Raw genomic sequence first — 56963 nt, forward strand, 5'->3', positions numbered from 1 at the left:
TCTTCAACATCAACTACTCCAGTTTGGATCACACGTTTTACCCCAACTCTGTGTCCAGAAAAACCGGAGCCGCCGCATTACAGACGCCGGCTACGTTTTCCTCGACCCTGGATTTCATGAGTGCACTGCCGAGCCATTCGGCTGAATGTCGGGTTTATTCGGATCGTCAAACTGCCACGGAAGCCTGACACGATGACAAACGCATAACAAGGACCTTGCATGGGATTGGAGAGAGTGCCCAGGCACCGACTCCGATCGACAACGGAGACATCCTCCAAAGGAGAGAACGCATGTCAAACGAAGCAAAGTGCCCGTTCATCCACACCGCCGGCGGCGGGACTACCAATCGAGACTGGTGGCCGAAGCAATTGCGCGTCGACCTGCTGAACCAGCATTCGGAGCGCTCCAATCCGCTAGACAAGGACTTCAACTATGCCGAGGCATTCAAGAGCCTCGACTACGCCGGGATCAAGAAAGACCTCGCCGCGCTGATGACCGATTCGCAGCCCTGGTGGCCCGCGGACTTCGGCCACTACGGTCCGCTGTTTATCCGTATGGCATGGCACGCGGCCGGCACGTATCGCATCGGCGACGGCCGCGGCGGCGCAGGGCGCGGCCAGCAGCGTTTCGCGCCGCTCAATAGCTGGCCGGACAACGTGAGCCTCGACAAGGCGCGCCGGCTGCTATGGCCGATCAAGCAGAAATACGGCCAGAAAATTTCGTGGGCCGATCTGCTGATCCTGACCGGCAACGTCGCGCTCGAAACGATGGGCTTCAAGACTTTTGGTTTCGGCGGTGGCCGCGAGGACACGTGGGAACCGGATCAGGACGTCTACTGGGGCAATGAGAAAACCTGGCTCGGCGGCGACGTGCGCTACGGCAAGGGCGCGGCCGGCAAGGAAGACGACGAAGGCGTGGTGGTCGCCGACGAGCAACTGCATGGCGGTGAGAAGAGCCGCACCGATCCGCCCGGACGTAACCTCGAAAATCCGCTCGGCGCCGTGCAGATGGGCCTGATCTACGTGAACCCGGAAGGCCCCGAGGGCAATCCCGATCCGCTCGCGGCAGCGGTCGATATCCGCGAAACGTTCGCCCGCATGGCGATGAACGACGAAGAAACGGTGGCACTGATCGCCGGCGGCCACACGTTCGGCAAGACGCACGGCGCAGGCCCGGCCGATAACGTCGGCCCGGAACCGGAAGGTGCCGGTCTCGAGGCGCAAGGGCTGGGCTGGCGCAACAGCTTCGGCACGGGCAAGGGCGGCGACACGATCACGAGCGGTATCGAAGTGACGTGGTCCGCGACGCCGACGCAATGGGGCATGGGCTTCTTCGAGAACCTGTTCGGCCACGAGTGGGAACTGACGAAGAGCCCGGCGGGCGCGAATCAGTGGGTCGCGAAGGGCGCACAGCCCACGATTCCGCACGCGCACGATCCGTCGAAAAAACTGCTGCCGACGATGCTGACGACCGACCTGTCGCTACGCCTCGACCCGATCTACGAAAAGATCTCGCGGCGCTTCATGGCGAACCCCGACGAGTTCGCCGACGCGTTCGCGCGCGCGTGGTTCAAGCTGACGCACCGCGACATGGGTCCGCGCGCCCGCTATCTGGGCCCGGAAGTGCCGAGCGAAGAACTGCTGTGGCAGGACCCGATTCCGGCCGTCGATCATCCGCTCGTCGACGACAAGGACGTCGCGGCGCTGAAGCAGAAAGTCCTCGCGTCGGGGCTGTCGGTGTCGCAACTGGTCACGACCGCGTGGGCATCGGCCTCGACCTTCCGCGGCTCGGACAAGCGCGGCGGCGCCAACGGTGCGCGTATCCGCCTCGCGCCGCAGAAGGATTGGGCCGTCAACCAGCCCGCTGAGCTCGCGAAGGTGCTGAAGACGCTCGAAGGCATTCAAAGCGAGTTCAACGGTGCGCAGTCCGGCGGCAAGAAGATCTCGCTTGCCGACCTGATCGTGCTGGCGGGCGGCGCCGGCATCGAGCAGGCCGCGAAGAACGCCGGAAAGCAGGTGACGGTGCCGTTCTCGCCGGGTCGCATGGACGCGTCGCAGGATCAGACCGACGTCGAATCGGTCAAGATGCTCGAGCCGGTTCACGACGGCTTCCGCAACTATCTGGGCGGCAAGTTCCCGGTGGAGGCGGAGAAGCTGCTGATCGACAAGGCGCAACTGCTGACGTTGACGGCGCCCGAGATGACGGTGCTGATCGGCGGCCTGCGCGTGCTGAAGGTGGGCGGCGGCAAGGAAGGCGTGCTGACGGACAAGCCGGAAACGCTGACCAACGACTTCTTCCGCAATCTGCTCGACATGGGTACGGAGTGGACGCCGGTATCGCAGGCTGCGGAAACGTTCGAGGGTGCCGACACGAAGACCGGCGCGATCAAGTGGACCGGTTCGCGCGTCGATCTGGTGTTCGGCTCGAACTCGGTGCTGCGCGCGTTGAGCGAGGTCTATGCGAGCGAGGACGGCAACGAGAAATTCCTGCGCGACTTCGTTGCCGCGTGGGTCAAGGTGATGAATCTGGATCGTTTCGATCTGGCTTGAGTGCGGTTGGTGCGGCGAGCTTTTGCTCGCCGCACGACGCCTCGCTTCAAAGAGGGTGCTTCAACGCGCGGTGCGATCGCCGGGAAACCGGTGATCGCACTTTTTTTGCGCGCGGCTGTTCTGCGCGCGGATCTCATGCGTGTGCGAGCCGACTCAAGCCATCTTCAACACCACCCTGAAACGCGCGTGACCGCTCATCATCCGGTCGAAGGCCTGCGGCGCCTGGGCGAGCGGGTATTCCTCGATCATCGGCTTGACGCCGCTCATTGCGCTGAACGCGAGCGTGTCCTGCGAATCGGCCGAGGTGCCGGAGGGCCAGCCTTGCACCGAGTTGCGTCCCATGATGAATTGCACGATCGGCACTTCGATCGGCTCTTCGGAAACGCCGACCATCACGAGCTTGCCGTTCAGGCCGAGACCGCCGAGCGTGGCGGTCATCGCCTTGCCGCTCGTCACCGTGGCGAGTATCAGCTTCGCGCCGCCCAGTTCCTGCAGCTTCTCGGCGACGTTTTCCGTTTTGCTGTCGATGTAATGATGCGCGCCCAGTTGCTGCGCAAGCGGCGCCTTGTCCTGACCGCGCGCGATCGCCACCGTGCGAAAGCCCATCTTGCGCGCAAACTGCACACCGAGATGACCAAGGCCGCCGATGCCGAGAATCGCGACCACGTCGCCGGCGCGCGCGCCGCTATTGCGTATCGCGTTGAAGGTCGTGATGCCCGCGCACAGCAGCGGCGCGGCATCGACATCGGACAGGTCGTCGGGAATGCGCGCCAACGCTTCGACCGGGGCCACCATGTATTCGGCGTAGCCGCCGTCGTAGCTGATACCGGGGATCAGCGCGTACTTGCAAAGCACAAAGTCGCCCTGGCGGCAGTGTTCGCATTTGCCGCAATGGCCGCCGTGCCAGCCGACCCCGACACGCTGCCCGACCTCCCAGCCCTCGACATCCGCACCGACCGAATCGATCACGCCCGCGATCTCGTGACCGGGCACACGCGGATAGGCCAGCCCTGGCCACAGTCCTTCCTTGGTCATCACATCGCTGTGACAGATGCCGCAAGCATGAATCTTGATACGCACATGACCGGCACCCGCCTCGGGCACTTCACGTTCCACCAGTTCGAGCGGGCCGCCGGCCTGCTTCACTTCGACTGCTTTCATCGTGGGCATGACGTTCTTCCTTTCCAGTAACGAACGGGACAAGAGGGGAACAAACTCGAACATCATAGTCCGCGTCCAGGTGGCTCGCCAGAAAGAAGCCGTCGCTGCGTTGCTGAGCGCGATGACATCCGATGTAATTGGCGCGCTGCGCGGCTGCCTCTACTCTTCGACTACCGCGTCGTCATCGGATGGCGCACACGTCAAGGCGATACCATCATGTCCAGCTATCCCGTTCACATGAAAAGCGCGGCCGCCTCGCCGACGAGGACCGGCAACGCTTTCCGGCGGCAGGCTTCAGCGCGGAGCAGATTCTCGAAGTGGTGGCGGTGGTCGCCGCATCGACGATCACGAACTACACCGGCAGCGTGACCGAGCCGCCGCTCGAAACGCAGTTCGCGGAATTCGCGTGGCATGCGCCCACGCGCTGAAGCAGTCCTGTTCACGCATCAGGAGGAGGGCAATACGATGAACGTCACCAGTCATGATCCGCAAGTGCAGCCCGGCGATCTCGGCAGTCTGTTGCGCTATTGGCGTGACGTGCGGAACGTGAGTCAGCTCGATCTGTCGCTCGAGGCCGGCTTCTCGCAGCGGCAGATCAGCTTCATCGAAAGCGGGCGCAGCGTGCCTGGCCGCGACACGCTGCTCACGCTTGCGCAGACTCTCGACGTGCCGCTGCGCGAGCGCAACGCGCTGCTGCTCGCCGCGGGTTACGCGCCGATCTATTCGGAAGCGCCGTGGAATGCGCAGGAAATGCACGGCGTGGTTCGCGCGCTCGAACGGGTCGTGCGTCAGCATGAACCGTTTCCGGCGCTGGTGATGGACCGCGACTGGAACGTGCTGATGAGCAACGACGCGGCGCCGCGCTTCTTCAACTGTTTCATCGACATGGCCGCGCGCGAAGGCCCGCGCAACATGCTGCATCTGATCTTCGATCCGCACGGCATGCGCCCGTTCGTCGCCGATTGGGAGCAGGTCGCGCGAAGCCTGCTGCAACGCGTGTATCGCGAGTCGGTCGGTCATGTGATCGGCGCCAACACGAAGCGTCTGCTCGATGAACTGCTTGCGTATCCGGACGTGCCGCGCGACTGGAAGACGCATCATGGCGCTGCCACTACCGCTGCAACGGCAGCCGCGACGCTGCCGATGGTGCCGCTCGGCTTCATCAGCGAAGGCAAAGTGCTGCGCTATTTCTCGTTGGTCACGACCGTGGGCACACCGCAAAACGTCGCCGCGCAGGAGCTGCGCATCGAATGCATGTTCCCCGCCGACGATGCCACCGAAGCACACCACCAGCAGCTGCTTGCGACGCATGCGTCGCCGCAACCTCCAATATCGGCAAACCGTACGCCGTGATGTAGCAGTGCTTGCGGTTTTTGGGCGATCATCCGAGCCGATCAGCTTGAGCAATCCGACGCCACTCACTCCAAATGGACAACGGGCTTCTACTGTTTCCGGTCGCGGCACTTCATGTCGAAGCGGCCGACGAGCCACTGTGGTTCCGCCGCGCGCCCAATTCGCACGCGGCCGTCATCTCCGAGTTCGGCGACGTAACCGAGGTGCTCGCGCGCGTGCCGCAATCCTGGTGCGTCGTGCCGGGTGCGCAACTCGAAGGCTTGCACGACGACGAGGACATCACGAGCGCCGACCCGCGTTTCAACGGCGAGCTTCCGCGTCACCACTTCGCGGTGATTCGCCACACGGACCGCCGCATCAACGTCGCGCTGCTGTTGATCAACGCCGCCGAAGCCGTGTTGCTGCCCACGCGATTATTCGCGTCGCGCGCTCATTTCGAAGCCTGCGTGCCGGGTCTCGAACAGGTCGACTGCGAAGAAAATTGCGAAGAAAACGGGCCGGGCGCCTGAAGCGCAGTGCGCTGAACCGCGGCTCGCGCATGCGGGTCATCCCCGCTATCCATTGCCGCGAAAAAATGCGTTGAGCGCCTTTGTAAGCCTGTTATCGGATTCGTAATGAAGGCGTAATAAATCTACTTATCGTTTGCCGATTTGGGAGCTGTTTCCACACTTATCTACAGTTAATTTTCCGCAATGCCACAACGAATGTACTTGCGGAGAAGAGATGCAAAGAAAACGGAGATGGGCGCTGCTGATGCTGAGCAGCGTCGCGCTGGCGACCCAGGTTCTCGCAACTGAAAAAGCGGAAGACCTGACGATCGCGAAGATGCCGGCGTACAGCCCGCATCAGGTGTACGTCGTCGACGTGAACTTCAGCTCGATGACGGACGCGCGCACGTACGTGATCGACGCCGACAACAACCGCCTGCTCGGCCAGATCGATGCCGGCTTCTCGCCGGGTCTCGCGATCAGCCCCGATCACAAGACGAGCTACGTCGCGACGACTTACTTCGCGCGCGGCTCGCACGGCACGCGTACCGACGTCGTCGAGACGACCGACAACACGACGCTGCAGGTCACCGGCGAAGTCGTGATTCCGCCGAAGCATGGGCAAATCGTGCCGTCGCCGTACAACACCTCGTTGTCCAAAGACGGCAAGTGGCTGTACGTGTCGAACATCACGCCCGCGACCTCGGTCACCGTGATCAACACAGCCAGCCATCAGGTCACGGCCGAAATCGATACGGACGGCTGCGTGCTGGCCTATCCGTCGGGCAACGACCGCTTCACGTCGCTGTGCGAAAGCGGTAAGGCGTTGACCGTCGTGCTCGGCGCGAACGGCAAGGAAAAGAGCCGTAAGTTGTCCGACGCATTCATCGATGTCGCCAAGGATCCGGCGTTCGTCAATGCGTCGCGCAGCGGCAATACGTACTGGTTCGCGACCTTCAACGGCAACGTGCTCACCGCCGACTTCAGCGGCGCCGCGCCGGTGTTCGGCACACCGTGGGCGCTCGTCACCCCCGACGAGGCGAAGGCAGGCTGGCGTCCGGGCGGCCTGCAGCAAACCGCGCTGCACGTGCCGACCCAGCGTCTGTTCGTGGCGATGCACCAGGGCAGTGTGGACACGCACAAGGACCCCGCGAGCGAGGTGTGGGTGTTCGACCTGAAGACGCACAAGCGCATCGCGCGCTGGAAGCTCGCGGACCAGAAGATCGATCCGCTGCTGTCGATTCAGGTCAGCGAGGATGCGCATCCGCTCTTCTACGGCATCACGATCAACTCTGACGTGGTCGTCGCCGACGCGGCGACGGGCAAGCTCAAGCACGTTCAGAAGCAGGTCGGCGCGACCGCGTCGCTGCTCGTCAACCGGTAACCAGGTGCATGCGATGAATCCAGCCCTCGTCATCGATCCGGTCGTCTCGAGCGTCGCGCTCGCCGCGACTTCGATCATCGCCTTGACGCTCGCGCTGCCGAAAGTGGCGCGCCAGTACGACCAACGGCAGATCGTCGCCGGTTTCGAGCTTCTGCCGCACGCGCTGGTCACGCCGTTCGCGTTCCTGTTGCCGCTCGCCGAAATCGCCGCGACGCTCGCGATGCTCGTACCGGCAACGCGCAGCGTCGGCGCCGCCGCGCTCGCCGCGCTGTTCGTGCTGTTTGCGCTCGCGCTCGGCATCAACGTGGCGCGCGGGCGCACCGACATCGATTGCGGCTGCAATGGCTTTCGCCAGCCGGGCACTGTGGTGCCGCACTCGATCGGTTGGGCGCAGGTCGCGCGCACCTTGCTGCTGGCCGCGCTCGCCGCGCTGATCTGCCTGCCGCAAAGCGCCCGCGCGGTCGTCTGGTTCGACTATCTCAGCGTGCTCGGCGCGACGCTCGTCGCCGTAGCCGCTTTCTTTACCCTGGACGTGCTGCTCGCCAACCGTCCGAAGCTGAATCACCTGAGGAACTCGTAATGGAAAACGCACTGTTGGTCTCCAATGTTTTGCTGTGGCTCGGCGTGCTTGCGCTCGGCGCCATCTCCCTCGCGCTCGTGCGCCAGATCGGCGTGCTGTACGAACGACTGATGCCGGTCGGCGCGCTGATGATCGACAAGGGGCCAGCGGTCGGCACCGTCGGTCCGTCGTTCGAGCTGAATGCGCTCGACGGCCGTCAGGTCAAGGTCGGCGGCATCTCCGCCAAGGGCCGCAGCACGCTGGTGTTCTTCCTGTCGCCGAGCTGCCCGGTGTGCAAGAAGCTGCTGCCGCTGCTGCCGTCGATCCAGTCGCGCGAAACGGCGACCGACATCGTGCTCGCGAGCGACGGCGACACCACCGAACACGCGGCGTTCTACAAGAAGCTCGGCCTCGCCCAGTTCCCGTACGTGCTGTCGCAGGAGTTGGGTCTCGCCTATCAGATCGGCAAGCTGCCGTACGCGCTGCTGATCGATGAAGCGGGCAAGGTCCGCGCGAAGGGCCTGGTGAATTCGCGTGAACACCTCGAAAGCCTGTTCGAAGCGAAGGATCGCGGCGTGGCCTCGCTGCAGGAGTTCGTCCACGCGGGCCACGACCATGCGGACCATGCGGACCACCGGGACCAGGCGGAGCAGCACGCCTGAGCACGTCATCACACATCAGAACGACAGGACGACAAGCATGAAATGGTTCGACACTTTCTTCGAGTTGAGGGCGCGCAACGTCGCGCAGCACAGCTCGCGACGCAGCGCGATGGCCAGGCTGGGCCGCGTGCTGGTCGGCTCGGCGCTCGTGCCGCTGCTGCCGGTGGACCGCACCTTCGCGGCTGACAACGCGTCGGCGCCGGGCGGCGCGAGCGCGCCGGCCGCGGGCAAAAACGACGACCCGTATAGCTGCGATTACTGGCGCTACTGCGCGATCGACGGCTGGCTGTGCAGCTGCTGCGGCGGCACCTCGAGCAGCTGTCCGCCGGGCACGACGCCGTCGCCGATCACGTGGATCGGCACTTGCCGCAATCCGCACGACGGCACCGACTACATCGTGTCGTACAACGATTGCTGCGGCAAAACCTCGTGCGGCCGCTGCTTCTGCAACCGCAACGAACGCGAGAAGCCGCTGTACAAGCTCTCGCTGAACAACGACATCAACTGGTGCATGGCGAGCGGCAACGCGAACTATCACTGCTCGGTATCTGCCTTGCTCGGAGTAGCACAGCAATGACCACGACGATTTTCAACCGGCGCCTCGCGAAGTGGGCCGTGATCTTGTGCGCGACGGGCGCCGCGCTGAGCGCAGGCGCGGCGTTCGCGCAGAGCGTGCAGTACGCGCCCGGCAAGGCGTTCTTCGACACCAGGTGCGCGGTGTGCCATCAGGCGGGCGGCAAGGGCCAGGACGGTCTGGCGCCGCCGCTCACCGAGCTGCCCGGCCACTACGCGACCAACGCGCAGGGCCGCACGCAACTCGGCCTGACCGTGCTCAACGGCATGTTCGGCACGATCGCGATCAAGGACAAGAGCTACAACTTCAAGATGCCGAGCTTCCGCGCCGAGTCCGACGAGGACCTCGCGAACGTGCTCAATTACCTCGTGTTCGACGTGAATGCGAAGCATGCGGGCGCGAAGCCGTTCACCGCGGCCGAAGTGAAGGCGCTGCGCGCGACGCAGATGGATGGCGCTCAGGTGCGTGCGCATCGCGACGTCGCGCTGAAGAGTCTCGGGCTATGAAGAAGACTCGCGCGTGTGCGCTGTTCTTAGCCGTGCTCGCCGTGTGCGCGGGGATGTCGGGCGTGGCCGCGCATGCACAGGAGCGCGGCTACAACGCGGCGAGCGCGCGCGAGGCCTGGATCCTCAACTGCATGGGCTGTCACACCGGCGACGCGCACGGCATCGCGGGCAAGGTGCCGCCGCTCACGGGCGAGCTCGGACACTTCGTGCGGCTCGCCGAGGGACGCGAGTTCGTGATGCGCGTGCCGGGCGCGTCGAACTCGTCGCTGTCCGACGCGGAGCTGGCGAACGTTCTGAACTGGCTGATCGACACGAGGAACGCAGACACGAGGCCCGCGGATTTCAGGCCTTATACCGCGCAGGAAGTTGCCGCGAAGCGGCGGCCCGCGCTCACCGACGTCGCGAAGCATCGCGCGGCTCTGGTCGAGAGTCTGCGCAAGAGCGGCGATACGGCTGTGCAAGACCAGTACTAGATATGGCCGCAACGACGGCTGGGCGATTCAACAGGTATCGGGAGATCGAGACGATGAAAGGCAAGACGCAAGTAAAGGCAATGTGCTCCGCAGCGGTGCTGGCCGCCGTGCTGGGCACGCTGGCGGGTGGCGCGGTGGCGGACACGGCGGGCATGGAGAAGGGCGCGAGCGCCGACGGCCGGATTCCGGCGTATGCGGGTCCGCAGGCAGCGCCCGCGGACTGGTCGTACGGCAAGCTGCGCGGCGACTTCTGGAAGCACAAGGGCGAAAAGCCGCTGTACTCGATCGACGCGAGCAACGTCGACAAGTACGCGGACAATCTGACGCCCGGCCAGGTGGAGCTGATCAGGCAGAAGAAGGGCTATCGGATGGACATCTATCCGACCCACCGCGAATGCGGCGCGCCGGATTTCGTGCAGGCCAACACGAAGCTCAACGCCACCCAGGCGAAGATGGATTCGAGCGGCGAGAACCTGCAGAGCGCAAGCCTGCCGGGCATGCCGTTCCCCGCGCCGAAGACCGGCGCCGAGGCGATGTGGGACCACCTCGCGCGCTATCGCGGCATCGGCGCGGAATGGCAGAAGGCGGTGACGGCGGCGTCGCCGCGGCCGGGCAGCAGCGAGTGGATCAAGGCCGAATCGAAGCAGACGCTGTACTTTCCGTGGGGCAAGAAGGGCGCGAGCTCGCCGCAGCAGGCCGGCGACATGCTCTACGCGATCTATTTCGCCTATGAGACGCCCGCCGCGCTGGCCGGCCAGGGTCTCGTGCAGCGCGACTACTTCGACAAGGGCAACGACACGTACTACTACTTCACCGGTCAGCGCCGCGTGCGCCGCATGCCGGCGTATTCGTACGACGCGCCGCAGATCGGCTTCGAGAACCAGTACACGGTCGATGAACCGTGGCTCTTCAACGGCCAGCTCGACCGTTTCACCTGGAAGCTCGCCGGCAAGAAGGAGATCTACATTCCGTACGACGACTTCGGCATGTACAACTTCAAGGACAAGTTCGACGACGTCTTCAAGCCGGACGGCGTCAGCCCCGATGCGCGCCGCTATGAGCTGCACCGCGTCTACGTGGTCGAGGCGACCCTGAAGTCGGGCGTGCGCCACGTCGCCTCGAAGAAGGTCTTCTACATCGACGAGGACAGCGGCCTCGCGGTGGCGGCCGAAGACTACGATGCCCAGGGCAAGCTGTGGAAGGTCAAGGAAGCGTATCCGATTCCGGTGTACGAGCTGCACGGCGCCTGTGACGTCGAGCCGTTCGTGCAGTACGACCTCAACAACGGCCGCTACGTGACCGACCAGTCGACCATCGGTACCAACACCGACATTCGCTGGTACGAAGACTCGAACGACGCGCGCTTCAAGGACGACTTCTATTCGTCCGAGAACCTGCGCGCTGTCAGCGAGCGATAACGGAACGTCCAGCGGTCGCGGCGTGCCGACTGGCGCGCCGCCACTCCTCATATTCGACCTGCAAATAGATCAGGCATGGGAAGCGCAATGGTGAAGACAAGAATTAGCGCGGCAGTTTCGTTAGGTCTGCTGATGGCGGCACAGGGGGCCTCGGCATACGAGTTCACGCTCAACGACGGCGCCGTCAACGGTTCGTGGGTCACGAACCTGACCGCGGGCGGGGGCATCCGCGTGAAGAACCCGAGCTGCTCGCTGACGGGCGACCCGAACGCCAACGGCTGCGGCGCGGGCGCGAACACCGCGCAGTGGTCCAACGGCGACGACGGCAACCTCAACTATCGAAAGGGGCAGCCGTTCAGCACGTACATCAGCGCGACGAGCGAGCTGCTGCTGACGATGCCGGGCGAAGGCGTCAAGTTCATGGTGCGCGGCACCGGCATGTACGACTTCCTCGCTAAGAACACCAACCGGACGGAGCTGTCGAGCACCGCGGCCTCGCAGATCGTCTATCCGGTCGATCTGCTCGATCTGTGGGTGCAGAAGGACTTCACCCTCAACGACCGCTCGGCGCACGTGCGGGTCGGTAACCAGGTGATCAACTGGGGCGAGAGCTTCTTCGCGACCAACGGCATCAACGCGACCAACGCGGTCGATATCCAGAAGCTGCTGATCCCGGGCACGCAGTTGAAGCAGGCGCTGCTGCCCGAGCCGATGATCAGCTTCGCGAGCGGCATCACCTCGGGACTCAGCACCGAGGCCTATTACCAGTTCACCTGGAAGAGCAACCGCTATCCGCCGGTCGGCTCGTACTGGTCGGTCGGCGACATCTTCGGGCGCGGCTCCGGTCCGGCCAGCATCAGCACGCTCAACGGCAACGTGGGCGGCTTCGATCCGGGCACCATCGCGGGGCCGAACGCCGGCAATTCGAATTTCGTTGGGGGCATCACCAACGGGCTCGTCAACGGCCAGTTCGCAGGGCCGCCGTTCAACTCGATCGGCGTGCCGACCTCGACGGAGCTGCCGAACAAATACCGTCCGCAGTTCGGTATCAAGTTCAACTACAAGCCGAAGAGCGTCGACGTGAACTTCGGCTTCTACTACGAGAACTACACCGACAAGTCGCCGGTCGTCGGGTCGAATCCGGACGGCACGATGCAGTTCCAGTACCTGAACAACCGCCAGCTGTTCGGCGCGAGCGCGAACTTCGGCGTCGGCGACTGGGCGATCGGCACCGAGCTTTCGTATCGTCCGAAAGATGCGGTCGCGCTGTCGGGCTGCTTCGGCGCGGGCGGGCCGCTGGACTTCAACACAAACGCCGTGTCGGGCATCACCTGCCAGCAGTGGCAAGACCGCAAGAAGCTGCAGTACCTGATCAATGGCCAGTTGAGTCTCACGCAGAGCGACTACCCGTTCCTGAAGCTGATTCACGCCGACATGGCGATGCTGACGATGGAACTCGCGTGGATCTACTACCCGGGTCTCAATTCGAACGGCCTCACGCGCACGGTCGATGGTCAACAGGTCACGCAGGCGCCGGCCGCCGGCTACTTCACGTGGCTGAACAGCAACTCGGGCTTCGGCTATCCGATCACGGCCGCGAAGGGCACGGCGAGCTCGGTCGGCGCGACGGTCGACTTCAACTGGACCTATGACGGCACGGTGATCCCGGGCTGGCAGCTCACGCCGGGTGTGACGTTCACCGACGCGCTGTACGGCTACACGCCGACCTTCACCGCGAATTACATGCAAGGCGCGAAGTCGGTCAACGTCTATGTGCTGTTCAACCAGAACCCGACCGTCTGGCAGGCCGGCATCAACTTCACGGCGTTCTTCGGTGGTCACAACACCGTCGGTCAGCCGTACTCCGACCGCAATTTCGTCGGCATGTTCGCAACACGTAACTTCTAGACCGCAGTTTTAAGGCAGGCAGGTGCACGCCCGTCGCGGGCGCGCACCGTGGATCAGCAGCAGACTTTGAGGGGCGCAATGTGTTGAATCGTCTGGTAAGCAAGCTCGAGGCGTTCCTGTTCGGGCATCGCGCGATCACGCTCGGCGTGATCGCGGTCTTCACGGTGGTGATGGCCGTGTTCGCGTTGCAGTTGCGCATGGATGCGGGATTCGACAAGCAGATTCCGACCCAGCACGAATACGTGAAAACGTTCCGGGAATACCGGAACGACCTGCTTGGCGCGAACCGGATCACGGTCGTGCTGAAGGCGCGCAACGGCACCATCTGGACGCGCGAAGGCCTCACGCGGCTCTATCAGATCACCCAGGCCGTCGGCTATCTGCCCGACGTCGATCGCGGCGGCGTGCAGTCGCTGTGGACGCCGAATTCCTTCGTCAATGAAATCACCGAAGACGGCTTTCGCGCGGACCCGCTGATCGACGGCACGATCACACCGGAAAGTCTGACGGACGGGAAGATCGCCGCGATTCGCCAGTCGACCTCGGCGGGCGGCTACGTCGGCGTGCTGGTGTCGCGCGACCAGACGAGCGCGATGGTCACGGCCGAGCTGAACGAGCGCGATGCGAACGGCAACGCGCTCGACTACGTGGCCTTCAACCACATCCTCGAAGAGAAACTGCGCAAGCCGTACGAGAACGGCGACTACCAGGTGCAGATCATCGGCTTCGCGAAGCAGATCGGCGATATCGCCGACGGCGCGTCGGGCGTGCTGGTGTTCTGCGCGCTGGCACTGGTGCTGACGGCGGGTGCCGTCTATTGGTACAGCCGCTCGCTGCGCTTCACGATCCTGCCGATCGCGTGCTCGCTGACCTCGCTCGTGTGGCAGTTCGGCACCTTGCGCATCCTCGGCTTCGGCCTCGATCCGCTCGCGGTGCTGGTGCCGTTTCTGGTGTTCGCGATCGGCGTATCGCACGGTATCCAGCAGATCAACTTCATCGTGCGTGAACTGTCGCACGGCCGCACGCCGATGGAAGCCGCGCGCCACAGCTTCAGCGGCCTGCTGATTCCGGGCACGCTCGCGCTCGTCACCGCGCTGGTGTCGTTCGTCACGCTGCTGCTGATCCCGATTCCGATGGTGCGCGAACTCGCGATCACCGCATCGCTTGGCGTCGGCTACAAGATCGTGACGAACCTCGTGATGCTGCCGGTCGTCGCGTCGTGCCTGCATTTCACCAAGGAATACGCGGACCGCGCGCTCGCCGCGCGCGAGCGGCGCGCGCACTGGCTGCGTGTGCTGGCCCGCGTGGCCGAACCGCGCAATGCCGCGATCACGCTGGCCGTGACGGCGTTGGTGTTCGGCGTGGCGGTGTGGCAAAGCCGCGATCGCGTGGTCGGCACGCTGCAGCCGGGTGCGCCCGAATTGCGCGCCGACTCGCGTTTCAACGAAGACGCGGTGGCGATCTCCAGCAGCTACGACGTCGGCCTCGACTGGCTCACGGTCGTATTTGAAACACCGAAATCGGGCGATTGCACCGATCCGCGTCTGGGCATCTTCGAGGACGACTTCGTCTCGTCGATGAATCGTGTGCCGGGTGTCGTGTCGGTCAGCTCGTATCCGCAGATGCTGCGCACCTACAACGAGGGCTACAACGAAGGCAATCCGAAGATGTTCGTGGTGCCGATCGATCCGACCAACTATGCGGCGCTGAGCGCGGAGATCAACCGCGTGCGCGGCTACATGACGAAGGACTGCCGGATGACGGCGGTGCATCTGTTCCTGTCGGATCACAAGGCCACGACGATCAATCGCGTGATCGACGCGGTCAAGACCTATCGCGCGGACAACCACCTGAACGGCGTGACGATTCGCCTCGCGGCCGGTAATGCGGGCGTGCTGGCCGCGACCAACGACGAAGTGGCGCGCAGCGAATTGCCGATGATGCTCTACGTGTACGCGGCGATCGTCGTGCTCGTGCTGCTCGCGTATCGCGACTTCCGCGCGGTGATCGCATGTTGCCTGCCGCTCACGGTGGCGACCTTCATCGGCTACTGGTTCATGAAGCAGCTGCAGATCGGGCTGACGGTCGCGACGCTGCCGGTGATGGTGCTCGCGGTCGGCATCGGCGTCGATTACGCGTTCTACATCTACAACCGCCTGCAGCAGCATCTGTCGCATGACATGCCGATCGTGAAGGCGGTCGAGCAGTCGATTCTCGAAGTGGGCGTGGCGACGATCTTCACGGCGATCACGCTGGCGGTCGGTGTCGCAACGTGGAGCTTCTCGGCGCTCAAGTTCCAGGCGGACATGGGCAAGCTGCTCGCGTTCATGTTCATCGTCAATCTGGTGATGGCGATGACGGCACTGCCCGCGCTGGCGGTCTGGCTCACGCGGCTCTTTCCGCGCCGCTCGGCGGTCAAGAGTTCGAGCTTCTTCTCCCACTAGCGCGCCACGAGGACAACCATCATGCAAAAGACCAGGAGTCTGAAGATCGCCTGCGCGGCAGCGCTCGCGTTGCTCGCAGCGCTCACCGGCGCGCACGACGCGTTCGCCGGTGACGCGCCCGATACCAAACTCGCGCTGGCGGCCGCGAAGCATCGCGACGGCGCCGAGCGCTCGATGATGCTCGGCGCGACGCTCGCGGGCAGCCGCATCGTCGCGGTCGGCGAACACGGCGTGATTCTGCTGTCGGACGACAACGGCGCGCATTTCCGCCAGGCGCACGACGTGCCGGCCAATGCCACGCTGACCTCGGTCACCTTCGCCGATGCGCGGCACGGCTGGGCGGCGGGGCACTGGGGCGTCGTGCTGCACACCGACGACGGCGGCGAGACCTGGCGCGTGCAGCGCTCGGATACCAGCGTCGACCAGCCGCTGTTCTCGATCGCGTTCCGCGACGACCGGCACGGCTGGGCCGTGGGCCTGTGGTCGCTGCTCGTCACGACCGACGACGGCGGCGCCACCTGGAAGACCCAGCAGGTCGACCAGGGTGCGGGCGGCGGCGCCGGCAAGAGCGGACTGAATTTCTTCTCGGTGTTCGCGGGCCCGGACAAGGACGTCTATATCGCGGCCGAGCAGGGCACCGTGTTCAGGTCGAGCAATGACGGCGCGAGCTGGCAGGCGCTGCACACCGGCTACAAGGGCACGCTGTGGAGCGGTGTGGTGGCGCCCGATCGCACGGTCTACGTGGGCGGGCTGCGCGGCAATCTGTTCGCGAGCGGCGACGCCGGCGCGACGTGGCAGACGGTGGCATCCGGCGCCAACGATTCGATCACCGATCTCGTTGCGAATGCGCACGGCGTGGCCGCCGTAGCGCTCGACGGCTCCGTCACGGTGAAGCAGCCGGGCGCGCGTGAGTTCGTGGCGAAGCAGTTGCCGGGCCGCGACGCGCTGACCGCGCTGGTGTTGAACAACGACGGCTCGCCCGTGCTGTTTTCCAAACAAGGCGTAATCGCCCAATAACCAGGATCAACAAGATCAATCAGGAGCAGACATGAAAATCGAAGCATTGCTTGCGAACCTTCGCACCCAAATGATCGTCGGCGGCCGTGCCGTCGACGCGCGCAGCGGCAAAACCTTCGCGGTCTACGACCCGGCGAGCGGCCGTGAAATCGCCCAGCTGCCCGACGGCGACGCCGAGGACGTCGCGGCCGCCGTGGCCGTCGCGAAGAGCGCGTTCGAATCGAACGAATGGCGCCGCATGCCGCCGGCCGCGCGCGAACATCTGCTGCTCAAGCTCGCCGATCTGGTCGAGCAGCACGGCGACGAACTCGCCGCGCTCGAAACCCTGAACCAGGGCAAGCTGCTGGGTTTCTCGCGCATGCTCGAAGTGGGCGGCAGCGCGCAATGGCTGCGCTATATGGCCGGCTGGGCGACCAAGATCGAAGGCAGCACGGTCGATCTGTCTCTCAGCTTTCCGCCGGGCGTGCAGTATCGCGCGTCGACGCAGCGCGTGCCGGCCGGCGTAGTCGCCGCGATCGTGCCGTGGAATTTCCCGCTGCTGATGGCGGTGTGGAAGATCGCGCCGGCGCTTGCCTGCGGCTGCACGGTGGTGCTCAAGCCCGCCGAGGAAACGCCGCTGACCGCGATCCGCCTGGCCGAGCTCGCGCTCGAAGCCGGCTTTCCGGCGGGCGTGCTGAACGTCGTCACCGGCCGTGGCGAAACCGCGGGCGCGGCGCTGGTGCGTCACCCCGACGTCGACAAGGTGACGTTCACGGGCTCGACCGAAGTGGGGCGTCTGATCGGCGCGCAATGCGGCCGCGACATCCGCCGCGTGTCGCTCGAACTGGGCGGCAAGAGCCCGGTGATCGTGCTCGACGACTGCGACCCGCGCAAGGCGATCGAAGGCGCGGCCAACGCGATCTTCTTCAATCACGGCCAGGTGTGCACGGCGGGCTCGCGCCTCTATGTGCCGCGCTCGATGTACGCGCAGATCGTCGAAGGCGTCGCGCAGGTCGCCAATAGCCTCGTGCTCGGTTCCGGTTTCGACGAGACGACCCAGATGGGCCCGCTCGTGTCGGCGCGTCATCGCGACAAGGTCGTCGGCATGATCGCCGAAGGCCGCGCGCAGGGCGGCGAGATCGTCGCGGGCGGCTCGGCGCGGGACGGCGCCGGCTATTTCGTGCGCCCGACCGTGGTCGCCAACGAAGCGCGCCGGCCGCTGTCGCTCGTCAACGAGGAAGTGTTCGGCCCGGTGCTGGTCGCGATGCCCTACGACGATCTGGAAGAAGCGATCAGCGCCGCGAATTCGAGCGAGTACGGCCTCGGCGCGAGCGTGTGGACCAATCAGCTCGACAAGGCTTTGCGCGTCGTCGATCGCATGGAAGCGGGCACCGTGTGGGTCAATTCGCACAACATGGTCGATCCGGCGTTGCCGTTCGGCGGCTTCAAGTCGTCGGGCGTCGGACGCGAGCATGGGCGCGCGATCATCGACGCGTACACCGAGACGAAATCGGTCTGCTTCGCCTACTGAGGCCTACACTCGAGGGGTCAACGCACCATGAATACGTCATCAGTCGATCTGCGGGACAGCGACATGCGCGAACAGACGGATTCGAATTCCCGGGCACGCCTGTGGGTTGCGATTCTCGCGGGCGTGGTCGGGCCGGAAGTGTTCATCGTCCAGCCCGCGGTCGTCGAGGGCTTCGTCAAGTACCTCGGTTTCGACGCGGTGGCGGCGGGCTACGCGGCGTCGGTGGAGGTGTGGGGCATCGCGCTGAGCTCGATCCTGCTGCCGCTCGTCGCGAAGCGCGTGAACTGGCGCACGGTGATCGTGCTGTCGATCCTGCTGATGGCGGCCGGTAACGCGGCCTCCGCGTTCACGCCCGATCATGGCGTCTTTCTGGTGTGGCGATTCCTCGTCGGCGTCGGCGCGGGCGGCCTGATCTCGCTGAGCTTCGCGGCGGTCGGGCTGAGCGCGAATCCGGACCGCAACTTCGGCTACATGATCATGTGGGTGATGATCTATGGCGCGCTGGGCTTGTGGCTGGTGCCGAGCGCGTTCGCGCTCGGCGGCATGCAGCTGCTGCTGTTCTTCTTCGCCGCGTTTCCGTTGCTGGTGCTGCCGTTTGTGCGGTTTCTGCCGCGTGGCGGCGAGAGCGCGCCGCATTCCGACGCGAACGCGATCGAGCTGCCCACGCACGCGAAAGCATCCGCGCTGCTCGCGATGCTGCTGTACTTCGTCGCGCAGGGCATCGTGTGGGCGTACCTGTTCCTGATCGGCACCGACGACGGCCTCGGCGAGCAGCAGGTCGCCAACGCGCTGACGCTGTCGCAGTTCATGGGCGTGCTGGGCGCGTGGGCATTCGGTGCATTCGGCGCGCGCATCGGCCGCTCGCGCGCGCTCACGGCGAGCGTGCTCGGCGGGTCGTTGTGCCTGCTTCTGCTGACCGCGCATACGAGCTTCGCGATCTTCGCGCTGGTCGTCTGCGTCTACAACTTCTTCTGGAACGTGGCCCAGCCGGCCTTGCTGTCGGCAATGGCCGTGTTCGACCGGCGCGGGCGCATGGTGCTCGCGGCGACCGCGATGCAGATGATCGGTCTCGCGACCGGTCCCGCGCTCGCCGCCTCGGTCATCGCGTCCGGCAGCTACTCGAAAGTCATTGGCTCCGGCGTCGCGCTGTTCGTCGCGAGCTGGTTCCTCATCTACCTCCCGGTGCGCCGTCACGCGCTGATGCTGCGCGAGACCAGCTCGAACGCCGACGCCGCCCCGGTCACGGAGACCCCTCATGCCTGATCAGAATCTGTTGCAACGCCGCTACCGCGTGCTCGGCAAACGCGCGCCGCTGTTCTACGACGAGCCGCTGCATCTGGTGCGCGGCGAGGGCGTCTGGCTCTACGACGCCAACGGCCGACGCTATCTCGATGCGTACAACAACGTGCCGCATGTCGGGCACTGCCATCCGCGCGTGACCGACGCGATCGTGCGGCAAGCGTCGCAGTTGAACACGAGCACGCGCTATCTGCACGAGAACATCGTCGCGTATGGCGAGCGGCTCGTATCGACCTTCGACGCGTCGCTGCCGATGGTGATGTTCTGCTGCACCGGCAGCGAAGCGAACGAGCTCGCTTTGCGCATCGCGCGCGAATGCACAGGCAATATGGGCATCATCTGCACCGCGCATTCGTATCACGGCAACACGGCGGCAGTGGTGCAGGTCAGCTCGTTTCTGTCGACCAAAGAGCAGCGCGGGCGCTACGTGCGCACGATTCCGGTCATCGATCCGTATCGCGAGCGCGGCGACATGAGCGAAGACGAACTCGCGGAACGCTACGCGAACGAGGTGCAGGCGGCCATCGACGCCTTCGCGGCCGACGGCGTGCGCGTCGCCGGTCTGCTGATGTGCTCGGGACTGTCGTGCGAGGGTCTGCCGGACGTGCCGGCGGGTTATCTGGCGCGCGCGGTGGAGAAGGTGCGGCGCGCGGGCGGCGTCTACATTTCCGACGAAGTGCAGGGCGGCTTCGCGCGTTTCGGCTCGCATTTCTGGGGACATCAGAAGCTCGGCGTGACGCCCGACATCGTCACGATGGGCAAGCCGATGGGCAACGGCCATCCGCTGGCCGGCGTGGTGGCGCGCCGCGAGCTGATGGAGGACTTCGCCGAGCGCAATCCGATGTACTTCAACACGTTCGCGGGTAACCCGGTGTCGTGCGCGGCCGGCATGGCGGTGCTCGACGTGATCGCCGACGAGGGGCTGCAGCGCAATGCGCAGAGCGTCGGCCACTATGTGCTCGACAAGCTGCGCGGGCTCGCGGCGAAACATGCGGCGATCGGCGACGTGCGCGGCAGCGGCCTGTTCTTCGCGGTCGAGATGGTCGAAGACCGGGCAACGAAGACGCCGGCCGGCGGCGTGGCGCGCCGCGTCGTCAATGCGATGCGCGAGCGCGGCGTGCTGATCAGCCGGATCGGCGTGCACGACAACATCCTGAAGATTCGCCCGCCGATGCCGTTTGCGACGGCCCACGCCGACCAGCTGATCGACACGCTCGACGCCGTGCTCCGCTCCCTCTGACAGGACCCGCCATGACAGGTACAGAAGACGCGCGCGCGTCAGAGGACGCGTTCGCGCTGCAACGTCTCGCCACCCGGGCGCTCGGGCTCTGGGATCTCGACGAGCCGAGCATCGCGCCGATCAAGATCCGCGAGAACGCGGTGTTTCGCGTCGATACCCGGGACGGCCGGCGCGCCGTGCTGCGGATCCACCGGCTCGGCTATCACGACGACGCGGCGCTCCACTCCGAGTTCGAATGGATGCGCGCGCTCGCCGGCGCGGGCATCGAGGTGCCGCGGGTGGTGAGCTCGCGCGAGGGACGGCCGTTCGAGCGCGTGCACAGCGACGAGCTGCCCGCGGGCCGCCAGATCGACGTGCTCGAATGGGTCGACGGGCGCCAGCTGGGCGCGCTCGAATCGGGTCTCGACGGCGGCGAGGGCGATGTTGCGCAGCGCTATCGCACGCTCGGCGGCATCGCGGCGCGCATGCACAACCACACGAGCGCGTGGCGCGCGCCCGACGGCTTCAGCCGGCATAGCTGGTGCGAACAGGGGCTGGCGGGCGACGGGCCGTTGTGGGGACGCTACTGGGAACTGGAGCAACTGGGCGCGTCGCAGCGGCGTCTGTTCGAACGCGCGCGCGAGGCGATCTGGACCGACCTGAGCGCCCATGGCAAGGACCTCGGCCAGTTCGGCCTGATCCACGCCGATCTGGTGCCGGAGAACGTGCTGGTGGACGGCGAGCGCGTGCGCGTGATCGATTTCGACGATGCGGGCTTTGGCTGGCATCTGTTCGACGTGGCGACCTCGCTCTACTTCATCCGCGGCGAGCCGTTCTTCGATACGGCCATGCAGGCATTCGTGGCCGGCTATCGCTCGCATCGGCCGTTGCCCGACGAGCAATTGCGGCAGTTGCCGCTGTTCATGGCCGCGCGCAGCACGACGTATCTGGGCTGGGTGCACAGAAGAAAGCATACGGATACCGCGAAGACGCTGACGCCGGTGCTGATCGACTATGCGATCTCGGCTGTCGAAGAGTATCTGAGGAGCAGGTAAAAGCGGGGCGCGGACAGCAAAAAGCCGGGGACGTGCCCCGGCTTTTCGATCCGCATCACCTTTCGCCTTTCGATCCGTCTCGCCTGGCGCTGGTCTAGCGAGTGCGATTGTCCGACGGCATCGCCTCGAACAGCTCGCGATAGTCCTGCGTGAAGTGTCCCGAGTGAAAAAAGCCCCACCGTTGCGCGGCATCGCGCACGGTCAGCTCGACCGGCGACGATTTGCGCAGCAGCTGGCGCACGTGATTCAGCCGGATCGCGCGCATGTACTCGACCGGCGATTTGCCGGTCACCAGACGAAAGCTCGTCTGTACCGTGCGCCGGCTGATCCGCAGCGATTCGCACAGCTCCTGCACGGTCACGGGCTCCAGCGGGCGCGCGAGGATCATCTCGTGCGCGCGTGCGACCACGTCGCTCTGCGACATCCACGTGATGTCGGTTTTTTCGTCGCGCACGCCGCCGTCGACCAGCGCGTCGAGCATGTCGAGAATCTGCGCCGACACACGGCGCTGCGCCAGGTCCGACGGCGCGCACGCGTTCAGCGCGAATGCCTCCTCCGTGACGTAACGCCACGTCGCGATGAACTGCTCGCGCGCGCCGGGTGTGAGCGGAATCACGGAAGTCTTGCTGGACAGGCGGCTTTCGAGCCGCGCGGCCAGCTCCGGGTGTCCGGCCAGGAAGGGCAGCTTCACGCCGAGAGCGAGGAGTGCGGTTTCACCCGGAAAATGCAGGAAGAACTCGCGGCTGGCGCGCGCGCAGATCATCGAGTCGGCGGTGACGGAGCGGTCCGCGAAGGTGACGGGCGAATTCGCGTCGAGCACGATGCCGAACACGAGCATGTCGCTCGGCGTGCTGCCCTGCTGCACGACGCGGCGATTCACGGATTCGTAGAACACGTGAATGCCGTCCACGCCGACTTGCTGGAGTTGACCGTGAAACTGTCCGCTATCGAGCTGGAAATACTGCTGTTCCCAGCCAGGAAGCATCGCGGCGTGTTCGCCTGCATCGGTAAAGGTGTGATTCTCGAGCTGCATGCTGGTTGCGGATAAATCGCGGGCCGATCGGTGAACGACGCACCGGTGGTTTATTAACCGACCGGTGCGTCGGTTAATTCAGTGCGAAGGATGCAGGGACGAAAGCCTCTTCGCAAGCCCGGGATGGCCCTGGCTTGCCGGGTTCAGATGTCTCCTTGCGACGTTCGAGCTGTTTCGTGGGGGCGCCGCCGTCGATTTCAGGTTCGAGGGTTAGCGCATTTGAGCCGAGCATACGGCGGCTCGGTCGATCGGACAAATCGATAGAAAATGCTGCTCTGAATAAATGGCAGTGATATTAGGGAATCGGGGACGCCGACGCGCGACCAGCTCATGAAACAACTCTGATCCTACGATGCTTGACCCAGATCAAGCTGTCCATCATGCCCAGGCGCATGATGTAAGCGTGTGCCGCATTACTTCCCGCCGCCGCCAGCCGACGCAACACTCGATCTGGTTCAGGCGCGAACAGGTCTGCCGGCTCGCATCGTGTTTCATCCCGGTCACAGGAGAAGTCCGTCATGAAAGCACTCGTTTATCACGGTCCCGGCAAAAAGTCGCTCGACGAACGGCCGATACCCGAACTCACGGCGCCCACCGATGCCATCGTGAAAGTCACGCGCACGACCATCTGCGGCACCGATCTGCACATTCTCAAGGGTGACGTGCCGACCTGCGAGCCGGGCCGCATTCTCGGCCACGAAGGCGTGGGTGTCGTGCATCAGGTCGGCGACGCGGTGAGCGGGCTCGCCGTCGGCGATCACGTGCTGATCTCGTGCATCACCTCGTGCGGCCGCTGCGACTACTGCCGGCGTGGCATGTATTCGCATTGCACGACGGGCGGCTGGATTCTCGGTAACCGGATCGACGGCACGCAGGCCGAATACGTGCGCATTCCGCATGCGCAGAGCAGTCTGTATCGCATTCCGGCCGGCCTCGACGAAGAGGCGCTCGTGATGCTGTCCGACATTCTGCCGACCGGCTTCGAATGCGGCGTGCTCAACGGCAAGGTTCAGCCGGGCTGCACGGTTGCAATCGTCGGCGCCGGGCCGATCGGGCTCGCGGCGCTGTTGACCGCGCAATTCTATTCGCCGGCGCAGATCATCATGATCGATCCTGACGCCAACCGGCTCGAGGTCGCGCAAAGCTTCGGCGCGACCGCGTGCATCGACAACGCGCACACCGATGCGGTCGCGCAGGTGCTCCAGCTGACGGAATCCGCAGGCGCCGATTGCGTGATCGAAGCGGTCGGCATTCCGGCGACGTTCGAACTCTGCCAGGAGCTGGTCGCGCCGGGCGGCACCATCGCCAACGTCGGTGTGCATGGCGTCAAGTGCGATCTGCATCTGGAAAAGCTGTGGGACCGCAACATCGCGATCACGACGCGTCTCGTCGATACCGTCAGTACGCCGATGCTGCTGAAGACGGTCAAGGCCGGGCGGATCGATCCGACGCGTCTGATCACGCATCGCTTCCGGCTCGACGATATTCTTTCGGCTTACGAAACGTTCTCCAGCGCCGCGAGCACGCGCGCGCTGAAGGTGTTGATCGAAGCGTCGTAGCCGGGGCGCGGCGAGCCGACACGTGGCGGCAGGAGCGGATTCGATGCTGCGCGTGTCGCTATCGTGAAGGGGTTTGAAACCGATCGTTGGAGCGTCACGTGCCGATTGCAGGAAGCGCAGCCCGTCAGAACATCGCACCGCCCACGGCCACGGTCGCCGCAAGCGGGCGCGTGAGCGCCGTGCGCGGCGCGGTCGTCGACGTCGAGTTCGACACGCACGAGTTGCCGCCGGTCGACACCGCGCTGTGGATCGCGCGCCCGGATGGTTCGTCGATCCTCGCGGAAGCGCAGGCGCATACCAGCGAGCGCACGCTGCGGGCGCTGGCGTTGCAGGCGACCGCGGGTCTCGCGCGCGGCGCCGCCGTGCGGGTCGGCGCGGGACCGATCGAGGTGCCGGTCGGCGACGTGGTGCTCGGCAGACTGCTCGACGTCGCCGGTGTGATGCGCGATGGCGGCGCGCCCGTGCCCGAGGCCGCCGAGCGCCGGCCGATCCATCGCGCCGCGCCGCCGCTCGCCGCGCAGCGCGGTGCCACGCGGCTGTTCGAGACCGGCATCAAGATCGTCGACCTGCTGACACCGCTCGCGCATGGCGGCAAGGCCGCGATGTTCGGCGGCGCGGGCGTCGGCAAGACGGTGCTCGTGATGGAGCTGATTCACGCGATGGCCGCGCGCTACGGCGGCATGTCGGTGTTCGCCGGCGTCGGCGAGCGGTCCCGCGAGGGTCACGAAATGCTGTCGGACATGCGCGGCTCGGGCGTGCTGCCGCGCGCCGTGCTCGTCTATGGACAGATGAACGAGCCGCCCGGTGCGCGCTGGCGCGTGCCGCTCACCGCGCTGACGATCGCCGAGTACTTCCGCGACGAACGCGGCCAGAACGTGCTGCTGCTGATGGACAACGTGTTTCGCTTCGTGCAGGCGGGCGCGGAAGTGTCGGGGCTGCTCGGGCGCATGCCGTCGCGGGTCGGCTATCAGCCGACGCTCGCGAGCGAGGTGGCGGCGTTGCAGGAGCGCATCGTGTCGGTCGGCAACGCGGCGGTCACCGCGATCGAGGCCGTCTACGTCCCCGCCGACGATTTCACCGACCCCGCCGTGACGACGATTGCCTCGCACGTCGACAGCATGATCGTGCTGTCGCGCACGCTCGCCGCCGAGGGCATGTATCCGGCGATCGATCCGCTCGCGTCGTCGTCGATCCTGCTCGATCCGCTCGTGGTCGGCGCGCAGCACGCGGCGGTCGCCAACGAGGTGCGGCGCGTGCTCGAACACCAGCGCGAGCTGCAGGACGTGATCGCGTTGCTCGGCATCGAGGAGCTCGGCATCGACGACCGCCGCGCCGTGCAGCGCGCGCGGCGTCTGCAGCGCTTTCTGACGCAGCCGTTCGCGGTCACCGAAGCATTCTCGGGACAGCCGGGCAGAACGGTCGCGCTCGCCGATACGATCGCCGGCTGCAAAGCGATTCTCGCCGGCGAGTGCGACGATTGGCAGGAGCGCTCGCTATACATGGTCGGCACGCTGGACGAGGCGCGCGACAACGAAGCCCGCGGCAAGCCGGCGGGCGTGAGCGCCGTCGCGGCGTGACGAGGAGCGTGCGATGCCCCGGCAAGGCCTCTCCCTGACGATCGCGACACCGGCGCGCGTGATGGTCGACGGCCTGCCGGTCGTGTCGGTGCGCGCCGAGGATGACAGCGGCGCTTTTGGCGTGCGCGTCGGGCATGCGGACATGGTGACGCTGCTGAGCGCATCGGTGATGCGCTGGCGCACCGCGGACGGCGGCGAGCATTACTGCGCGGTCGATGGCGGCGTGCTGATCGTGTCGCGCGGCACGGCCGTTTCGCTTGCATGCCGCGAAGCGGTGCTCGGCGACTCGCTCGAAGCGCTCGAAGCGGACGTGCGCCGCACGCGTGCCGCGCAGCTCGACGCGATGCGGCGCGCGCGAGTGGAGCAGACGCGTCTGCACGCGCGGGCCGTGCGCCAGATGCTGCGCTATCTGCGTCCGCAAGCCACGCATGGAGAACCGGGATGACGGCGCGGCCTCCTGCCAGCCAGGCAAACGGGAAAGAGGATGGCAAACCCGGCGGACCCGGCAAACCCGGCGAACGTGGCGAGGCGGCCGGAAAACCCGCCGAATCCGGCGATCGCGTCGCGCAAGCCGCACAGCGCGCGGCGAGCCGCGAGCGGGCAGCACGCGCGAACCCGGAGCCGTCGCTGGGCGCGCGGCTCGGGCAGATCGGCATTCTCGGCTGGACCATCGTGCTGCCGATCCTGCTCGGCCTCGCGCTCGGACGCTGGCTCGACCGCGTCGCGGGCACGCGGGTGTTTTTTGCGGCACCGCTTCTGATGATCGGCGCGGGCATCGGCTTATGGTCCGCGTGGCGCTGGATGCATCGACAGCAAAGGAGGGATCGTGACTGACCCAGGCACGTTTCATTTGACCGACACGCTGGCGCTGGCCGCCACCGGACTGGCCATCGGCCTGCTGGCCGGGGCGGTGCACTTCGCGACGCTGCGCTGGAACGTCGGCTATTTCGCGAGCGGACGGGTGCTGCGGGCGTTCGCGCTGCAACTGGCGCGGCTCGGGGTAACGGCCGCCTTGTTCGTGCTGCTCGCGAAAGCGGGCGCGTTCACGTTGCTCGGCGGCATCGGCGGTTTCCTGTGGGCGCGCGGCGTCGCGCTCGGCATGCGGCGGGCGGCGTCGTGATCCATTCGCCGCTCGTCACCGAGCCGCTCGCGCGCGTCGGGCCGCTCGTCATCACCGCGCCGGTGGTCGTCACGTGGGCGATCATGGCGCTGATGACGATCGTGTCGGTGTGGCTCACGCGCAAGCTGTCCATCAAGCCGTCGCGCACGCAGAGCGCGCTCGAACTGCTGGTGAGCACGCTCGATGCGCAGGTCCGCGACACCATGCAGACCGAGCCCGCGCCGTACCGCGCGTTGATCGGCACGTTGTTCCTGTTCGTGCTGATCGCGAACTGGTCGTCGCTGATTCCGGGCGTCGAGCCGCCCACCGCGCACCTGGAAACCGATGCCGCGCTCGCGCTCGTCGTGCTCGCCGCGACGCTGGTATGCGGCGTGCGCTCGCGCGGCTGGCGCGGCTATCTCGCGACCTTCGCCGAACCGGCGTGGGTGATGATCCCGCTGAATCTCGTCGAACAGATCACGCGCACGTTTTCGCTGGTGGTGCGCCTGTTCGGCAACGTGATGAGCGGCGTCTTCGTGGTGGGCATCGTGTTGTCGCTGGCCGGGCTGCTCGTGCCGATTCCGTTGATGGCGCTCGATCTGCTGACCGGCGCGGTGCAGGCTTACATTTTCGCGGTGCTGGCGATGGTATTCATCGGCGCCGCCGTCGGCGAGTCGCGCGCTGCCGTTCACGACAATCAGAAAGGACAGGCATGAACCTCATCGAAATCGTCAGCATCGCCGCCGCGGCGCTCGCCGTGTCGTTCGGCGCGATCGGGCCCGCGCTCGCCGAGGGCCGCGCGGTGGCCGCCGCGATGGACGCGATCGCGCGCCAGCCCGACGCGGCCGGCACGCTGTCGCGCACGCTGTTCGTCGGGCTCGCGATGATCGAGACGATGGCGATCTATTGCCTCGTGGTCGCGCTGCTGTTGCTGTTCGCCAACCCGTTCGTCAAGTAGGGCGCACGATGAAAATCGACTGGTCGACGCTCGCGCTGCAGACGCTCAACGCGCTGATTCTGATCTGGCTGCTCGCGCGCTTTCTGTTCCGTCCGATCGCGAAGATCATCGCGGAGCGCCAGGCGAGCGCGAATGCGCTGACCGGCGACGCGAACGCGGCGAAACTCGCGGCGCAAGCCGAACGTGATGCGTTGCGGGCCGAACGCGAACAGCTTGCCGCGCAGCGCGCGCAGGCGTTCGCGACGATCGAGGCCGACGCACGCACGCAGCACACGGCACTCCTCGACGCCGCGCGCGACGAGGCCGAGCGGTTGCGTACGCAGGCGGCCGCGGACCGGCAGCGCGAGCGCGCGGCACAGGACGAAGCGGCGTCGGCGGCGGCCGCCCAGCTTGCGGTCGACATCGCGGGCAAGCTGCTCGATCAATTGCTCGACCGTTCGCCGCAGGACGTGCGGGTCGCCGGCTTCATCGACGGACTCGCGGACGGCGTGCGCCGCTTGTCGCCCGGCGCGCGCGCCGCGCTGGCCGCGGACGCGCCGCTGCGTGTCACCGCGCCGCGCGCGTTGACGCCCGACGAGCGCACCGCGTGCGAAACGGCGCTCGCGGCAGCCTTCGCAGAGCGGATCGGGTTCGACACCGACATCGACCGCACATTGCTCGCGGGGCTCGAACTGTCGGGCGCGCACGCCGTCGTGCGCAATAGCTGGCGCGACCAGCTCGAACAGATTCGCGTCGGACTGCTTTGCGACGATGGCCACGCCCGCTGACACCGACGACGCGTTGCCGACCGCCGACGCGTGGCTCGCGCGCAAACGCGCCGCGCTCGCGCGCGTGGCGCTCGAACCGAGAGCAGCGAGCATCGGCCGCGTCGAACAGATCGCCGATGGCATCGCGTTCGTGTCGGGTCTGCCCGACGCCGCACTCGACGAGGTCGTCGAACTCGAATGCGGCGTGCGCGGCTTCATCCATTCGCTCGATGCGGCGAGCGCGAGCGTCGTGCTGCTCGATAGCGGCGACACGGTGCGGGCCGGCATGCGCGTCGCGGGAACCGGCAGCGTGCTCGACGTGCCGGTCGGCGACGCGCTGCTCGGCCGCGTCGTCGATCCGCTCGGCCGGCCGCTCGATGGCGGCGAGGCGCTCGCGGCCGTCACGCGTTTGCCGGTCGAGCGCGCGGCGCCCGCGATCATCGAGAGGGACTTCGTCAGCGAACCGTTGCAGACCGGCGTGCTCGTCGTCGATGCGCTGTTCGCGATCGGGCGAGGACAGCGCGAGTTGATCATCGGCGATCGCGCGACCGGCAAAACCTCGCTCGCGGTCGAGGCGATCGTCAATCAGAAGCACAGCGACGTGATCTGCGTGTATGTCGCCGTCGGGCAGCGCGCGACCGCGGTGCAGCGCGTGATCGACGCCGTGCGCGAGCAGGGCGCGTTCGAGCGCTCGATCTTCGTCGTCGCCTCGGCGGCCGCGCCGCCCGGCCTGCAATGGATCGCGCCGTTCGCGGGGGTTTCGATCGCCGAGTTCTTTCGCGATCGCGGCCAGCACGCGTTGATCGTGATCGACGATCTGACCAGGCACGCGGCGACGCATCGCGAGCTCGCGTTGCTCACGCGCGAGCCGCCCGGACGCGAGGCGTATCCCGGCGACGTTTTCTATCTGCACGCGAGGCTGCTGGAACGCGCGGCGAAACTGTCGCCCGCGCTCGGCGGCGGTTCGCTGACCGCGCTGCCGATCGCGGAGACCGACGCCGGCAATCTGTCGGCCTACATTCCGACCAACCTGATCTCGATCACCGACGGACAGATCGTGCTCGACGCCGCGCTGTTCGCCGCGAACCAGCGGCCCGCCGTGGATGTGGGCTTGAGCGTGAGCCGCGTCGGCGGCAAGGCGCAGCATACGGCGCTGCGCGACGTCGCGGGCCGCTTGCGGCTCGACTACGCGCAATTTCTCGAACTCGAAATGTTCAGCCGCTTCGGCGGTCTCGCGGACGCACGCGTCAACGCGCAGATCGAGCGGGGCAAGCGGATTCGCGCGCTGCTCACGCAGCCGCGGTTCAACGCGTTGCGCGTCGCCGATCAGATCGCGCTGCTCGCGGCGCTCGCCGCTGGCGTGTTCGACGGCGTTGCGCCCGACGTGGCCGCGTGGGTTCGCGACACGCTCAGCGCGGCGGACGACGCGCACACCGGCGCGGCTCCTGCGGCGTGGCTGCGCAACGCGCTCGACGACACGTTGCGCGACAGCCTGACCGGGCGTATTCGCGCGCTCGTCGAACGGGCGATGTACGAACGGGCGGGGTGCAGGTAACGGTCAGCAGGCCACCATGGCCACCCGCATGCCGCAGTGCCGCCGAACCGGATCCGCTCTGAGCTGATCTCAGCGGCCAATCGCGCACACCTTTCAGATGCACTGATCTGCATCAAGGCCGTCGCGCAGGCGTCGGGTAGTCTGCAACAGATGATCGCGCGGCCCGGATGCGTTGGCGGCACCGGCAAGGTACCGCGCGAAACCCGACAGGCCGGAAGCCATTCGCGCGATGAGGACCAGATGATCGACCACGGCCTCGGCGGCTACGGATTGGGCGGTGCCAGCGCGCACGACGGCCCACGCGCGGTGCGGGCATGGCGCCACCTGCGCTGGGGGCTGTGCGCACTGAGCTTTTGCGCGATTCCGGCGTTCTACGTCGAACTGACGGTGCCCACCCCGTTTGCGCTGACCCTGTCGCGGACCTTGTATCTGGGCATGTTCGCCGGCTTCACGCTGTCGTTCACCTGGCTGGCCCATCTGAGCAGACGGCCGAGGACGCTGCTCGCGAACAACTGGCTCGACCTGCTGATCGCGTTGGGCGCGGCGCTCAGCACCGGCTTCGGCACGCCGCCCTGGCAGCCGGTCGAATGGCTGTTGCGGCTGTCTTTCATGGGTATCGTGGCGTTGCGCATCGTGCTGTCGCTGCGTGAGTTCGTGACGCCGAACCGCCTGATGTGGCTGCTGCTTGCCGGCGCGCTCGTGCTCGCGATGGCCGGCGCCGGATTCTATTTTCTCGAACCGCGCGTGCATTCGTACTCGGAGGGGCTGTGGCTCGCGTTCGAGAGCAGCGCGACCGTCGGCTACGGCGACATCGCGCCGACGACGCCCGCCTCGCGTGTTTTCGCGGCATTCGTCGTGCTGCTGGGCTACGGCATGTTGTCGCTGGTGTTCGCGAGCATCGCCGCGGCCTTTATCGGCAAGGAAGAGCGGGCGTTGCGGCGCGAGATGCATCGGGACATCAAGCATCTGAACGATGAAATCGTGCGCCTGCACGCCGAACTGCGGGCATTGCGCCAGACGATCGACGCCGCCACGCGCCGCAGCGACGCGGATAAGGGTTCGGTGGCGCGCACCGGCGAATGACCGTTCGCCCCGACGATGCCGCGCTAAACCACGGCACCGCCGGGCGCGCGGGACGCCGCCTTGACGTACGTCAAATTGGCCGGGTCTTGCGTGATTAAGCTGGAGACGTCGCGGCGGGTGCGCTATCTCGCATCCGCAGATGCGGCATTTCATGCCCGTGGAGGGGCGTCACCATGCATATTTCCTTTCCATCCTGCATGCCCGAATACTGTGCTCGCGATCTGGTGCTGGCATTTACGGCGCTCGTCGACGATCTGCCCGTGCAGTGCGCGATCACGGCCGAGGCGCTCGAAGATCATTTTGGCGCGCGCTCGCTACGGGAAGAGGATCTGGTCGATGCGTTCCTCGCGCATCGTTTCCAGATCGAACAGGCCGCCTGCCGTCTGCTCGACGAGGTCGGCGCCAAGCCCGTCCTGCTGCACAGCGGGTTCTTCCGGTTCTGCGCGTGACGGACTGCACGGACGCGCTTGACGTGGATCAACGACGCGGCGACGCGCCCGGCTAGGCTGAAGGCATGGTGAGGCGGCGCGTTTTCACGGGCGTGCATTCGCGTCGCGGGGTCGCGGCGACGCGATGAATCCGCTCGTGAGCACGCGTGCCCCGAGCCGTCGCACGCACCCATCGCGAGGAGAGACCTGATGAAAACCGACAGGCAACTGAAGCTGGAAGTCGAGGAAGAACTCGAGTGGGACCCCGCGGTCACCGCGACGGACATCGGCGTGGAGGTGACCAATGGCGTCGTCACGCTGTCGGGCCATCCGCCGAGCCTGGCCGAAAAACTCGCCGCCGAAAAAGCCGCGCAGCGCGTGGCTGGCGTGAAGGCGGTCGCGGTGGACCTGCAGGTCCGCTTGCCGAAGCCCGACGAACATAGCGACGAGGATGTGGCGAGCGCGGTCCACGCGATTCTGTACTGGAGCGTCGCCGTCCCCAACGACGCGATCAAGATCCAGGTGGAAAAGGGCTGGGTCACGCTGACGGGCGTGGTCGACTGGGCCTACCAGCGCCATGTCGTCGCGCGCGCGGTCGGGCAGATGCGCGGCATCCGCGGCTTGACCAATGCGATCGAGGTGCGCCGCAAGGTGGCGTCGGAAGAGATCAGCAGGAACATCGAGGACGCGATGCGGCGGCACGCCGAGCGCGAAGTCAGACACATCGCCGTCCACGTGAAGGACGGCACGGTCACGCTGACGGGCAAGGTAGGCTCCTACGCGGAACGCAAGGTTGCGCGCGGGGTCGCGTGGAGCGCGCCGGGCGTGAGCGCGGTGGTCGACGATCTCGTCGTCGAGACGGGCGCCCCGAGCGGACCCAATGGTGCGTCAGGCGAACGATGACCGCCACGCTCGCGCCGCAGTCCGCCTGAGCCCGCGGCTGCCGGACTCACAACTGCCCGAGCTCGACGCTTTGCCCATAGATGGGCACCTCGCACGACCAGCCGAGCATCTCCACGATGCGCCGCCGCATCGCATCGGCCGCGGCGGGCTCGCCATGCGTGACGAAGGTGTGGGTGGGCGCGTCGGTGAGGCTCGATAGCCACTTCAGCAACTCGCGGTAATCGGCATGCGCGGACAGCGACGTGATCGATTCGACGTTCGCGCGCACCCGCACGTATTCGCCGAACAGTTTGATCGACGGCTCGTGGGCCGCCAGCGCCGCGCCGCGCGTGCCGGCCGCCTGGTAGCCGACCAGCGCGATCGTATTGCGCGGATCGTCCGCGTACAGCCGCAGATGATGCAGCACGCGCCCGCCGGTCGCCATGCCGCTGCCGGCGATGATCACCATCGGTCCGTTGTGCGACGCGATCGCCTTCGACTGATCGACGCTTCTGACCATGATCGCGGCTTTGTCGATCGCGTTCGCGTCGGAGATCGTCAGGCGATGCTCGGCGAGATGCTTGCGATACACCTCCGTCACGCTGGTCGCCATCGGACTGTCCAGATAGACGGGCACGTGCGCCATGTGCCCGGTCTCTTTCAGTTTCGCGATGTAGTACAGGATTTCCTGCGTGCGGCCGACCGCGAAGCACGGCATCACCACCACGCCGCCTTTGGCGAAGGTTCGGCTGAAGAGCCGCTCGAGTTCGTCCCGCGGATTCGAGTCCGGATGCAGGCGATCGCCGTAGGTCGACTCGACGACCAGGTAATCGGCGTGCGCGAGCGGCGCGGGCGCACGCATGATCGGGTCTTCGGGCCGGCCCACGTCGCCGGAAAACGCCAGCACCTTGTGATTGCGGCTCATGACGACGCTCGCCGCGCCGAGGATGTGCCCCGACGGCAGGAAGCGGAAGCACAGCCCATGCGGCAGCTCGACGGGAGTATCGAAGCGGCGTGGCGCCATCAGTTGCAACGCGCGCTGCGCGTCGTCCTGCGTGTAGAGCGGCAGCGCCGGCCGATGCTTCGAGAAACCATGGCGGTTCGCGAACTCCGCTTCTTCTTCCTGCAGCTTCGCGCTGTCGCGCAGCATGATCTCGCACAGCGCGGCGGTACCCGGCGTGCAATAGACGGGACCGTGAAAGCCGTTTCGCGCGAGCAACGGCAGATAGCCGCTGTGGTCGAGATGCGCGTGCGTCAGGATCACCGCGTCGATCGAATCGGCCGGCACCGGCAGAGGCGCCCAGTTGCGCAGCCGCAGGTTCTTGGGGCCCTGAAACAGCCCGCAATCGACGAGGATGCGCAAGCCGGGTTCTTCGAGCAGATACTTCGAACCGGTGACGGTCTCGCTTGCACCGAGAAAAGTCAGATTCATGATTCCTCCGTTGGCTCGCGAATGGTTTCTCGTACGGGACCATTTCAACGCATACGGGCGCCGGGCGTTTGACTTCGATCAAGCGTGCGCGCGCGAGCTCGCACTAGTCTGGTGTAAAGCGCTCGCGCGAGTTCATCGCGCACGGTGTGCGCCGGCGCGGGCAAGCTGGTGAGTTGCGTCGAGGCCGTTGCCGCGTCGGCGCGTTTTCCTGGAGGGGAATGGGTCATGAAGTCGGACAGCCAATTGCGTCAGGAAGTCGAGGACGAGCTCGCGAACAATCCCGCGATCGACGCGAACCGGATCGGCGTCGGGCTCGCCGACGGCATCGTCACGCTGAGCGGTCAGGTGCCGAACTACGCGCAGAAAGTCGCCGCCGAGAAATGCACGCTAGCCATCGCCGGCGTGGTGGCGGTGGTCATGCACATCGAGGTGGCGCTTCACGACGCGGACCGGCGGACCGACGAGGACATCGCGTTGAGCGCGCGGGCCGTGCTCGACTGGATCGCCGGTCTCGAGGAAAGCACGGTCAAGGTCAAGGTGGAACAGGGCTGGGTCACGTTGAGCGGCGAAGTACGCGACGGCTATCGCAGCCATATCGCCGAGAAAAACATCCGCCACATGCGCGGCGTGCTGGGCATGACGAACAATATCCGGATCACGGGCCGCGCGTCGTCGACCGATATCGAATACAACATCCGCAAGGCGATCCAGCGTCATACCGAACGCGAACTGAAGCATCTGGGCGTCGAGGTCGACGACGGCGCGGTGACACTGACGGGCCGCGTCAGTTCGTCGGCCGAGAAGGCAGTGGTATGGGGCGCGGCGCGCTCGACGCCGGGCGTCAGAACGATCGTCGATCGTCTGTCGATTGGCTCTGAGTAACGGGGCGCGCCGCCAGCGGCTTACGCGTCGCCCGGTTTTCCGGGCAGCATGCGCTTGAGCACGTCATCGCGCAGCACGTAGTGATGAAACAGCGCGGCGGCGGCATGTGCGGCCGCGATGACGATGATCGCCCAGCCCACCAGATCGTGCGCCTCGCCGATTGCCTGATGCGTCGCTTTACTGGTCGGCGCGAAAGGAGAGGGGATCGGCACGCCGAAAAAGCTCATCGATTCGTTGCCGGACCACCGCAGCACGAAACCGAGTACCGCTTCGCCGACCAGCAGCGCGTACAGAACGTAGTGGACGGCCTTCGCGGCCAACTCGATCCACCCCGCGCCGGCCGCGGGACTTTGATGTCCGGGTAGCAGCCGCCACCCGATGCGCACGATCAACACCGCCGACAGCAAGATTCCAAACGACATGTGGCCGACGATCATCAGGTGCCGCGTGGGCTTGGGCGCGAACCCCCAGGTGTGGGCCAGTCCGAATTGCGCCAATACCAGAAGCACCGTGATCCAATGCAACAGCATCGAGAAAGCGTCGTATTGGGTGCGGTCCTCGCCGGCCGCGATTCGGGTTGCCGTTGCGGTCGCGGGTGAAGGTGTGAGCTTGGTCATCGGGTCGAGCGAACAGAATGGAAAGGTTGAGGTGCCTCGCACGATGGAGGCTGTATTGGCTGGTCCAGCACACGCAGTGCCAGCACCACAGGGCGGGCAAGCTCGCGGCGGGCGGCACACGCGGCACATGCGGCGGCTAGCGCCAACGGAGCCTACCAGGATCTGCTGAACGATTTCTTAAGGGTATGACGAGCCCCGAACCAGCGCCACCCGGCCAGCTGCTCTGGCGTTCGTCGTAATCCGCTAAGATCGTGCCGGAACTCACCGACCAGCAAAACCGCGGCACCACGCAAGCCCCATCTCGAGACCAGACACGCCATGGACCGTATCGACGCAATGAAGGTATTCGTCGCCACGCTCGACGAGGGAAGTCTGGCGGGCGCAGGCCGCCGGCTCGGCCGCTCGCCCGCGGCGGTGAGCCGGGCCATCGCGTTTCTGGAGACGCACGCGGGCACGGCGCTGCTACACCGCACCACGCGCACGATCCGGCTGAGCGAGGCGGGCGAGCGCTATGCGCTGGCGTGCCGGCGCATCCTCGCGGATCTGGAGGAGGCGGACCTGCTCGCCGCCGACGAGCGCTCGGCGCCACGCGGCCTGCTTGCCGTGACGGCGGCGGTGGCGGTGGGCGAGGAGGTGCTGCGCCCGATCGTCGACACGTTTCTCGATCGCCATCCGCAGGCGTCGATCCGCCTGCACCTGCTCGACCGGCCCGTGAGCCTGATCGACGAGGGCATCGACGTCGCCTTGCGCATTGCCCATCTGCAGGACTCGACACTCGTCGCCATTCCGGTGGGCGAGGTCAGGCGGGTGGTGGTCGCTTCGCCCGACTATCTCGCCACCCATCCGGCCATCGTGTCGCCCGCCGATCTCGCCAGCCATCCGATCATTTCGATGACGCATTTCGGGCTCGACTCGTGGAGCTTTCCGGCCGCGCGTCAAGCGGCGCTGCCGCAGGTCGTGCGCTTCACGCCGCGCTTCATCGTCAATACGATCCGCGCGGCCTTGGCTTCGGCCGTGGCCGGGCATGGCGTCACGCGGCTTTTCTCCTATCACGTGGCCGAGCAGGTCAAGGCCGGTGCGCTGAAAATCGTGCTGCACGACAGCGAGCATGCGCCGCTGCCCGTCAATCTGGTGACGCCGTATGGGCGCCTGGCGGTGCCGAAGGTGCGCAGTTTCGTCGATTTCGCCGCGCCGCTGCTGCGCGAGTATTTCGAGCAGGCCCAGCAGATCACCGACACCGATCGACCCTGATTCAATCGCCGCGCGGAAGAATGACTTCCGCTGCGCGGCGATTCTCGCGCGAAGCGAATCGAAATACACTAGGCCCCATAGTTCATCAGGTGCTTAACAGCACGGGTCCATGGGTGTCGTCATGCAGCAAGCCGTCTCGAATCCGGCCGCTCCGGCCGCCTACAACGTCTGGCGAGGCACGCTCGCCGGGGCCAGCGCGAGTCTGATCGGCATCGGTCTCGCGCGTTTTGCGTATACGCCGCTGTTGCCGGCCATCATCGGCGCGCACTGGTTTCCTGCATCGACCGCGGCCTATCTCGGCGCGGCGAACCTCGGCGGCTATCTGGCCGGCGCGCTGCTGGCGGGCGCGATGGCCCGCGTGGCGAAACCCGCCACCGTGCTGCGCGCGATGATGCTGCTCGCGACCATCGCCTTCGTGGCCTGCGCGGTGCCCGTGTCGTTCCTGTGGTTCTTTGTCTGGCGGCTGGCCTCGGGGATCTCGGGCGGCGCACTGATGGTGCTCGCCGCGCCGACCATCCTCGCGCACGTGCCGGCGGCGCGCCGGGGCTTCGCGAGCGGCGGCATCTTCACGGGCATCGGGCTCGGCATCGCCGCTTCGGGCACGATCGTGCCGATTCTGTTGCGACAGGGGCTCACCACTACGTGGCTTGGGCTCGCGGCCGTTTCGCTGCTGCTGACCGCGGTGGCCTGGAACGGCTGGCCCGAGCACACCGCGCCCGCACACGCCGCCGCGCATTCGCGCTTCGAAAGGGCGCCTGCCTATCCTCGCACCGGTCTGCGCGCGCTCTACGCCGAGTATGGCCTCAACGCCGTGGGACTCGTGCCGCACATGCTGTTCCTCGTCGACTTCGTGGCGCGCGGACTCGGCCGCGGTGTCGACGCGGGCGCCGAATTCTGGGTGCTGTATGGCCTGGGCGCGATCGTCGGGCCGCTCGCGGCGGGGCATCTCGCCGATCGCGCGGGTTTCGGCCGCGCGCTGCGTGTCGCGTATCTGGTGCAGGCCGTGGCGGTCGCGATTCCGGCCGCGGGCTTATTCGGGTCGGCGGGGTTGATGGTGTCCGCCTTTATCCTGGGCGCGTTCACGCCGGGCATCGTGCCGCTCGTGCTCGGCCGCGTGAACGAATTGCTCGCGCACCATCCGTCGGCCGTCAAGGGCGCATGGAGCCGCGCGACGACGAGCTTCGCCGTGATGCAGGCGCTGGCGGCTTACGGTCTTTCGTTCGTGTTCTCTTCGAGCGGCGGCAATTATCTGGTGCTTTACGCGATCGGCGCGGTGGCTCTTCTGTTCGCACTCGCCATCAATCTGTTTGCCGCCCGGAGCGCAAAATGAATTCCACGGTTTCTTCTTCACCGGCGGCGCTCGTGACGCCGCCTGCGCAGCACGACGCGCGGCCGCGCGGTTACGCGGAGCGCAATGCGCAGTACTGGCGACGCAATCTGGTCGTCTGCGTATTCGGCTCGTTTACGACGCTCGTCAGCCTGAGCATGCTGCTGCCGTTCCTGCCGCTCTACGTCCGACAGCTCGGCGTCAGTTCGCAGTCCGCGGTGATCCAGTGGTCGGGCATCGCGTTCGGCGCGACCTTCCTCGGCACCGCGGTCACCGCGCCACTGTGGGGGCGTCTGGCCGACCGCTACGGCCGCAAGCCGATGCTGGTTCGAGCGGCGATCGGCATGGCCGTGGTGATGTCGTTGATCGGCGTGGCGCACAATGTGTACGAACTGGTCGCGCTGCGTCTGGTCGCCGGTCTGATCGGCGGCTATGCATCGGCATCCACGGTGATGGTGGGCACGCAGGCGCCGCGCGAGCGCGCCGGTTGGGCGCTCGGCATCCTGTCGACGGGCGCGCTCGCCGGCAATCTGGTCGGGCCGCTCGTCGGCGGCGTGCTGCCGGACTGGATCGGGATTCGCGGCACGTTTTTCGCAGGCGGCGCGATGATCGCCGCGGCGGCGCTGCTGACCATCTTCCTGGTGAAGGAAGAGTTTCACCCGGCCAGCGACGTGAAAGCCCACGCGCGTGGCACCGCGGACGCGCCCGTGCGCCGCGCCAATTACGCGGTGGTGGCCGCGCTGCTCGTGACGGCGATGATGGTGCTGCTCGCCAACATGTCGATCGAGCCGATCATCACCGTGTATATCGGTGGTCTCGGCGTGAGCGCGCCGCATCTTGCTCGCGTTGCGGGCGTGGTCATGGCATGCTCGGCGCTCGGGAGCATGCTGACGGCGGCGCGCCTCGGCGCGCTGGCCGACCGGTTCGGCAGCTGGCGTGTGATCGTTGCCTGCCTCGTTCTCACGGGGCTGGCGATGGTGCCGCAAGCGTTCGTCACGCACTGGTGGCAGCTGGCGGGTTTGCGCGTGTTGATGGGCATGACGCTCGCGGGCCTGTTGCCGTCAATCGGCAAGCTGGCGCGGCAATCGGTGGACGAAAGCAACACGGGGCGCCTGCTCGGCTATCTGCAGTCGGCGCAATTCAGCGGCCAGGTGGTGGGGCCGGTGATCGGCGGCGTGATCGGCGTTCATCTCGGGCTGCACGCGGTATTCTTCGTGACCGGTGCGCTGCTGATCGCCTGTGGCGGCCTCGCGCGCTGGGCGCACCGCCGCGCCGAGGCCTGACCGGCCGGCAAGCCGGCAAGCCGGCAGCCCCAGTGAACCTTTAACGCATCCGTGGGAAGGGAACGACATGAGCACTCAAGCGGACAATCGCGCGTTGCTGCGCACGCTCGGCATCCACAAGCCGATCATTCAGGCGCCCATGGCCGGCGTCACCACGCCGGCGCTGGCCGCCGCGGTGTCGAACGCCGGCGGTCTGGGCTCGCTCGGCGTTGCCGCGATGAACGCGGAGAACGCGCGCCGCGCGATCCAGCAGACCCGCGAGCTGACGACCAAGCCGATCAACGTCAATGTGTTCTGTCATCGTCCGGCGACACCCGATGCCGCCGTCGAGCGCGCATGGCTAGACTGGCTCGAACCGGTGTTCGGGCAATACGGTGCGACGCCGCCGCAAGCGCTCTCCGAGATCTACACGAGCTTCGTCGTCGATACCGCGATGCAGGCGATGCTGCTCGCGGAGAAGCCGGCCGTCGTAAGCTTCCATTTCGGCTTGCCGTCCGATGCGGTGATCGCGCAACTGAAGCACGCGGGGATCCGTTTGCTGGCGAGCGCGACCAATCTGGACGAAGCGGCGGCGGCCGTCGAGGCGGGGGTCGATGCGATCGTCGCGCAGGGCATCGAAGCGGGCGGTCATCGCGGCGTGTTCGACACGACCGGGCGCGACGAGCGCCTCGGCACGTTCGCGCTGACGCGTCTGCTGGTGAGCGAGTTCGACCTGCCCGTGATCGCGGCGGGCGGCATCATGGACGGCGCCGGCATCGCGGCCGCGCTCGCGCTGGGCGCGCAGGCGGCGCAATTGGGCACGGCCTTCGTCGCGTGTCCGGAAACCTCGATCGACGACGGCTATCGCCGCGCGCTGCTCAGCGATGCGGCACGCTCCACGACGTTCACGTCGGCCATTTCGGGGCGCCTCGCGCGCAGCATCGTCAATCGCTTCACCGCGCTCGGCGAGGACCCGCAAGCCCCGCGCACGCCGTCCTATCCGATCGCCTATGACGCGGGCAAGGCGCTCAATGCAGCTGCCAAGGCCAAGGGTGAGTTCGGTTACGGCGCACAATGGGCGGGCCAGGCCGCGCCGCTCGCGCGTTCGTTGCCCGCCGGCGAACTGATGGCGCAACTGGAGCGCGAAACGCATGAAAGTATCGAGCGGCTGCAATCGGTGTGGAGCCGGGCAGGCTGACTTTCATGCGTCGCATCGATTGAAGACATCGGCACGCGTGGTACGGGCGCGTGCCGATGTTCGGTTTGCTTTCAGCATCAGTTCCGTGCCTACGCGTTCGGTCCCGCGCGGCAGAGATAGATGAGTTCTTGAGCAAAAAGTAGAGGGAGACCGGCATGCAACGCAAATTCGACGATCTGCTGCTGGGCAGCATCGAACTCTTCTGCCTCGCGGCGGAGCTCGGAAGTTTTACGCTCGCGGCCAATGCCGCGAGCGTCACGCCGGCGGCCGTGAGCCGCTCGGTGGCACGGCTCGAGGAACGGCTCGGCGTGCGCCTGTTCGTGCGCACGACACGCCAGATCCGTCTGACCGACGCGGGGCGGCGCTACTTCGAGCAGTGCCGCGAGGCGCTGTCGCAACTGATGGACGCCGAGCGCGAAGTGACGGGCGAGCAGACCACGCCGGCCGGCGTGCTGCGCATCAGCATGCCGACACCGTACGGGCACTATCGCGTGTTGCCGCTGCTGCCGGCGTTTCGCGAACGCTATCCGCAAGTCCAGATCGAGACGCACCTGAGCAACCGCAACATCGACTTCGCGGACGAAGGTTTCGATCTCGCGATCCGCGGGCGCGCGCCGGCCGATTCGAACCTCGTCGCGCGCAAGCTCGAAGACGCGGAAATGGTCGTGGTGGCGACGCCCGCCTATCTGAAGCGCGCGGGCGTGCCGAAAACCGTCGAGGACTTGCAGGCCCACGAGTGCATCCAGTTCGAGATGCCGAGCAGCGGACGCCATCTCGCGTGGACCTTCGAGGGCTCGACGGAAAATGGCGACGTGCTGACGACCGGAAGCTATGGAACGTCGGGCGACGCGCTTGCCGGTGTGACGCTCGCGCGGGCTGGCGCGGGCCTGTTTCAGACGTATCGATTCGTCGTCGCGGACGACCTGCGCGAAGGCCGGCTCGTGGAAGTGTTGCGCGAAGCGGGCGGGCGCACGCGGCCATTCATCCTGCTTTATCCGCACGCGCGCTATCTGACTTCGCGCGTGCGGGCTTTCGTCGAATTTCTGATCGAGCAGTTGGCCAAACCCGCGGCGCCCCAAACGCCCGCGCCGCGCGAGCGCGCACACTGAGCGGCGCGCGCGTTTTCATCGCATGCCCGGCTCAGTGGCCCGCGCTCTGGCCACCGTCCACGTGCAGGATCTCGCCGGTCACGAACGGCGCCGAGTCGAGATAGACGATCGCATTGACGATGTCGCTCATCTCGCCCATATGCCCCATCGGATGCAATGCGCCAAGTGCCGCGTGGGTTTCGGGCGCATGCATCGGTGACTTGATGATGCCGGGCGAAACCGCGTTGGCGCGAATGCCGCGCTTCGCATACTCGATCGCGAGCGAGCGGGTCGCGGCAACGAGGCCGCCCTTAGTCAGCGAGGCCAGCACGGACGGCACGCCGTCGATCGCGTGATCGACCAGACTCGTCGTGATGTTCACCACGTGTCCGCGCTCATGCTTCTCCATCTCGGCAATCGCGAGCTGCGTGATGTAGAAAAATCCCGCGAGATTGATGCCGGTGACCGTCGCGTAATCTTCGGCGGTGTATTGGGTGAACGGCTTGGCCACGAAAATGCCGGCATTGTTGACGAGCGTATCGACACGACCGAAATGCGTGACGGCTGCCTCGATCACGCGTCGAGCGGTGGCCGGATCGGCGATGTCACCGGCTACCGTGACGAGGTTGGGATCGTCGGACGGTTTGATGCTGCGCGATGTCGCGACCACGTTGTGGCCGAGTGCGCGAAATGCCTTGACCGTTTCGGCGCCGATGCCTTGCGATGCACCCGTGACGACGATGACTTTGGGAGAGTGACTCATAGTGAACCTCGAAGTAGGTTGGATCAGCAATCTGTGATCGGATTGATGTCTCCGATGGTTCCTAATTTATGCAGTCGCGCTCCGCTTTTGAACACAAGGCCTGGACAAACAGTTGTGAGCCGCAGGAACAAAAGGTCAGCGATTCCGTGTCTCGGCGCTGGTCCTGTCATTGCGGGGCTCACCATGTTCAGGATGGCCGGGCCCGCGGGTCGTGGTCGAACTCGAGCCTGATGCCGCCCGGCTCGTACACCATCGTGTGGCGTTTGGGCCCCGGGCCGAGGTTTTCCGGCGCAAATTCGATTTGCACACCCGGCCACGCGGACACGCGCGAGAAGATATCGTTGAGCGCCTCTTCACTGCCCACGCGCAACGCAAGATGATGCAGCCCCACATGGACCTTGCGATCGAATTCGACGAGGCGGGCTGGATCGGTGACCTGCCAGAGCGTCACCATCACATGTCCGTCCGACACGAACGCAGCCGGATAGGCGGGTCTTTCTCCCACCTGCTGCCAGCCAAGACATTGCACGAAGAAGTCGCGGGTGAGGTTCAGATCGCGGACGGTGAGTCCGACGTGATCGATACCCAGCGTAAGCGGCTTGTCAGTCATCGTTCTGTCCTCCTGAAGAGAGAGCGCGCAGCGCCCGAATCCATGCCGGAAACAATCTAGCCCCGAGGAATTGCGGCGATTGTCGTCGTCGGCTCAATTCAGTTTTTACACCATGTAGCGCATACGACCAGGAAATCCGCTTGCATAAATCTGCATAGTCAAATATATTGAAGTCAGATATCGAGGAGGCGAGCGATGGACGATTCGATCAACGACGACTTCGAGCGGACGCAGCAGCTGATGGCCGTGCTGGGCCAGGCCCGTCAGCTGATTGCAAGCGAACTCAGGGCGGGACTGGTGGATGCAAGGCTGAATTTGCAGGAGCGCGGCGTTCTGCTCGCGCTGGCACGCGGGAGCGTGAATACGCCGGCCGCGCTGTCGAAACTGGCTGGCGTCCACCCGGCCCGCATGACCCGGGTGCTGGACAAGCTCGAACACAGCGGACTGGTCGAGCGCGTGCGCAACGGCAAGGATCGCCGTCTCGTCGATGTGTCATTGACGCAGAGCGGGCAGGCCGTCGCGGCCCGGAATACGCGGGTTGTCGAGGGAGCGTGGAGCGAGCGGCTTGCGCATTTCTCGAAGTCGGACTTCGACGCGCTGAGCCTGCTCCTTTCAAGACTGCTGGACCGCTGAGGCGGTATTTTTTTAACCATTTATCTGACATTGCAGATAATCGCCTGCCAACGACGGGCGCTGCGAACCGAGACGAGGACGTCACATGAATCCATCGACCAACCCAGGCGCGCCAGCCCAGCTGACTGGCGCGAAGTTTGCCATCGGCACCTTTGCCGTGGCGCTCGCCACCTTCATGAACGTGCTGGATTCGTCGATCGCCAACGTCGCGATTCCGACGCTGTCCGGCAACCTCGGCGTGTCGATCGACGAGGGCACATGGGTCATCACGCTGTTCGCCGCGGCCAACGCGGTGTCGATTCCGCTGACCGGGTGGCTCACGCAGCGCGTCGGCCAGGTCAAGCTGTTCGTCTGGGCGATCCTGCTGTTCGTGCTGTCGTCGGCGGCGTGTGGCCTCGCGCCGAACCTGCCGGTGCTGCTCGTCGCCCGTATCGTGCAGGGTGCCGTGGCGGGGCCGCTGGTGCCGTTGTCGCAGGCCTTGCTGCTCGCGTCGTTTCCGAAGGAAAAAGGTTCGAGCGCGCTGGCGCTGTGGGCCATGACCGCGACGGTCGGGCCCATCGCAGGGCCGGCACTCGGCGGCTGGATCACCGACAGCTATAGCTGGTCATGGATCTTCTACATCAACGTGCCGGTCGGCCTGTTTGCCGCGGGCGCGATCTGGGCGATCTACCGCGACCGCGAGACGCCGGCGCGCAAACTCCCGATCGACAAGGTCGGCCTGATCTCGCTGATCGCATGGGTCGCGCCGCTGCAGATCATGCTCGACAAGGGCCGCGACCTCGACTGGTTCAGCTCGCCTGTGATCTGGGTGCTCACCATTGTCGCCGCGATCAGCTTCGTGTTTTTCCTGATCTGGGAATTGACTGAGGAAAAACCGATCGTCAACTTGCGGTTGTTCGCCAAACGCAACTTCCTCGGCGGCACGATCGCGATTTCGGTTGCCTACGCGATCTTCTTCGCCAACCTCGTGATCCTGCCCCAGTGGATTCAGGGCTTCCTCGGCTACCGCGCGGTCGACGCGGGGCTCGTGACCGCGCCGCTCGGCATTTTTGCGGTGATCCTCGCCCCGGTGATGGGCAAGATCATGCCGCGTTCTGACATGCGGGTGCTTGCCACGCTTGCGTTCGCCGGATTCGCCGCGGTGTTCTTCATGCGCTCGAACTACACGACCGACGTCGACGCGTGGACGCTCGTGCTGCCCACCTTGCTGCAGGGCATTCCCACCGCGCTGTTCTTCACGCCGCTCACCGCGATCATCCTGTCGGGCCTGAAGCCGGAGGAGATTCCTGCGGCCGCGGGTCTGTCCAATTTCGCGCGGATCTTTGCCGGCGCGGTGGGCACGTCGCTGATGAGCAACGCGTGGAACGACCGTACGATTCTTCACCATGCGCGGCTTGCCGAGCAATCGAGCGTGGACAATCCTGGCTTTACCGGCGCGATCGCGCACTTGCAGGCCGCGCTGGACGCGGGCGTTCCCAAGGCCACGGCCTTTTACGAGGCCTCGCTGAACGCGCAGGCCACGATGCTGGGCCTGAACGACATCTTCTGGATCTCGGCGGTGATCTTTGTCGTGATCATCCCGCTGATCTGGATCACGAAACCGACCAAGGGTGGTGCCGCGGGCGCGGCCGCCGCCGGCGGACATTGAACCCGATTGGGCAACCCGGTTAAGGCGGAAATTGAAACACAGTATTCTCCTTGACATTATCTGATAATGCAGATATTGTTTAAATCAACAAGGAGGAACACCGCCATGGACCACTACACGACGAAGAACTTTATGCTTACCGACAGTATCGGCTTCAGGCTTGTGAAGGCTCGCAACGTTGTCGTCGCGGAAATGGACGCGGCGTTGAAGGAGCTCGGGATCAACGGCCAGCAAATGGGCATCCTGCTTTCGGTTAAGCAGAATGTGGCAACCACGCCTTTCGAGCTGTCAAAGCTGCTCGGCATCGACACCGGTCTGATGACACGGATGCTGGACAAGCTGGAAGCGAAGGGACTGCTGGAACGTTCGCGCGATCCGCAAGATCGCCGCGTGGTCAATCTGACGTTGACCGCGGAAGGGCAGAAAATCGCCGCGCGGATTCCGGAAATCGCACCGCATGTATTGAACGCCCGCTTGCGCAAATTCACGAAGGCCGAGTTTGCCGAGCTGGACCGCCTCCTTCGCAAGTTCACAGGCGAGTGAGCGGCGCGGCCGTGGGCCGCGGTTTTTTCACCCATTAATCTGATTTGTCAGAAAATGAAAACGCAGACTTCCAAAGCAAACACCGTCGGCCGTTCGCTGAAGCTCGGTGTTTCGGTGATCTCCTTCGCAGTGCTGGCTGCATGTGCAAACTATGCGGGCATCCACAGCGACAAGCAGATCGATCAGCCGCAACAGCTGGCAACGACCCAGAGCCTGCCGCAGGAGCATGGGAACTGGCCGTCCCCGGACTGGGTCGACCAGTTCGGCGACGCGCAACTGAAGGCGTTGATCGCCGAGGCGCTGCAAGGCAGCCCGACGCTTGCCCAGGCGCGCGCACGAGTCGAACAGGCGCAAGCCTATAGCGAAACGGCGAAGGCGAACACGCTGCCGCGCGTCGACGCTTCGTACTCGCTGACGCGCCAGCAGTTCAGCGGCAACGCGCTGATTCCGCCGCCCTATGCGGGCTCGTGGCAGACGGAGAACAAGGGGCTGCTCAGCGCTTCCTACGATCTCGATCTGTGGGGCAAGAACCGCGAGGCGCTGCGAGCAGCCGTCTCGGAGACGTCCGCGAGCGAAGCCGACGAGCAGGTCGTCAAGCTCACGCTCGACACCTCGATCGCCCGCACTTACAACGAGCTGGCGCGGCTCTACGCGTTGCGCGATATCGCGCAGCAGGAAGTTGCGCGGCGCGAGCAGATCGACCGCATCACCGCGGGCCGCATCGCCAACGGGCTCGACACCGAAGTGGAGCGCAAGACGGCCGACGCGAATCTGTCCACCAGCCGTGCCCGTGTCAGCGCGCTCGACGGCAGCATCCTGACCACCCGGTATCAACTGGCGGCGTTGCTCGGCAAGGGTCCCGATCGCGGACTCGCGATCACCCGGCCGACGCTCGGCGTCGGCGACGAAGTGCGTCTGCCGGACAACCTGCCGGCCGATCTGCTGGGCCGGCGGCCCGACATCGTCGCGGCGCGCTGGCGCGTCGACGCGATCACGCATGAGGTGAAGGAAGCGAAGGCCGAGTTCTATCCCGACATCAACCTGAGCGCCGCGATCGGCCTGGACGCGTTCGGTTTCGGCCGCTTCCTGAACGCCGCGAGCCGCACGGGTTCGATCGGCTCGGCGATCCATCTGCCGATCTTCGACGGCGGCGAGCTGCGCGCGCAGTTGAAGGGCCGCTATGCCGAGTTCGACTATGCGGTGGCGACCTACAACCAGACGCTGATCGGCGCGCTGAGCAGCGTGGCCACGCAGGTCGCGCAGATCCGCTCGAGCGACGCGCAGCTCGGCGATGCGCAGGCCGCGCAGCAGGCCGCGAGCGATGCCGATCGGCTGGCGACCACGCAATACAAGGCCGGCCTGACCAACCAGTTGACCGTGCTCAATGCCGACGTCACCGCGCTGAACGCCGACGAGGCGATCGCCAATCTGAAGATGGACCGCCGCGACCAGCAGATCGAGCTCGCGTCGTCGTTAGGCGGCGGCTATGTCGATACGTCGGCCACGACCGACCATCACGCGGACACCGCCGCCGCCCCCACCAGTCAAGTCAATCCCACGGTTGCCGCACGTTGAACGGCACGCCAGGAAACCTATCAGGAGCACTGCAATGAGCGATTCGATCACGACCGACCGCGAACTGGCGGATCAGGAAGCCGTACAGAAGACCGGCGCGCAAGCGCCCGCCACCCCGCAGGGCGACAGCAAGGCCACGCCCCCGGCAAGCCGCAAGCGCCTGATCGCGCTGCTCGGCGCCGCGGTGGTGCTCGCGGGCGCAGCCTACGGCGGGTACTACTACACCGAGGGCCGCTATCACCAGGAGACCGACGACGCGTACGTCAGCGGCAATCTCGTGCAACTGACGCCGCAGGTCACCGGCACGGTGATCGCGGTCAACACCGACGACACGCAGATCGTGAAGCAAGGCGACCCCGTCGTCACGCTCGATCCGGCCGATGCGAAACTGGCGCTCGCCGATGCCGAAGCGCAACTCGGCCAGACCGTGCGACGCGTGAGCGGCCTGTACGTCAACAACGACTTCTACGCGGCGAACGTCGCGCAGCGCGAAGCCGATCTGGGCCGCGCGCGAGACGACCTGCACCGCCGCGAGGCGGTCGCCGACACGGGCGCCGTGTCCGCCGAAGACATCGCGCACGCCCGCGACGCGGTCAGCGTCGCACAGGCCGCGCTCGATGCCGCGCGTCAGCAAGGCGAAGCCAACCACGCGCTGACCGACCGCACCACGGTCGAACAGCATCCGGACGTGCAGGCCGCCGCCGCGAAAGTGCGGACCGCGTGGCTCGCCTATGCGCGCGATACCTTGCCGGCGCCGGTGACCGGCTACGTCGCGCAGCGCCGGGTTCAGGTCGGTCAGCGGGTCGCGCCCGGCACGCCGCTGATGGCGATCGTGCCGCTCGACGGCGTATGGGTCGACGCGAACTTCAAGGAAGTGCAGCTCAAGCAGATGCGGATCGGCCAGCAGGTCACGCTGACATCGGACGTCTACGGTAGCCGCGCGCGCTATCACGGGCGTATCGAGGGCTTTTCGGCCGGCACCGGCAGCGCGTTCGCGACGCTGCCGGCGCAGAACGCCACCGGCAACTGGATCAAGATCGTGCAGCGGCTGCCGGTGCGCATCGCACTCGACCCGGCCGAACTGGCCGCGCATCCGCTGCGTATCGGCCTGTCGATGACGGTCGATGCCGACACCCGCGACCAATCCGGTTCGCAGTTGGGCGCGGCGCAGAACACGCGCTATAGCACCGATGTTTTCGCGAAATACGATGCGCAGGCCGACGCCGAGATCGACAAGATCATCAAGCAAAACGAAATGGTCTCCCGCGCGATGGCCGCGCAACCCCAACCGCAATCGCCGTCGCAACCGCAACGCGTGGCGTCGCACGAGCGCAAGGCAACTGCGGGTTGAAGCGCGTCACGCGCAGCCTGCCGCAACTCAGGGTGAAGCGGCAGGTCACCGGGGCGGGGCTCTCAGCAACCGAGCGCCGCCTCATCTTCGGCCCATGCCAACGGCACGGCCTCGCGTAGAAAATCCACGATAGTTCTGGGCAGAGGCGCATTGAAGCGAGTCACGCTCAGCCTGCCGCGACACAGCGTGAAGCGGCAGTTCATCGAGGCAGGGCTCAACGGTCGAGCGCCGCCTCATCTTCGGGCCATGCCGACGGCACGGCCTCACGCAGGAAATCCAGCAAGGTTTTGAGCAACTGCGGGTTGAAGCGCGTCACGCGCAGCCTGCCGCGACACAGCGTGAAGCGGCAGGTCACCGGGGCACGGCTCAACCGTCGAGCGCCGCCACGTCCTCGGCCAATGCCGACGGCACGGCCTCGCGCAGGAAATCCACGAAAGTTCTGATTTTCGCGTCCAGATACTGGCGCGACGCGTGCACCGTGTAGGCCGTCAGTTTCTGCAGCCGATACTGCGGCAGCACGCGAACCAGTGCGCCGCTTTCGAGCAGAGGCAGGGCGTTCGGCATCGGTAGCGCACCGATGCCCACCCCCTCGCGCAGCGCGACGCCGAGCGCGTCAGGCAGGTTTATTTCGATCGCGGCTCTCGGCAGCTCGACAGTTTCACGGCCGTTGGGGCCGTCCAGATGCCAGCGATCGCGCGGGAAAATCGACATGACGAGCTGCAGGCACGTGTGACTCCGAATCTCCTGCACCGTGCGCGGCGTACCGCGCGCGCGCAGATACGCGGGCGCCGCACAGAGCACGCTGTGGACGTCGCCGAGCCGATGCGAAACGAGCCCCGAGTCGGGAAGGTCCGTCGCACTCAATCGAAGCATCAGGTCATAGCCATCGTCGAGAAGATCCGGCGTGCCGGACGATAACGTCAGCTCGACCGACACGGCAGGATAGCGCTCGTGGTAGCGGACCGCCGCCGGCACCAGATAGGTCGTGCCAAAGCCCGGCGACGCATGCACGCGCAGCCGCCCCGAGGGTCTGACTTGCGCATTGGCTGCCTCGGCGTCGGCCTCGTCGACAGAGGCGAGTATCTGATGGCAGCGCTCCAGATATCGCTCACCCGCCTCGGTCAGTGCGAGGCGCCGGGTACTCCGGTGCAGCAGACGGGTGCGCAAATGCGTCTCGAGTTGCGCCACCGCCCGCGACGCGTTGGCGGTCGGAATGTCCAAGCGCGAGGCCGCTGCCGTGAAGCTTCCTTCTTCAGCAATGCGGACGAAGATCCGCATCATGTTGAGTTTGTCCATTACAAATGCACGCGAATCTGTTCGGTAAATGTCCGGATCACTTCCTCATTGCGCGACAGGAAGATCCATTGGCCGACCCGCTGCGGAACCAGAAGTCCCGCTTCGACGAGCACGGCGACATGCATCGATACCGTCGACTGGGCCAGACCGCTGCGGGCCTGGATCGCGTGCACGGGCACGCCGCGGCCACGGTACACATGGTCGTCCGCAAAGGTCTCCGCAGGGGCTCTCAACCACCCGAGAATGTCACGCCGCAGCGGATTCGCGAGGGCCTTGTGAATCAGGTTCGTGTCTATCATCAATTCATCCGTGCGCGTCTCGCGCTACCTGCCGGCGGCGTCAACAACGCCGTGGCGATCGTTCCCGCGGCCTGTTCGCCGAGGTCTTCCCGCACCAGCGACAAGGCGAGGTGGATGCCCGCACTCGCGCCGCCCGACGAATACAGGTTGCCGTCCTTCAGGCAGCCTGGATTCGACATCACATGAACCAGCGGATATTCGGCCGCGAGGCGTCGAGCATCGCGCCAATGGGTGGTCAGCCAGCGGCGATCGGCGAGACCGGCTCTTGCCAGCAGAAACGCGCCGTTCGAAATGCAGGCGAGCCGGTGCGCACTGGGTCCCGCATCGCTCAACCAGTCGACGAGTTCACGATGCTCAGGCGCAGAACTGACCACCGGGGACCCGGGCACGACGACGATATCGAACGGCGGGTGCGTATCGAACAGGCATTCGGTCGTACCCACGGCCGTCCCGTTCGAGGAAAGCACCGGCCCGGGCGACGGCCCGATCAGATGCGATTCATAGAGGACCCCGCCATACAGGCGGTTTGCCTGATGAAACACATCCATCGGACCGCTGATCTCGAGCAGCTGAAATCCCGCGTAGAGCATCATCGCGACACGCATACGCACTCAGCCGGTGAACGCTCGCGACACGAGCGCGGATTGTGTCGCCACGTGCGCCGCATGCGACCCCGGCGCGGTCGATGCGGTTGCATCGGGTCCCGCATACAGCAACGTCGTGCCGGAAGGCAGAAGCTCGCGCAGCCGCGGCTCGGCGAAACTCCATGCGCCCTGGTTGCGCGCTTCCTCCTGGCACCAGACCACGGTCTTCAGCTTCGGATAGCGGGCAAGCTCGGCGGCCAGTTGTTGCGCCGGAAACGGATAGAGTTGCTCGACCCGGATGATCGGGGTGTCGGTCATCCCAGCGCTGCGGCGATGCTCGAGCAATTCGAAGTAGACCTTGCCGCTCGTCACGATCACACGCTCGACTTTGGCCGCGCGCGCTGCATCGATCTGACCGTCCGGCAGTACCGCGCGAAATTCGCCGTGACTCAACTCATCGAAGGTGCTGGTCGCTTCCGGGTGGCGCAGCAGCGACTTCGGCGTCATCACGACCAGCGGGCGCGGTTCGGCGGCACGGGCCTGCGTCAGCAGCAAATGGAACAGCTGCGCGGGCGTGGTCGGTTGCGTCACCCGCATATTGTCCTGCGCACCCAATTGCAGGTAGCGCTCGAGCCTCGCCGACGCATGCTCGGGGCCCTGGCCTTCCTGCCCGTGAGGCAGGAACAGCGTCAGGCCGCTATGTTGTCCCCACTTGGCCGCGCCCGACGCGATGAACTGGTCGATCACCACCTGCGCACCATTGGCGAAGTCACCGAATTGCGCTTCCCAGATCACCAGCGCGTTGCGATTCACCGTCGAATAGCCATACTCGAACGCCATCACGGCGGCCTCGGAGAGAATCGAGTTGGTCACGGTGAAGCGGCCTTGCGCTGCGCCGATATGATCGAGCGGAACATAGACCCCATCGGGACGATTCATCCGGGTCTGATCGTGAAGCACCGCGTGCCGGTGGTTGAAGGTCCCGCGTGCGCTGTCCTGGCCGCTCAGTCGGACACTGACCCCGGCCGCGAGCAGCGACGCGAACGCCAGATGCTCGCCCATGCCCCAGTCGAGCAGGCGTCTTCCGGCGGCCATCTCCTGACGCCCGTTCATCATCTTTTTGACGAGCGGATGCAGCGTCAGGTCCGCGGGGACGGTCGAGATCCGCTGCGCGAGGCCGCGCAGCTCGTCGGCCGACGGCACGAGGTCGCGGGCCGCACCTGGATCCTGCACGGCTGGGCGCGAGCGCTTGCCGGCTTCCTCGTGTAGCGGCGAAGCATAGGAACCGACGGTTTCGTGCGCGCGTTCGAGAAGTTCGCGACGCGCGCTGACGTAGCCCTGCGCCTCCTCGGCCGTCAGCACGCCTTGCTGGATCAGCCGGTTCGCGTAGCGTGTTCTCACGCCCGGATGATTCGCGATCGCGCGATACATCAGCGGCTGCGTGATGCCGGGCGTGTCCTGTTCCTGATGCCCGTACTTGCGAAAGCAGACGAGATCGATGACGACGCTGCGTTTGAAGGTGCTGCGATAGTCGAGGGCGAGCTGCGCCGCCATCGCGACCGCTTCGGGGTCGTCGGCGTTGACGTGCAGGATCGGCGCCTCGATCATCTTCGCGACGTCGGTCGTATAGAACGACGAACGCGTGTCGCGCGGATCGGAAGTCGTGAAACCGATCTGATTGTTGACGACCACGTGGACAGTGCCCCCCGTGCCGTGTCCGCGCGTATAGGAAAGGCTCAGCGTTTCCATCACCACGCCCTGTCCGCTCATCGCCGCGTCGCCGTGGATTTCCACCGGCAGCACGTCGCCGCCGTCGTCGCTGTCGGCCAGATCGTCCTTCGCGCGTGCCATGCCTTGCACGACCGGATTGACGATTTCCAGATGCGAAGGGTTGAACGCGAGCATCACTTCGACCGGTCCGTTATCGGTCTCGACCGAACTCGTAAAGCCCTTGTGATACTTGACATCGCCTGCCGTCAGTTTTTCGGTTTCCTTGCCGTCGAATTCGTCGAACAGCGCGCGCAGCGGCTTGCCGACGACATTGACGAGGACGTTCAGACGGCCGCGGTGCGCCATGCCCATCACGAGCGCGCGCAGTTTCTTCGACGCGCCGTACCGGACCAGCTCATCGAGCAGCACGATCAACGACTCGCCGCCTTCGAGCGAGAAGCGCGTTTGTCCAACGTAGCGCGAGTGCAGGTGTTTTTCGAGCCCTTCGGCTGCGCTCAAACGTTCCAGCAGGCGCAGTTTCTCCGCGGCCGGCAGCGATGGCGTGGCGCGCGTGGATTCGAGCCGCATCTGCCACCAGCGCCGCTGCTGCGCGTCGGTGAGGTGCATGAACTCGGCGCCGAGTGTGCCGGTGTATGTTTGTTCGAGCGCGGCAAGGATATCCTTCAGCGTCGCGTCGTCCTCGAAGAGATACGTATCGGCGGTGCTGAAGGTGGTCGACATGTCGGCGGCCGACAGGCCGTAGTAGGCCGGCGTCAATTCGGCGTAGGAGCGCGGCGGGGTCCAGGCGAGCGGGTCGAGATCGGCCACGCGCGTGCCGATCATCCGGAATGCGGCGATCAGCGTTTGCACCGCCACCTGCTTTCTCGCAAGGCCCAGAGCGTCGGCGGTCGGCCGGCTTCCCTCGCGACCGGCCTCGTTGCCCGTCGCGACGACGGCACGCGGCGTTCGCTTCGCCAGCTCGACGAAGTTCGAGATCACCGGTGCGTGCGGCTGGTCGTCGCGATCGCTGCCATCGATGGCGGGGGTGTCGCGCAACGCGTCGAACCACGCCCGCCACTCGGCCGTGACCGTGCTCGGGTCATCGAGGTAAAGCTCATATTGCTCTTCGACGTAGGGGGCGTTGCCCCCGAACAGGAAGGAGCTCTGACGTTCCTTGAACATGATGAATCTGCCTTGTTCGCTGTGCGGTCGTGAGCCGGCCGCAACACATGGAGTGACTGCTATCGCTGCTTGTCGTCGCCCGCGCTACAGCCAGGCATCGACGCGCGTCACAAGCGCCATCCCAAGCGGAAGACTTCCCGGCAAGCCCAGGTGATGTCCGGGGCCGCCGTCGTGTACACAGTCTAGTTAATCGATGCTGTGGCGCAAACGCACGGATGGTGCGCTCGACTGCCAACTAGTGATAATTTTGGGCCAGGCACTTCGTCGAGGCGCATCGTCGTGAAGATGGATTTGTTACCTCCAGACACAATAGTTTTTCCAGACGCTGACGGCATGAACGGCCGCCGATGCGCTAAGCTGCGCCACGGCATCGCAAACATAGTTCCCACCTGGAAGGTCACGGCATGAAAGTCGCCATTGTTATATTCGATGGTGTGCAGGCGCTGGATGTAGCTGGCCCACTCGATGTGTTCGCCGAGGCGAATGCGTTTCTTCCCGAGCATCAGCGCTACGAGGTCAGCCTGGTGGGGCGCGAGGCGGGCAACGTGACCTGCTCGAATGGCATGCAACTGGCGGTTTCGTTCGGCTATGCCGACCGCGACATTCAATGGGACCTGCTGCTGGTTGCGGGCGGGCCACAGTTGCCCGATACGCTGCCGTCGAATGAATTCCTGACGTGGTTGCAGAATCAGGCGCGCAGCGCGAGCCGCTTCGGCTCCGTGTGCAATGGTGCATTCGTGCTTGCGCATGCGGGGCTCCTCGATGGCAAGGAGGTCACGACGCACTGGTCGAACGCGCAGCGGCTGTCCAATGAATTTCCGCAAGCCAACGTGCAGCCCGACAGGATCTTCGTTCGCGACGGCCGGCTTTTCACGTCAGCCGGCGTGACGTCGGGCATCGATCTGTGTCTGGCGCTCGTCGCCGAGGACTGGGGGCACGAGCTCGCGGTGCGGGTCGCGAAGCGTCTGGTCGTGTATATCCAGCGCGAAGGCGGTCAGTCGCAGTACAGCCCCTATATCGGCGCGGGCAAGGACGAAGATCCGATCCTCCACAAGGTCTATCGATACGTGAGCGAGCATATTACCGAGACGCTCTCTATCGAGGAACTGGCGAGCGCGGCCTCGGTGAGCCGTCGCACGTTGTCGCGAGTATTCGCGAAGCACGCGAAAGTGACGCCTTCGGTATTCGTCGAGCAGGTGCGCGTCGACACCGCGAGGAAACTGCTCGAGGATAGCGATGCGCCGCTGAAGACGGTCGCGTTCAATTGCGGCTTTCACAACGCCACGCATATGCGCACGACTTTCTCGCGGCGGCTCAACGTCACGCCGAAGCAGTATCGGATGCGATTCAGAGGGGAGGAGAGTGCGCAACAGTGAGTCCATCGCGGCGCTGACCGACGTGTCGTCGGTCGACAACGACGATGCCGCGCAATCCCTTCAAGACATTATCCGGCCCGGCTTGTCGATCCTTTTCTGCGGCATCAACCCTGGATTGCTCGCGGCGTCGACGGGGCACCACTTTGCAGGCAGGGGCAACCGGTTCTGGCGAGTGCTTCATCGCGCAGGCTTCACGGACGACGAGTTTCGCCCCGAGGACGACCGTCGATTGCTGGACCATGGATATGGTCTGACTGCCGCGGTTGCACGTCCCACGGCTCGCGCGGACCAATTGTCGAAGACGGAGATTCAGGCCGCCGCGGCGCAGTTCGAACTGAAGATCCGACACTACGCGCCGCGATTCGTCGCGTTTCTCGGCAAGATGGCGCTCGCCGAGATGTCCGGCCAGCGTGATATCGAATGGGGCTTGCAAGCCCGCGATTTCGGCGGTGCTCGCGCGTGGGTGCTGCCCAACCCAAGCGGCCTGAACCGGTCGTTCAGCCTCGATGCGCTCGTGAGCGCGTATCGCGAGCTCCGCATTGCGGCGGAGTCGTCGCTTCCCGACTAGGTGCGGTTGCCACCGACCGCGCGCTGCTGGCCTTCGCGGCTCCGTAAGCCGCATCTCCCGCTTTGGCCCCAACACATACGGGCCAGTTCCAGTCAGCCTGTAACGGCCAATCGCGCATCTGCGTTCCGCTTGTCTCAAGCCACCGCGTAAAAGGAATGGCCGTGACGAACCACTCTGGTTCGTCGCGACGCGCGCTTTTGCGCCCATGCCGAGCGCGCGACGCACAGTGGGTCGACACAGCGCGGCCTGGCAAATTTTCCGCACTAGATGGCCCAAAACCTGCCATGCCGAAGCTTTCAGAAATCGGCTCGATCTCTGACAATTAAGTATCTGATGAACAGCAACGTAAAACAGCGAACCGACAGCTGACTATCGGCATCTGGCAGTACAGCTAACTAAACGAGGGCGGGTGAAACCTATGACGACTGAAACGGAAGCGCCGAGTATCCCGCAATCGCTGGAGCGCAGTGCTGTGCACGCGGTAGCGGCGCCGCCCCGGACGGCTCCCGCGCAGGCGCCGTTTACGGCGCGCATCGCGCTCGGGCTCGTCGGCATGTTGTTCGCGTCGCTGCTGGCGATTCTCAACGAGCAGGTCACCGCGGCCGCGATGGCTGATATCCAGGGCGCATTTCTGATCGGACATGACGACGGCACGTGGCTCACCGCGCTATTCGAAGCAGCGAACGTCGCGACGATGGTGTTTGCGCCGTGGTTCGGCATCACGTTCACGCTGAAGCGATTCACGATCGGCGCCGTACTCGCGACGATGCTCTTCGGCCTGCTGTGCCCGTTCGCCCCGAATCTGCCGACGCTTTACGCGCTGCGGATTCTTCAGGGCGTCGCGGGCGGATGTCTTCCGCCGATGCTGATCATCGTGGCGCTGCGCTATCTGCCGCCCAATCTGAAGCTGTATGGCCTTGCCGGCTATGCGCTGACAGCGACCTTCGGGCCGGCCCTCGGCACCCCGCTCGCCGCGTTGTGGACTGAGTTCGTCAGCTGGCGCATGGCGTTCTGGCAGATCGTTCCGCTCGGCGTGCTGTGCTGCATCGCGATTCAGCGGGGGCTTCCGGCGGATCCGCTGAAGCTCGAACGGTTTCGCTCGTTCGACTGGATCGGCTTCGTGACCGGATTTCCCGCCGTCGCGATGCTCGTGACCGGTCTTTTGCAGGGCGATCGTCTCGACTGGTTCGATTCCGGCTTCATTCGCGTGATGTTCGGCGCGGGGACGCTGCTGCTCGCCGCATTTCTCGTCAACGAATGGTTCGAACC

56 protein-coding genes and 1 pseudogene (1 of these 57 running past the window's edge) are annotated in these 56963 nt (G+C 65.7%); 45 read left to right on the top strand and 12 right to left on the bottom strand.

Annotated features, from left to right (window positions below; translation table 11 throughout):
• Positions 1–188 (top strand): hypothetical protein (locus EVC45_RS46190; protein WP_211193458.1); only part of this gene is annotated, 188 nt, incomplete at its 5' end.
• 102 nt (positions 189–290) lie between these two features.
• Positions 291–2549, top strand: a complete 2259-nt coding sequence (katG, locus tag EVC45_RS22035) for a catalase/peroxidase HPI (protein WP_129960355.1) — start codon at positions 291–293, stop codon at positions 2547–2549.
• 153 nt (positions 2550–2702) lie between these two features.
• Here the strand turns inward: katG and EVC45_RS22040 are convergent, their stop codons facing one another.
• The gene (locus EVC45_RS22040; protein ID WP_129960356.1) at positions 2703–3719 is read right to left on the bottom strand and encodes an alcohol dehydrogenase; all 1017 of its coding nucleotides are present in this window, start codon (positions 3717–3719) and stop codon (positions 2703–2705) included.
• Between the two features lie 230 nt (positions 3720–3949).
• On the opposite strand from EVC45_RS22040, the pseudogene EVC45_RS22045 reads away from it, so the two are divergent.
• The 17 genes and pseudogenes from EVC45_RS22045 to EVC45_RS22125 all read left to right on the top strand — a co-directional run.
• Positions 3950–4138 (top strand): annotated as a pseudogene (locus EVC45_RS22045) (carboxymuconolactone decarboxylase family protein); the annotation flags it as partial.
• A gap of 37 nt (positions 4139–4175) precedes the next feature.
• The gene (locus EVC45_RS22050) at positions 4176–5063 is read left to right on the top strand and encodes a helix-turn-helix domain-containing protein (protein WP_129960357.1); all 888 of its coding nucleotides are present in this window, start codon (positions 4176–4178) and stop codon (positions 5061–5063) included.
• Between the two features lie 74 nt (positions 5064–5137).
• Positions 5138–5572, top strand: a complete 435-nt coding sequence (locus EVC45_RS22055) for a hypothetical protein (RefSeq protein WP_129960358.1) — start codon at positions 5138–5140, stop codon at positions 5570–5572.
• Positions 5573–5786: 214 nt separating this feature from the next.
• Entirely contained in the window at positions 5787–6935 is a 1149-nt protein-coding gene (locus tag EVC45_RS22060) for an amine dehydrogenase large subunit (protein WP_129960359.1), read from the top strand.
• A gap of 13 nt (positions 6936–6948) precedes the next feature.
• Positions 6949–7515, top strand: a complete 567-nt coding sequence (locus tag EVC45_RS22065) for a MauE/DoxX family redox-associated membrane protein (RefSeq protein ID WP_129960360.1) — start codon at positions 6949–6951, stop codon at positions 7513–7515.
• Complete coding sequence (gene mauD / locus EVC45_RS22070) at positions 7515–8156, top strand: methylamine dehydrogenase accessory protein MauD (protein WP_129960361.1); 642 nt, start codon at positions 7515–7517, stop codon at positions 8154–8156. Before EVC45_RS22065 ends, mauD begins: the two co-directional genes overlap by 1 nt.
• A 37-nt stretch (positions 8157–8193) precedes the next feature.
• A complete protein-coding gene (locus EVC45_RS22075) occupies positions 8194–8733 on the top strand; it encodes a methylamine dehydrogenase light chain (RefSeq protein ID WP_129960362.1) in 540 nt (179 codons plus the stop codon).
• A complete protein-coding gene (locus EVC45_RS22080; protein ID WP_248295214.1) occupies positions 8730–9236 on the top strand; it encodes a cytochrome c in 507 nt (168 codons plus the stop codon). The genes EVC45_RS22075 and EVC45_RS22080 overlap by 4 nt, the downstream gene beginning before the upstream one ends.
• Positions 9233–9709: a cytochrome c gene (locus EVC45_RS22085; protein WP_129960363.1), complete on the top strand. Its 477-nt coding sequence runs from the start codon at positions 9233–9235 to the stop codon at positions 9707–9709. The genes EVC45_RS22080 and EVC45_RS22085 overlap by 4 nt, the downstream gene beginning before the upstream one ends.
• A gap of 53 nt (positions 9710–9762) precedes the next feature.
• Entirely contained in the window at positions 9763–11127 is a 1365-nt protein-coding gene (locus EVC45_RS22090) for a DUF1329 domain-containing protein (RefSeq protein ID WP_129960364.1), read from the top strand.
• A gap of 87 nt (positions 11128–11214) precedes the next feature.
• Positions 11215–13035, top strand: coding sequence for a DUF1302 domain-containing protein (locus EVC45_RS22095; RefSeq protein ID WP_211193459.1), 1821 nt, complete (start codon positions 11215–11217; stop codon positions 13033–13035).
• Positions 13036–13115: 80 nt separating this feature from the next.
• Positions 13116–15479 (top strand): RND family transporter, encoded by a 2364-nt coding sequence (locus EVC45_RS22100; RefSeq protein WP_129960366.1) that lies wholly within the window; start codon positions 13116–13118, stop codon positions 15477–15479.
• Between the two features lie 21 nt (positions 15480–15500).
• Entirely contained in the window at positions 15501–16496 is a 996-nt protein-coding gene (locus EVC45_RS22105) for a YCF48-related protein (RefSeq protein ID WP_129960367.1), read from the top strand.
• 31 nt (positions 16497–16527) lie between these two features.
• The gene (styD, locus tag EVC45_RS22110; RefSeq protein WP_129960368.1) at positions 16528–18006 is read left to right on the top strand and encodes a phenylacetaldehyde dehydrogenase StyD; all 1479 of its coding nucleotides are present in this window, start codon (positions 16528–16530) and stop codon (positions 18004–18006) included.
• A gap of 27 nt (positions 18007–18033) precedes the next feature.
• The gene (locus EVC45_RS22115) at positions 18034–19269 is read left to right on the top strand and encodes an MFS transporter (protein WP_129960369.1); all 1236 of its coding nucleotides are present in this window, start codon (positions 18034–18036) and stop codon (positions 19267–19269) included.
• Positions 19262–20545 (top strand): aminotransferase class III-fold pyridoxal phosphate-dependent enzyme, encoded by a 1284-nt coding sequence (locus tag EVC45_RS22120; RefSeq protein ID WP_129960370.1) that lies wholly within the window; start codon positions 19262–19264, stop codon positions 20543–20545. Before EVC45_RS22115 ends, EVC45_RS22120 begins: the two co-directional genes overlap by 8 nt.
• 11 nt (positions 20546–20556) lie before the next feature.
• Complete coding sequence (locus tag EVC45_RS22125) at positions 20557–21579, top strand: phosphotransferase enzyme family protein (protein ID WP_129960371.1); 1023 nt, start codon at positions 20557–20559, stop codon at positions 21577–21579.
• Between the two features lie 94 nt (positions 21580–21673).
• Here EVC45_RS22125 and EVC45_RS22130 read toward each other — a convergent pair whose 3' ends face one another.
• Entirely contained in the window at positions 21674–22612 is a 939-nt protein-coding gene (locus EVC45_RS22130; protein WP_129960372.1) for a helix-turn-helix domain-containing protein, read from the bottom strand.
• A 328-nt stretch (positions 22613–22940) separates the two neighbouring features.
• Positions 22941–23132, bottom strand: a complete 192-nt coding sequence (locus EVC45_RS22135) for a hypothetical protein (RefSeq protein ID WP_129960373.1) — start codon at positions 23130–23132, stop codon at positions 22941–22943.
• Here EVC45_RS22135 and EVC45_RS22140 point away from each other — a divergent pair.
• From EVC45_RS22140 to EVC45_RS22195, 12 genes are all read left to right on the top strand, one after another.
• Positions 23131–24171: a zinc-dependent alcohol dehydrogenase family protein gene (locus tag EVC45_RS22140; protein WP_129960374.1), complete on the top strand. Its 1041-nt coding sequence runs from the start codon at positions 23131–23133 to the stop codon at positions 24169–24171. The two genes, EVC45_RS22135 and EVC45_RS22140, sit on opposite strands and share 2 nt — an antisense overlap.
• A gap of 104 nt (positions 24172–24275) precedes the next feature.
• Entirely contained in the window at positions 24276–25748 is a 1473-nt protein-coding gene (atpD, locus tag EVC45_RS22145) for a F0F1 ATP synthase subunit beta (protein WP_211193460.1), read from the top strand.
• A 13-nt stretch (positions 25749–25761) separates the two neighbouring features.
• A complete protein-coding gene (locus tag EVC45_RS22150; RefSeq protein WP_129960375.1) occupies positions 25762–26193 on the top strand; it encodes a F0F1 ATP synthase subunit epsilon in 432 nt (143 codons plus the stop codon).
• A complete protein-coding gene (locus EVC45_RS22155; RefSeq protein ID WP_129960376.1) occupies positions 26190–26582 on the top strand; it encodes an AtpZ/AtpI family protein in 393 nt (130 codons plus the stop codon). Before EVC45_RS22150 ends, EVC45_RS22155 begins: the two co-directional genes overlap by 4 nt.
• Positions 26575–26868 carry an ATP synthase subunit I gene (locus tag EVC45_RS22160; protein ID WP_129960377.1) on the top strand — a complete coding sequence of 98 codons (294 nt, stop codon included), beginning with the start codon at positions 26575–26577 and terminating at the stop codon, positions 26866–26868. The genes EVC45_RS22155 and EVC45_RS22160 overlap by 8 nt, the downstream gene beginning before the upstream one ends.
• The gene (locus EVC45_RS22165) at positions 26865–27563 is read left to right on the top strand and encodes a F0F1 ATP synthase subunit A (protein WP_129960378.1); all 699 of its coding nucleotides are present in this window, start codon (positions 26865–26867) and stop codon (positions 27561–27563) included. The genes EVC45_RS22160 and EVC45_RS22165 overlap by 4 nt, the downstream gene beginning before the upstream one ends.
• A complete protein-coding gene (locus EVC45_RS22170; RefSeq protein ID WP_129960379.1) occupies positions 27560–27805 on the top strand; it encodes a F0F1 ATP synthase subunit C in 246 nt (81 codons plus the stop codon). The genes EVC45_RS22165 and EVC45_RS22170 overlap by 4 nt, the downstream gene beginning before the upstream one ends.
• An 8-nt stretch (positions 27806–27813) precedes the next feature.
• Positions 27814–28572: a F0F1 ATP synthase subunit B gene (locus EVC45_RS22175; protein ID WP_129960380.1), complete on the top strand. Its 759-nt coding sequence runs from the start codon at positions 27814–27816 to the stop codon at positions 28570–28572.
• A complete protein-coding gene (locus EVC45_RS22180; RefSeq protein ID WP_129960381.1) occupies positions 28556–30106 on the top strand; it encodes a F0F1 ATP synthase subunit alpha in 1551 nt (516 codons plus the stop codon). The genes EVC45_RS22175 and EVC45_RS22180 overlap by 17 nt, the downstream gene beginning before the upstream one ends.
• A gap of 240 nt (positions 30107–30346) precedes the next feature.
• Entirely contained in the window at positions 30347–31189 is an 843-nt protein-coding gene (locus EVC45_RS22185; RefSeq protein ID WP_129960458.1) for a potassium channel family protein, read from the top strand.
• A 173-nt stretch (positions 31190–31362) separates the two neighbouring features.
• Complete coding sequence (locus EVC45_RS22190; protein ID WP_129960382.1) at positions 31363–31638, top strand: DUF1488 domain-containing protein; 276 nt, start codon at positions 31363–31365, stop codon at positions 31636–31638.
• A gap of 189 nt (positions 31639–31827) precedes the next feature.
• Positions 31828–32520, top strand: a complete 693-nt coding sequence (locus EVC45_RS22195) for a BON domain-containing protein (RefSeq protein WP_129960383.1) — start codon at positions 31828–31830, stop codon at positions 32518–32520.
• A gap of 46 nt (positions 32521–32566) precedes the next feature.
• Here the strand turns inward: EVC45_RS22195 and EVC45_RS22200 are convergent, their stop codons facing one another.
• Entirely contained in the window at positions 32567–33931 is a 1365-nt protein-coding gene (locus tag EVC45_RS22200; RefSeq protein WP_129960384.1) for an MBL fold metallo-hydrolase RNA specificity domain-containing protein, read from the bottom strand.
• 225 nt (positions 33932–34156) lie between these two features.
• On the opposite strand from EVC45_RS22200, the gene EVC45_RS22205 reads away from it, so the two are divergent.
• Positions 34157–34813 carry a BON domain-containing protein gene (locus tag EVC45_RS22205; RefSeq protein ID WP_129960385.1) on the top strand — a complete coding sequence of 219 codons (657 nt, stop codon included), beginning with the start codon at positions 34157–34159 and terminating at the stop codon, positions 34811–34813.
• 20 nt (positions 34814–34833) lie between these two features.
• On the opposite strand, the gene EVC45_RS22210 is transcribed toward EVC45_RS22205, so the two are convergent.
• The gene (locus tag EVC45_RS22210) at positions 34834–35430 is read right to left on the bottom strand and encodes a cytochrome b (RefSeq protein ID WP_129960386.1); all 597 of its coding nucleotides are present in this window, start codon (positions 35428–35430) and stop codon (positions 34834–34836) included.
• 318 nt (positions 35431–35748) lie between these two features.
• Here EVC45_RS22210 and EVC45_RS22215 point away from each other — a divergent pair, with 318 nt between their 5' ends.
• The 5 genes from EVC45_RS22215 (at position 35749) to EVC45_RS22235 (ending at position 41577) form a co-directional block, all read left to right on the top strand.
• Positions 35749–36681, top strand: coding sequence for a LysR family transcriptional regulator (locus EVC45_RS22215; protein ID WP_129960387.1), 933 nt, complete (start codon positions 35749–35751; stop codon positions 36679–36681).
• A gap of 121 nt (positions 36682–36802) precedes the next feature.
• Entirely contained in the window at positions 36803–38011 is a 1209-nt protein-coding gene (locus EVC45_RS22220) for a YbfB/YjiJ family MFS transporter (RefSeq protein WP_129960388.1), read from the top strand.
• Positions 38008–39291 carry an MFS transporter gene (locus tag EVC45_RS22225; RefSeq protein WP_129960389.1) on the top strand — a complete coding sequence of 428 codons (1284 nt, stop codon included), beginning with the start codon at positions 38008–38010 and terminating at the stop codon, positions 39289–39291. Before EVC45_RS22220 ends, EVC45_RS22225 begins: the two co-directional genes overlap by 4 nt.
• Positions 39292–39358: 67 nt before the next feature.
• Positions 39359–40468 carry a nitronate monooxygenase family protein gene (locus EVC45_RS22230; RefSeq protein ID WP_129960390.1) on the top strand — a complete coding sequence of 370 codons (1110 nt, stop codon included), beginning with the start codon at positions 39359–39361 and terminating at the stop codon, positions 40466–40468.
• A gap of 155 nt (positions 40469–40623) precedes the next feature.
• Positions 40624–41577: a LysR family transcriptional regulator gene (locus EVC45_RS22235; RefSeq protein WP_129960391.1), complete on the top strand. Its 954-nt coding sequence runs from the start codon at positions 40624–40626 to the stop codon at positions 41575–41577.
• Positions 41578–41608: 31 nt separating this feature from the next.
• Here EVC45_RS22235 and EVC45_RS22240 read toward each other — a convergent pair whose 3' ends face one another.
• Positions 41609–42319 (bottom strand): SDR family NAD(P)-dependent oxidoreductase, encoded by a 711-nt coding sequence (locus EVC45_RS22240; RefSeq protein ID WP_129960392.1) that lies wholly within the window; start codon positions 42317–42319, stop codon positions 41609–41611.
• Between the two features lie 187 nt (positions 42320–42506).
• Positions 42507–42929, bottom strand: a complete 423-nt coding sequence (locus EVC45_RS22245; protein WP_129960393.1) for a VOC family protein — start codon at positions 42927–42929, stop codon at positions 42507–42509.
• Positions 42930–43124: 195 nt separating this feature from the next.
• On the opposite strand from EVC45_RS22245, the gene EVC45_RS22250 reads away from it, so the two are divergent.
• From EVC45_RS22250 to EVC45_RS22270, 5 genes are all read left to right on the top strand, one after another.
• Positions 43125–43562: a MarR family winged helix-turn-helix transcriptional regulator gene (locus EVC45_RS22250; RefSeq protein WP_129960394.1), complete on the top strand. Its 438-nt coding sequence runs from the start codon at positions 43125–43127 to the stop codon at positions 43560–43562.
• 85 nt (positions 43563–43647) lie between these two features.
• Positions 43648–45210 carry a DHA2 family efflux MFS transporter permease subunit gene (locus EVC45_RS22255; RefSeq protein WP_129960395.1) on the top strand — a complete coding sequence of 521 codons (1563 nt, stop codon included), beginning with the start codon at positions 43648–43650 and terminating at the stop codon, positions 45208–45210.
• A 105-nt stretch (positions 45211–45315) separates the two neighbouring features.
• A complete protein-coding gene (locus EVC45_RS22260) occupies positions 45316–45753 on the top strand; it encodes a MarR family winged helix-turn-helix transcriptional regulator (protein WP_129960396.1) in 438 nt (145 codons plus the stop codon).
• 54 nt (positions 45754–45807) lie between these two features.
• Positions 45808–47328, top strand: a complete 1521-nt coding sequence (locus EVC45_RS22265) for an efflux transporter outer membrane subunit (protein ID WP_129960397.1) — start codon at positions 45808–45810, stop codon at positions 47326–47328.
• A 34-nt stretch (positions 47329–47362) separates the two neighbouring features.
• Positions 47363–48679 carry an HlyD family efflux transporter periplasmic adaptor subunit gene (locus EVC45_RS22270; RefSeq protein WP_129960398.1) on the top strand — a complete coding sequence of 439 codons (1317 nt, stop codon included), beginning with the start codon at positions 47363–47365 and terminating at the stop codon, positions 48677–48679.
• 214 nt (positions 48680–48893) lie between these two features.
• On the opposite strand, the gene EVC45_RS45690 is transcribed toward EVC45_RS22270, so the two are convergent.
• From EVC45_RS45690 to EVC45_RS22290, 5 genes are read right to left on the bottom strand one after another with little or no spacing between them, the layout of a single operon-like run.
• Entirely contained in the window at positions 48894–49049 is a 156-nt protein-coding gene (locus EVC45_RS45690) for a hypothetical protein (protein WP_168991511.1), read from the bottom strand.
• Positions 49046–49975 (bottom strand): LysR family transcriptional regulator, encoded by a 930-nt coding sequence (locus EVC45_RS22275; RefSeq protein ID WP_129960399.1) that lies wholly within the window; start codon positions 49973–49975, stop codon positions 49046–49048. Before EVC45_RS22275 ends, EVC45_RS45690 begins: the two co-directional genes overlap by 4 nt.
• Complete coding sequence (locus tag EVC45_RS22280) at positions 49975–50274, bottom strand: helix-turn-helix transcriptional regulator (RefSeq protein ID WP_129960400.1); 300 nt, start codon at positions 50272–50274, stop codon at positions 49975–49977. The genes EVC45_RS22275 and EVC45_RS22280 overlap by 1 nt, the downstream gene beginning before the upstream one ends.
• Positions 50274–50879 (bottom strand): AraC family transcriptional regulator, encoded by a 606-nt coding sequence (locus EVC45_RS22285; protein ID WP_129960401.1) that lies wholly within the window; start codon positions 50877–50879, stop codon positions 50274–50276. The genes EVC45_RS22280 and EVC45_RS22285 overlap by 1 nt, the downstream gene beginning before the upstream one ends.
• 6 nt (positions 50880–50885) lie before the next feature.
• Complete coding sequence (locus EVC45_RS22290; protein ID WP_129960402.1) at positions 50886–53750, bottom strand: 2-oxoglutarate dehydrogenase E1 component; 2865 nt, start codon at positions 53748–53750, stop codon at positions 50886–50888.
• 404 nt (positions 53751–54154) lie between these two features.
• Between EVC45_RS22290 and EVC45_RS22295 the strand changes: the two genes are divergently transcribed.
• From EVC45_RS22295 to EVC45_RS22305, 3 genes are all read left to right on the top strand, one after another.
• Positions 54155–55126 carry a GlxA family transcriptional regulator gene (locus EVC45_RS22295; RefSeq protein WP_129960403.1) on the top strand — a complete coding sequence of 324 codons (972 nt, stop codon included), beginning with the start codon at positions 54155–54157 and terminating at the stop codon, positions 55124–55126.
• On the top strand, positions 55113–55694 hold the full coding sequence (gene mug / locus EVC45_RS22300) for a G/U mismatch-specific DNA glycosylase (RefSeq protein WP_129960404.1): 582 nt from the start codon (positions 55113–55115) through the stop codon (positions 55692–55694). The genes EVC45_RS22295 and mug overlap by 14 nt, the downstream gene beginning before the upstream one ends.
• A gap of 418 nt (positions 55695–56112) precedes the next feature.
• On the top strand, positions 56113–56963 hold the 5' portion of the coding sequence (locus tag EVC45_RS22305) for an MFS transporter (RefSeq protein WP_129960405.1). It continues 757 nt past the right edge of the window; 851 of the gene's 1608 nt are visible here — the first part of the coding sequence; the start codon lies at positions 56113–56115; its stop codon lies beyond the right edge, outside the window.

This window comes from Paraburkholderia sp. UYCP14C, from assembly GCF_004197395.1.
Lineage (GTDB): Bacteria > Pseudomonadota > Gammaproteobacteria > Burkholderiales > Burkholderiaceae > Paraburkholderia.

Excerpts from the sequence above, each read along its gene's own strand:
- EVC45_RS22150 (WP_129960375.1), top strand. The coding sequence starts at position 25,762 with ATGCCCCGGCAAGGCCTCTCCCTGACGATCGCGACACCGGCGCGCGTG.
- EVC45_RS22085 (WP_129960363.1), top strand. The coding sequence starts at position 9,233 with ATGAAGAAGACTCGCGCGTGTGCGCTGTTCTTAGCCGTGCTCGCCGTG.
- EVC45_RS22190 (WP_129960382.1), top strand. The coding sequence starts at position 31,363 with ATGCATATTTCCTTTCCATCCTGCATGCCCGAATACTGTGCTCGCGAT.
- EVC45_RS22290 (WP_129960402.1), bottom strand. The coding sequence starts at position 53,750 with ATGTTCAAGGAACGTCAGAGCTCCTTCCTGTTCGGGGGCAACGCCCCC.
- EVC45_RS22135 (WP_129960373.1), bottom strand. The coding sequence starts at position 23,132 with ATGACGGACTTCTCCTGTGACCGGGATGAAACACGATGCGAGCCGGCA.
- EVC45_RS22050 (WP_129960357.1), top strand. The coding sequence starts at position 4,176 with ATGAACGTCACCAGTCATGATCCGCAAGTGCAGCCCGGCGATCTCGGC.
- EVC45_RS22250 (WP_129960394.1), top strand. The coding sequence starts at position 43,125 with ATGGACGATTCGATCAACGACGACTTCGAGCGGACGCAGCAGCTGATG.
- EVC45_RS22090 (WP_129960364.1), top strand. The coding sequence starts at position 9,763 with ATGAAAGGCAAGACGCAAGTAAAGGCAATGTGCTCCGCAGCGGTGCTG.
- EVC45_RS22280 (WP_129960400.1), bottom strand. The coding sequence starts at position 50,274 with ATGATAGACACGAACCTGATTCACAAGGCCCTCGCGAATCCGCTGCGG.
- EVC45_RS22075 (WP_129960362.1), top strand. The coding sequence starts at position 8,194 with ATGAAATGGTTCGACACTTTCTTCGAGTTGAGGGCGCGCAACGTCGCG.
- mauD (WP_129960361.1), top strand. The coding sequence starts at position 7,515 with ATGGAAAACGCACTGTTGGTCTCCAATGTTTTGCTGTGGCTCGGCGTG.
- styD (WP_129960368.1), top strand. The coding sequence starts at position 16,528 with ATGAAAATCGAAGCATTGCTTGCGAACCTTCGCACCCAAATGATCGTC.
- EVC45_RS22040 (WP_129960356.1), bottom strand. The coding sequence starts at position 3,719 with ATGCCCACGATGAAAGCAGTCGAAGTGAAGCAGGCCGGCGGCCCGCTC.
- EVC45_RS22065 (WP_129960360.1), top strand. The coding sequence starts at position 6,949 with ATGAATCCAGCCCTCGTCATCGATCCGGTCGTCTCGAGCGTCGCGCTC.
- EVC45_RS22175 (WP_129960380.1), top strand. The coding sequence starts at position 27,814 with ATGAAAATCGACTGGTCGACGCTCGCGCTGCAGACGCTCAACGCGCTG.
- EVC45_RS22205 (WP_129960385.1), top strand. The coding sequence starts at position 34,157 with ATGAAGTCGGACAGCCAATTGCGTCAGGAAGTCGAGGACGAGCTCGCG.
- EVC45_RS22105 (WP_129960367.1), top strand. The coding sequence starts at position 15,501 with ATGCAAAAGACCAGGAGTCTGAAGATCGCCTGCGCGGCAGCGCTCGCG.
- EVC45_RS22120 (WP_129960370.1), top strand. The coding sequence starts at position 19,262 with ATGCCTGATCAGAATCTGTTGCAACGCCGCTACCGCGTGCTCGGCAAA.
- EVC45_RS22055 (WP_129960358.1), top strand. The coding sequence starts at position 5,138 with ATGGACAACGGGCTTCTACTGTTTCCGGTCGCGGCACTTCATGTCGAA.
- EVC45_RS22080 (WP_248295214.1), top strand. The coding sequence starts at position 8,730 with ATGACCACGACGATTTTCAACCGGCGCCTCGCGAAGTGGGCCGTGATC.
- EVC45_RS22235 (WP_129960391.1), top strand. The coding sequence starts at position 40,624 with ATGCAACGCAAATTCGACGATCTGCTGCTGGGCAGCATCGAACTCTTC.
- EVC45_RS22225 (WP_129960389.1), top strand. The coding sequence starts at position 38,008 with ATGAATTCCACGGTTTCTTCTTCACCGGCGGCGCTCGTGACGCCGCCT.
- EVC45_RS22140 (WP_129960374.1), top strand. The coding sequence starts at position 23,131 with ATGAAAGCACTCGTTTATCACGGTCCCGGCAAAAAGTCGCTCGACGAA.
- EVC45_RS22185 (WP_129960458.1), top strand. The coding sequence starts at position 30,347 with ATGATCGACCACGGCCTCGGCGGCTACGGATTGGGCGGTGCCAGCGCG.
- EVC45_RS22170 (WP_129960379.1), top strand. The coding sequence starts at position 27,560 with ATGAACCTCATCGAAATCGTCAGCATCGCCGCCGCGGCGCTCGCCGTG.
- katG (WP_129960355.1), top strand. The coding sequence starts at position 291 with ATGTCAAACGAAGCAAAGTGCCCGTTCATCCACACCGCCGGCGGCGGG.
- EVC45_RS22060 (WP_129960359.1), top strand. The coding sequence starts at position 5,787 with ATGCAAAGAAAACGGAGATGGGCGCTGCTGATGCTGAGCAGCGTCGCG.
- EVC45_RS22240 (WP_129960392.1), bottom strand. The coding sequence starts at position 42,319 with ATGAGTCACTCTCCCAAAGTCATCGTCGTCACGGGTGCATCGCAAGGC.
- EVC45_RS22260 (WP_129960396.1), top strand. The coding sequence starts at position 45,316 with ATGGACCACTACACGACGAAGAACTTTATGCTTACCGACAGTATCGGC.
- EVC45_RS22255 (WP_129960395.1), top strand. The coding sequence starts at position 43,648 with ATGAATCCATCGACCAACCCAGGCGCGCCAGCCCAGCTGACTGGCGCG.
- EVC45_RS22125 (WP_129960371.1), top strand. The coding sequence starts at position 20,557 with ATGACAGGTACAGAAGACGCGCGCGCGTCAGAGGACGCGTTCGCGCTG.
- EVC45_RS22130 (WP_129960372.1), bottom strand. The coding sequence starts at position 22,612 with ATGCAGCTCGAGAATCACACCTTTACCGATGCAGGCGAACACGCCGCG.
- EVC45_RS22115 (WP_129960369.1), top strand. The coding sequence starts at position 18,034 with ATGAATACGTCATCAGTCGATCTGCGGGACAGCGACATGCGCGAACAG.
- EVC45_RS22155 (WP_129960376.1), top strand. The coding sequence starts at position 26,190 with ATGACGGCGCGGCCTCCTGCCAGCCAGGCAAACGGGAAAGAGGATGGC.
- EVC45_RS22285 (WP_129960401.1), bottom strand. The coding sequence starts at position 50,879 with ATGCGTGTCGCGATGATGCTCTACGCGGGATTTCAGCTGCTCGAGATC.
- EVC45_RS22200 (WP_129960384.1), bottom strand. The coding sequence starts at position 33,931 with ATGAATCTGACTTTTCTCGGTGCAAGCGAGACCGTCACCGGTTCGAAG.
- EVC45_RS22245 (WP_129960393.1), bottom strand. The coding sequence starts at position 42,929 with ATGACTGACAAGCCGCTTACGCTGGGTATCGATCACGTCGGACTCACC.
- EVC45_RS22230 (WP_129960390.1), top strand. The coding sequence starts at position 39,359 with ATGAGCACTCAAGCGGACAATCGCGCGTTGCTGCGCACGCTCGGCATC.
- EVC45_RS22265 (WP_129960397.1), top strand. The coding sequence starts at position 45,808 with ATGAAAACGCAGACTTCCAAAGCAAACACCGTCGGCCGTTCGCTGAAG.
- EVC45_RS22195 (WP_129960383.1), top strand. The coding sequence starts at position 31,828 with ATGAAAACCGACAGGCAACTGAAGCTGGAAGTCGAGGAAGAACTCGAG.
- EVC45_RS22210 (WP_129960386.1), bottom strand. The coding sequence starts at position 35,430 with ATGACCAAGCTCACACCTTCACCCGCGACCGCAACGGCAACCCGAATC.
- EVC45_RS22220 (WP_129960388.1), top strand. The coding sequence starts at position 36,803 with ATGCAGCAAGCCGTCTCGAATCCGGCCGCTCCGGCCGCCTACAACGTC.
- EVC45_RS22180 (WP_129960381.1), top strand. The coding sequence starts at position 28,556 with ATGGCCACGCCCGCTGACACCGACGACGCGTTGCCGACCGCCGACGCG.
- EVC45_RS22270 (WP_129960398.1), top strand. The coding sequence starts at position 47,363 with ATGAGCGATTCGATCACGACCGACCGCGAACTGGCGGATCAGGAAGCC.
- EVC45_RS22275 (WP_129960399.1), bottom strand. The coding sequence starts at position 49,975 with ATGGACAAACTCAACATGATGCGGATCTTCGTCCGCATTGCTGAAGAA.
- EVC45_RS22095 (WP_211193459.1), top strand. The coding sequence starts at position 11,215 with ATGGTGAAGACAAGAATTAGCGCGGCAGTTTCGTTAGGTCTGCTGATG.
- EVC45_RS22215 (WP_129960387.1), top strand. The coding sequence starts at position 35,749 with ATGGACCGTATCGACGCAATGAAGGTATTCGTCGCCACGCTCGACGAG.
- EVC45_RS22295 (WP_129960403.1), top strand. The coding sequence starts at position 54,155 with ATGAAAGTCGCCATTGTTATATTCGATGGTGTGCAGGCGCTGGATGTA.